This window comes from Butyrivibrio sp. AE3006 (assembly GCF_000424165.1).
In the GTDB taxonomy this organism is placed as follows: domain Bacteria; phylum Bacillota; class Clostridia; order Lachnospirales; family Lachnospiraceae; genus Butyrivibrio.
Genome location: NZ_AUJJ01000012.1, coordinates 1 through 57,671, shown reverse-complemented (window position 1 = coordinate 57,671; position 57,671 = coordinate 1). Strand labels below are relative to the sequence as shown.

50 protein-coding genes (1 of these 50 running past the window's edge) are annotated in these 57,671 nt (G+C 41.0%); 48 read left to right on the top strand and 2 right to left on the bottom strand.

Annotation, left to right across the window (positions count from 1 at the left end; genetic code table 11):
- The 42 genes from G603_RS0108290 to G603_RS0108080 all read left to right on the top strand — a co-directional run.
- On the top strand, positions 1-2,082 hold the 3' portion of the coding sequence (locus G603_RS0108290; RefSeq protein ID WP_026669925.1) for a chemotaxis protein CheA. Its footprint begins 96 nt before the window's first position; 2,082 of the gene's 2,178 nt are visible here — the last part of the coding sequence; its start codon lies beyond the left edge, outside the window; its stop codon occupies positions 2,080-2,082.
- 52 nt (positions 2,083-2,134) lie between these two features.
- Positions 2,135-2,614 carry a chemotaxis protein CheW gene (locus G603_RS0108285; protein WP_051207641.1) on the top strand — a complete coding sequence of 160 codons (480 nt, stop codon included), beginning with the start codon at positions 2,135-2,137 and terminating at the stop codon, positions 2,612-2,614.
- 27 nt (positions 2,615-2,641) lie between these two features.
- Positions 2,642-3,280, top strand: a complete 639-nt coding sequence (locus G603_RS0108280; protein ID WP_026524314.1) for a chemotaxis protein CheC — start codon at positions 2,642-2,644, stop codon at positions 3,278-3,280.
- Positions 3,281-3,291: 11 nt separating this feature from the next.
- The gene (locus G603_RS0108275) at positions 3,292-3,777 is read left to right on the top strand and encodes a chemotaxis protein CheD (RefSeq protein ID WP_026494497.1); all 486 of its coding nucleotides are present in this window, start codon (positions 3,292-3,294) and stop codon (positions 3,775-3,777) included.
- Positions 3,774-4,307: a hypothetical protein gene (locus G603_RS0108270; RefSeq protein ID WP_026669923.1), complete on the top strand. Its 534-nt coding sequence runs from the start codon at positions 3,774-3,776 to the stop codon at positions 4,305-4,307. Before G603_RS0108275 ends, G603_RS0108270 begins: the two co-directional genes overlap by 4 nt.
- Before the next feature lie 16 nt (positions 4,308-4,323).
- Complete coding sequence (locus tag G603_RS0108265; RefSeq protein ID WP_026669922.1) at positions 4,324-5,097, top strand: FliA/WhiG family RNA polymerase sigma factor; 774 nt, start codon at positions 4,324-4,326, stop codon at positions 5,095-5,097.
- Positions 5,098-5,119: 22 nt separating this feature from the next.
- Positions 5,120-6,703, top strand: a complete 1,584-nt coding sequence (locus tag G603_RS0108260) for a FapA family protein (RefSeq protein WP_026669921.1) — start codon at positions 5,120-5,122, stop codon at positions 6,701-6,703.
- A 67-nt stretch (positions 6,704-6,770) separates the two neighbouring features.
- A complete protein-coding gene (locus tag G603_RS0108255; RefSeq protein ID WP_026669920.1) occupies positions 6,771-7,136 on the top strand; it encodes a hypothetical protein in 366 nt (121 codons plus the stop codon).
- 68 nt (positions 7,137-7,204) lie between these two features.
- The gene (locus tag G603_RS0108250; protein ID WP_026669919.1) at positions 7,205-8,410 is read left to right on the top strand and encodes a DUF6115 domain-containing protein; all 1,206 of its coding nucleotides are present in this window, start codon (positions 7,205-7,207) and stop codon (positions 8,408-8,410) included.
- A gap of 18 nt (positions 8,411-8,428) precedes the next feature.
- Positions 8,429-9,298 carry a hypothetical protein gene (locus G603_RS0108245; protein ID WP_026669918.1) on the top strand — a complete coding sequence of 290 codons (870 nt, stop codon included), beginning with the start codon at positions 8,429-8,431 and terminating at the stop codon, positions 9,296-9,298.
- A gap of 223 nt (positions 9,299-9,521) precedes the next feature.
- Positions 9,522-10,271 (top strand): 30S ribosomal protein S2, encoded by a 750-nt coding sequence (gene rpsB, locus G603_RS0108240; RefSeq protein WP_026524321.1) that lies wholly within the window; start codon positions 9,522-9,524, stop codon positions 10,269-10,271.
- A gap of 56 nt (positions 10,272-10,327) precedes the next feature.
- Positions 10,328-11,278, top strand: coding sequence for a translation elongation factor Ts (gene tsf, locus G603_RS0108235; protein ID WP_026524322.1), 951 nt, complete (start codon positions 10,328-10,330; stop codon positions 11,276-11,278).
- A 93-nt stretch (positions 11,279-11,371) separates the two neighbouring features.
- Positions 11,372-12,178, top strand: coding sequence for a septum site-determining protein MinC (locus tag G603_RS0108230; protein WP_026669917.1), 807 nt, complete (start codon positions 11,372-11,374; stop codon positions 12,176-12,178).
- A 34-nt stretch (positions 12,179-12,212) separates the two neighbouring features.
- Positions 12,213-13,001, top strand: a complete 789-nt coding sequence (minD, locus tag G603_RS0108225; RefSeq protein WP_026524324.1) for a septum site-determining protein MinD — start codon at positions 12,213-12,215, stop codon at positions 12,999-13,001.
- A gap of 15 nt (positions 13,002-13,016) precedes the next feature.
- Positions 13,017-13,301, top strand: coding sequence for a cell division topological specificity factor MinE (gene minE, locus G603_RS0108220; protein ID WP_026524325.1), 285 nt, complete (start codon positions 13,017-13,019; stop codon positions 13,299-13,301).
- A 158-nt stretch (positions 13,302-13,459) separates the two neighbouring features.
- Positions 13,460-13,909 carry a MarR family winged helix-turn-helix transcriptional regulator gene (locus tag G603_RS0108215; protein ID WP_026524326.1) on the top strand — a complete coding sequence of 150 codons (450 nt, stop codon included), beginning with the start codon at positions 13,460-13,462 and terminating at the stop codon, positions 13,907-13,909.
- Between the two features lie 125 nt (positions 13,910-14,034).
- Positions 14,035-15,972 (top strand): NADH-quinone oxidoreductase subunit 5 family protein, encoded by a 1,938-nt coding sequence (locus G603_RS0108210; RefSeq protein ID WP_026524327.1) that lies wholly within the window; start codon positions 14,035-14,037, stop codon positions 15,970-15,972.
- The gene (locus G603_RS0108205) at positions 15,972-16,838 is read left to right on the top strand and encodes a respiratory chain complex I subunit 1 family protein (RefSeq protein ID WP_035792573.1); all 867 of its coding nucleotides are present in this window, start codon (positions 15,972-15,974) and stop codon (positions 16,836-16,838) included. The genes G603_RS0108210 and G603_RS0108205 overlap by 1 nt, the downstream gene beginning before the upstream one ends.
- Before the next feature lie 22 nt (positions 16,839-16,860).
- Positions 16,861-17,529: an NADH-quinone oxidoreductase subunit B family protein gene (locus G603_RS23125; RefSeq protein ID WP_026669916.1), complete on the top strand. Its 669-nt coding sequence runs from the start codon at positions 16,861-16,863 to the stop codon at positions 17,527-17,529.
- Entirely contained in the window at positions 17,529-17,861 is a 333-nt protein-coding gene (locus tag G603_RS0108195; protein WP_026494512.1) for an NADH-quinone oxidoreductase subunit C, read from the top strand. Before G603_RS23125 ends, G603_RS0108195 begins: the two co-directional genes overlap by 1 nt.
- A gap of 109 nt (positions 17,862-17,970) precedes the next feature.
- On the top strand, positions 17,971-19,050 hold the full coding sequence (locus G603_RS0108190; RefSeq protein WP_026494513.1) for a hydrogenase large subunit: 1,080 nt from the start codon (positions 17,971-17,973) through the stop codon (positions 19,048-19,050).
- 18 nt (positions 19,051-19,068) lie between these two features.
- Positions 19,069-19,683, top strand: a complete 615-nt coding sequence (locus tag G603_RS22590) for a 4Fe-4S dicluster domain-containing protein (protein WP_242834855.1) — start codon at positions 19,069-19,071, stop codon at positions 19,681-19,683.
- Positions 19,684-19,686: 3 nt separating this feature from the next.
- Entirely contained in the window at positions 19,687-22,131 is a 2,445-nt protein-coding gene (gene hypF, locus G603_RS19705) for a carbamoyltransferase HypF (RefSeq protein WP_035792570.1), read from the top strand.
- A 2-nt stretch (positions 22,132-22,133) separates the two neighbouring features.
- A complete protein-coding gene (locus G603_RS0108175) occupies positions 22,134-22,352 on the top strand; it encodes a HypC/HybG/HupF family hydrogenase formation chaperone (RefSeq protein ID WP_026524330.1) in 219 nt (72 codons plus the stop codon).
- A 1-nt stretch (position 22,353) separates the two neighbouring features.
- Positions 22,354-23,397 carry a hydrogenase formation protein HypD gene (gene hypD, locus G603_RS0108170; RefSeq protein ID WP_026669915.1) on the top strand — a complete coding sequence of 348 codons (1,044 nt, stop codon included), beginning with the start codon at positions 22,354-22,356 and terminating at the stop codon, positions 23,395-23,397.
- Complete coding sequence (gene hypE / locus G603_RS0108165) at positions 23,397-24,392, top strand: hydrogenase expression/formation protein HypE (RefSeq protein ID WP_026669914.1); 996 nt, start codon at positions 23,397-23,399, stop codon at positions 24,390-24,392. Before hypD ends, hypE begins: the two co-directional genes overlap by 1 nt.
- A gap of 123 nt (positions 24,393-24,515) precedes the next feature.
- A complete protein-coding gene (locus G603_RS0108160) occupies positions 24,516-25,358 on the top strand; it encodes an adaptor protein MecA (protein WP_026669913.1) in 843 nt (280 codons plus the stop codon).
- Positions 25,359-25,485: 127 nt separating this feature from the next.
- Positions 25,486-26,211: a pseudouridine synthase gene (locus tag G603_RS0108155; RefSeq protein WP_026669912.1), complete on the top strand. Its 726-nt coding sequence runs from the start codon at positions 25,486-25,488 to the stop codon at positions 26,209-26,211.
- A 22-nt stretch (positions 26,212-26,233) separates the two neighbouring features.
- A complete protein-coding gene (gene ligA / locus G603_RS0108150; protein WP_026669911.1) occupies positions 26,234-28,258 on the top strand; it encodes an NAD-dependent DNA ligase LigA in 2,025 nt (674 codons plus the stop codon).
- A 78-nt stretch (positions 28,259-28,336) separates the two neighbouring features.
- Positions 28,337-29,302 (top strand): homoserine O-acetyltransferase MetA, encoded by a 966-nt coding sequence (gene metA / locus G603_RS0108145; RefSeq protein WP_026669910.1) that lies wholly within the window; start codon positions 28,337-28,339, stop codon positions 29,300-29,302.
- Positions 29,303-29,427: 125 nt separating this feature from the next.
- Positions 29,428-29,904, top strand: a complete 477-nt coding sequence (locus G603_RS0108140; RefSeq protein ID WP_026669909.1) for a hypothetical protein — start codon at positions 29,428-29,430, stop codon at positions 29,902-29,904.
- A gap of 82 nt (positions 29,905-29,986) precedes the next feature.
- Positions 29,987-30,829: a tyrosine-type recombinase/integrase gene (locus G603_RS0108135; RefSeq protein WP_026669908.1), complete on the top strand. Its 843-nt coding sequence runs from the start codon at positions 29,987-29,989 to the stop codon at positions 30,827-30,829.
- 287 nt (positions 30,830-31,116) lie between these two features.
- Entirely contained in the window at positions 31,117-32,211 is a 1,095-nt protein-coding gene (locus G603_RS19700; RefSeq protein ID WP_051207639.1) for a hypothetical protein, read from the top strand.
- A 379-nt stretch (positions 32,212-32,590) separates the two neighbouring features.
- Complete coding sequence (locus G603_RS0108120; RefSeq protein WP_026669907.1) at positions 32,591-33,325, top strand: helicase associated domain-containing protein; 735 nt, start codon at positions 32,591-32,593, stop codon at positions 33,323-33,325.
- Between the two features lie 102 nt (positions 33,326-33,427).
- The gene (locus tag G603_RS21450) at positions 33,428-33,826 is read left to right on the top strand and encodes a prepilin-type N-terminal cleavage/methylation domain-containing protein (RefSeq protein WP_051207637.1); all 399 of its coding nucleotides are present in this window, start codon (positions 33,428-33,430) and stop codon (positions 33,824-33,826) included.
- A gap of 102 nt (positions 33,827-33,928) precedes the next feature.
- Complete coding sequence (locus tag G603_RS0108110; protein WP_026669906.1) at positions 33,929-34,276, top strand: hypothetical protein; 348 nt, start codon at positions 33,929-33,931, stop codon at positions 34,274-34,276.
- 218 nt (positions 34,277-34,494) lie between these two features.
- The gene (locus tag G603_RS0108105; RefSeq protein WP_026669905.1) at positions 34,495-36,213 is read left to right on the top strand and encodes a GspE/PulE family protein; all 1,719 of its coding nucleotides are present in this window, start codon (positions 34,495-34,497) and stop codon (positions 36,211-36,213) included.
- Positions 36,214-36,239: 26 nt separating this feature from the next.
- Complete coding sequence (locus G603_RS0108100; protein ID WP_242834854.1) at positions 36,240-37,292, top strand: type IV pilus twitching motility protein PilT; 1,053 nt, start codon at positions 36,240-36,242, stop codon at positions 37,290-37,292.
- Positions 37,293-37,327: 35 nt separating this feature from the next.
- Entirely contained in the window at positions 37,328-38,554 is a 1,227-nt protein-coding gene (locus tag G603_RS0108095; protein WP_026669903.1) for a type II secretion system F family protein, read from the top strand.
- 89 nt (positions 38,555-38,643) lie between these two features.
- Positions 38,644-40,281, top strand: coding sequence for a pilus assembly protein PilM (pilM, locus tag G603_RS0108090; protein WP_026669902.1), 1,638 nt, complete (start codon positions 38,644-38,646; stop codon positions 40,279-40,281).
- Between the two features lie 50 nt (positions 40,282-40,331).
- A complete protein-coding gene (locus G603_RS0108085; RefSeq protein WP_026669901.1) occupies positions 40,332-40,952 on the top strand; it encodes a type II secretion system protein M in 621 nt (206 codons plus the stop codon).
- Positions 40,953-40,990: 38 nt separating this feature from the next.
- Positions 40,991-49,324 carry a BspA family leucine-rich repeat surface protein gene (locus G603_RS0108080; RefSeq protein ID WP_026669900.1) on the top strand — a complete coding sequence of 2,778 codons (8,334 nt, stop codon included), beginning with the start codon at positions 40,991-40,993 and terminating at the stop codon, positions 49,322-49,324.
- Between the two features lie 128 nt (positions 49,325-49,452).
- Here the strand turns inward: G603_RS0108080 and G603_RS0108075 are convergent, their stop codons facing one another.
- Positions 49,453-50,250 (bottom strand): Rpn family recombination-promoting nuclease/putative transposase, encoded by a 798-nt coding sequence (locus G603_RS0108075; protein ID WP_026669899.1) that lies wholly within the window; start codon positions 50,248-50,250, stop codon positions 49,453-49,455.
- 312 nt (positions 50,251-50,562) lie between these two features.
- Between G603_RS0108075 and G603_RS0108070 the strand changes: the two genes are divergently transcribed.
- From G603_RS0108070 to G603_RS0108055, 4 genes are read left to right on the top strand one after another with little or no spacing between them, the layout of a single operon-like run.
- The gene (locus G603_RS0108070) at positions 50,563-53,016 is read left to right on the top strand and encodes a BspA family leucine-rich repeat surface protein (RefSeq protein ID WP_026669898.1); all 2,454 of its coding nucleotides are present in this window, start codon (positions 50,563-50,565) and stop codon (positions 53,014-53,016) included.
- Positions 53,016-53,621: a hypothetical protein gene (locus tag G603_RS0108065; RefSeq protein ID WP_026669897.1), complete on the top strand. Its 606-nt coding sequence runs from the start codon at positions 53,016-53,018 to the stop codon at positions 53,619-53,621. The genes G603_RS0108070 and G603_RS0108065 overlap by 1 nt, the downstream gene beginning before the upstream one ends.
- A complete protein-coding gene (locus G603_RS0108060) occupies positions 53,608-53,916 on the top strand; it encodes a hypothetical protein (RefSeq protein WP_026669896.1) in 309 nt (102 codons plus the stop codon). Before G603_RS0108065 ends, G603_RS0108060 begins: the two co-directional genes overlap by 14 nt.
- Complete coding sequence (locus tag G603_RS0108055; protein ID WP_026669895.1) at positions 53,903-54,478, top strand: type IV pilus modification PilV family protein; 576 nt, start codon at positions 53,903-53,905, stop codon at positions 54,476-54,478. Before G603_RS0108060 ends, G603_RS0108055 begins: the two co-directional genes overlap by 14 nt.
- A 103-nt stretch (positions 54,479-54,581) precedes the next feature.
- On the opposite strand, the gene G603_RS0108050 is transcribed toward G603_RS0108055, so the two are convergent.
- Entirely contained in the window at positions 54,582-54,926 is a 345-nt protein-coding gene (locus G603_RS0108050; RefSeq protein WP_026669894.1) for a helix-turn-helix domain-containing protein, read from the bottom strand.
- A gap of 153 nt (positions 54,927-55,079) precedes the next feature.
- Between G603_RS0108050 and G603_RS0108045 the strand changes: the two genes are divergently transcribed.
- Positions 55,080-55,757 (top strand): type II toxin-antitoxin system PemK/MazF family toxin, encoded by a 678-nt coding sequence (locus G603_RS0108045; protein WP_026669893.1) that lies wholly within the window; start codon positions 55,080-55,082, stop codon positions 55,755-55,757.
- A 91-nt stretch (positions 55,758-55,848) separates the two neighbouring features.
- Positions 55,849-57,327 (top strand): ISLre2 family transposase, encoded by a 1,479-nt coding sequence (locus G603_RS0108040; protein WP_026669892.1) that lies wholly within the window; start codon positions 55,849-55,851, stop codon positions 57,325-57,327.
- The last annotated feature ends 344 nt before the right edge of the window (positions 57,328-57,671 follow it).

The window sequence follows — 57,671 nt, the reverse complement described above, 5'->3', positions numbered from 1 at the left end:
GAGAATGAGGATGTTATTAATGATATCTTCCGTTCTGCACATTCCATGAAGGGAATGGCAGGAACCATGGGTTATACAAACATGCAGAATTTGACCCATGATATGGAAGATGTCTTCTCTGACGTGCGTAACGGCACGCTCAAAATTGACAGTAGTATGATAGACACCCTTTTCCAGTGTCTTGATGCTATTCAGGCTTACGTAGATAATATCACAGAGTCACAGGACGAAGGATCTGAGACCAACGCAAACCTTATTAAAGCGCTTGCAGATATAAGAGCAGGTGGCGGAGCAGCAGCACCTGCAGCAGCTCCTGCAGCTGAGGCAGCACCCGCTGCAGCAGAAGCGGCACCCGCAGCAGCACCTGCAGCAGCTCCCGCAAACGGACCTGCTCCCGATGCTGATCCTACAAAGGATTTCAGGGCAATCAAACTTGATCCTGATGCTAAGGGCAGCCTTGAGGATGCAAAAGCAAGCGGCAAGAAAATCTTTGGAATCAATGTCAAAATTCAGGATTCCTGTATTCTTAAAGCAGCAAGAGCATTCCTCGTATTCAAAGGACTTGAGGAGATCGGTGAAATTGCGGCTTCTGAACCTTCCACCCAGGATATTGAAGACGAAAAATTTGAATTTAACTTCAGCATGATCATAACCACTGATGAGGATGATGTTGGCAAGATCAGAGAGATTGTCAAGAACGTTTCTGAAATAGAGGATTGTGAGATTGGTGAATTTGATCCCAGTACTGCAAGAAGTACTGAAGATCCTGAACCTGCAGCTGCAGCAGCGCCCGCAGCACCTGCAGCAGCGGCACCCGCAGCAGCACCTGCAGCTGCAACACCGGCAGCACCTGCAGCAGCTCCCGCAGCTAAGCCTGCAGCAGCACCTGCAAAAGATGCTGGCGGCAAGAAGCCTGTTGGTAAGCCTGTTGTTAACAGAACAGTCCGTGTTGATATCGACAAACTTGATGTTCTCATGAACCTGGTTAGTGAGCTTATTATCGCTAAGAACTCACTTATATCAGCAGCAAATTCAGCTGGAATAGTAAGCGGATCAGTTAATGAGCAGATTGAGTATCTTGAAAGCGTAACAACCAACCTTCATGAATCAGTCATGAAAGTTCGAATGGTTCCTATCGAGAGCGTACTGCAGAAGTTCCCGAGAATGATCCGTGACCTTAATAAATCACTTGGCAAGAAGATGGAACTGACCATGACCGGTGAAGATACTGAAATGGACAGAACCGTTGTAGATGAGATCGGTGATCCTTTGATGCATCTCCTTCGAAACAGTGCAGACCACGGTATCGAGTCAGCAGAGCTCCGTGCAGAGCGCGGTAAGCCTGAAGAAGGACAGATTTTCCTTCATGCATACCAGGATGGTAACAGCGTTGTTATCGAGGTTGGTGATGATGGTAATGGTATCGATGCAGAAGCAGTAAAGAATAAGGCTATTGAAAAGGGCGTAATCACTCAGGATCAGGCTGATTCCATGTCAGAGAAGCAGGCTGTTGAGCTCCTTTTCCATCCCGGATTCTCAACTGCCAAGCAGGTATCTGAAATTTCCGGACGAGGCGTTGGTCTTGACGTAGTTAAGTCCAAGGTTGAATCCCTCTCCGGTGAAGTTGATGTTAAGACTAAGCTCGGTGAAGGAAGTACATGGATCATCAGACTCCCTCTTACACTGGCTATTATACAGGCTCTGATGGTTATCGTAGGAAACGAGAAGTATGCGATTCCTCTTGATTCCATCCAGAGTATTGAGGATGTTGCTCCCGCAGATATTAAGACAGTTGAGAACAAAGAAGTTATCAACCTCCGCGGCAACGTAACTCCTATCATTCGTGTTAACAGAGCTCTTGAAACTGAAAGCACAAAGGCTGAGGATGAAGATCTTGTTGTTGTAATCACCAGAAAGGGTGATCAGCAGATCGGTCTTGTAATCGATGAACTGATGGGACAGCAGGAAATCGTTATCAAGCCTCTTGGTAAGTATATGAGCAAATGTCGTATGATCAGTGGCGCTACAATCCTTGGTGATGGTGAGATCGCTCTGATCCTCGATACAAACCAGCTCGCGTAACCTTCAGCTTTGTGATTATTGCGTCGAAAGTCGCAGGAAAGGGTAAATAACTATGAATGAACTTAGAGATACACAAGACATGGGTGAACTTATTCAGTATATAGTTATCCGTCTTGGCGAAGAACAGTATGGAATAGATATTAAGTACATTGACAATATTGTGCGTATGCAGCAGATAACAAGAGTACCTCAGGTAGCTCATTATCTCAAAGGCGTTATCAATATCCGTGGTGTCATTGTTCCTGTAATGAGTCTCAGACTTAAAATGGAAATGGATCCGGATGAGATTACCGATAAGAGCAGAATCATCATTCTTAAAGCAGAAGAAGATACACTTATCGGCATCATAGTTGATCAGGTTAACCAGGTACTTACGCTTGGAAGTAAGAGCATTGAAAAGGTTACCTACAGTAATGATAAAGGCAAAAAGATCAACAGCTTTATCAGCGGCGTAGGTAAATATGAAGGTGGTCTCGTTTCTATACTCGATCTCAACATGGTTGAGATGGAGGAAGACAAGGCAAAAGCGTAAACAGCTAGAGTATGAGGAGGAAAATCTTTGAGTGAGATGAGTTTGGACAATCTGTCCAGTCAATACTTTGATGTACTCAAGGAGCTTGGAAACATCGGTGCCGGTAACGCTACGACAGCACTTGCACAGATGCTTAATACAAAGGTGGATATGTCTGTTCCACAGGTAAAGCTTCTTGACTTTAAGGATGTTGGCGACCTTATGGGTGGAGCAGAGCAGATAATGACCGGTATATATCTTAGCGTTGAGGGAGATATAAACGGAAGTATCATGTTCCTGCTTGGAATGAAGGCTGCCAGACATCTGGTAAATATGCTCATGGGGATTAAAGACAAGGATGAAAGTGTTCCTTTTGATGAGACTGAGCTCTCAGCAATTAAGGAAGTTGGAAACATCATTACAGGTTCATATCTGAACTCTCTGTCAATGATAACCAACTTGAAGCTCCTGCCTTCTGTTCCATTTATTGCGATTGATATGGCCGGTGCAATACTTTCAGTTCCGGCGATAGAATTCGGCATGATGGGAGATAAGATTCTTTTGATCGAGACCAGCTTCTTCGATGAAGAGACACTTAGTGGATATTTTATCCTGCTTCCTGATATGGATGGTTACAGTAAGATACTGACATCACTTGGCATGGGTGATATCACAGTTACAGGATAAGGAGCTAATGCATGAGCCAAATAATCAAGGTTGGTATGGCTGATCTTAATATTTGCGTAAGTCCTGACGGGATAACGACATTGGGCCTTGGTTCCTGTGTGGGTATAGCTGTAAGAGACCCTGTGACAAAAATTGGTGGCCTTGCACATGTAATGCTACCTGATTCCAAAGAAATTAAGAATAACTCCAACATTCCTAAATTTGCCGACACCGGCATTGAGGAACTTATAAAGCAGGTTGTTGCAAAGGGAGCAAACAGATCAAGACTGGTTGCCAAAATTGCAGGTGGAGCGCAGATGTTCGCTTTTAGCTCATCAAATGCAACCATGCGTGTCGGTGAAAGAAATGTTGCAGCGTCAATTAAAAAACTAAAGGAGTTGAATATTCCGATATTGGCGCAGGATACAGGGGAATCTTATGGTAGAACGGTTATTTTCTACCCGGAAAATGGAGATTTTGTCATAAGAGCTGTCGGTAAGCCGGAAAAGACTATATGAGCAAAGTAGAAGAAGAAAACAGCGAAGAAAAATTAGAAGAAACATCAGAAGAACAATCTGAAGATTCTAAAAAGGAAAAAGAGAAAAAAGTAAATGTAAGAACTGAAGTTATTGCCAAGACGGAAGCGCCAAAAACAAGACTTATAACCGCTTTTGTAATGCTGTCAGGCAGTTTGTTTGTAGCAATTTTCACTTACCTTCAGCATTACGATATCGGGAAATGGCTTACAACACTTTTTATTTCTCTTGTCATTTTTACTGTAGCCGGACTTCTTCTTGAGTGGCTTGTATCACACTTCAATGACCTCGTTCAGGCCAGAGATGATGCTATTAGCGTTCAGGAAGAAGCAATAGCTGCAAGAGAGGCAGACGAACTTGCAGCTGCGGAGGCTGCGGCTGAAGCGGAGAGGCTGGCTGCAGAACAGGCAGCCCTTGAAGCTGAGGAGGGACTACAAAATACACCGAATGACTATGCGGATTTCGGGGAAAGCGATGAATTCGTAGGTATCGACGATACTGAAGAATTTTAACAAGGAAAATTAACACATGGATGAAGCCGGAAGAAATAAGCTTTGGAGTGAATATCAAAAGACGAAGGCTCCTGAGCTTCGCGAAAAGTTAATTTTGGAGTATGCTCCGCTTGTTAAACTGGTTGCGGGGCGACTCTCCATGTATTTGGGTTTTAACGTGGAATATGATGACCTTGTGGGCTATGGCATCTTTGGTCTTATTGATGCCATTGATAAGTTTGACCTTCTTAAGGACGTCAAATTCGAAACCTATGCCAGTGTAAGAATCAGGGGTGCAATCCTTGACCAGATCAGGAAAATGGATTGGATTCCCAGAACTATCAGGCAAAAACAGAAAAAGATTGAAGCTGCGATTCATGATATTGAGAGAGAGATGGGACATCCTGCTTCCGATTCTGAGATTGCCGCAAAGCTTGGCATTTCAGAAGATGAGTACCTTAACTGGCAGAACCAGATGAAGGTTACAGGCGTTGTTTCTCTCAATGAGTTCATGGAGCAGGGAAGCGATGTGCCTGAAGATACCAACAATCTTGCATCCAGTTTCGATAAACCCGAAGAAGCTCTTGAAAAAGAAGAGCTTAAGAAGATGCTTGCCGAAAGCTTGCAGCTTCTTACTGACAAAGAGAAGAAAGTCATTCTTCTTTACTACTATGAAGAGCTTACACTGAAGGAAATAAGCAATGTCCTTGAGGTTTCTGAATCTCGAGTATCACAGCTGCACACAAGAGCACTTCAGAAAATGAGAGAAAAGCTTGGAAAATACTTAGGAATTTTGACTGAATTAAGGTAATGCTATAATCCAGGAGGATGTTATGAACGGTTATTTTCAGTTGGTTACAGGTGGCAGAGAAACAGGCATAAGAATTTATCCACCAACTGATGGCGGAGATTCCCTTCAATACGATGCTGTAAAAGAGTATCTTGATGACCGTGCAATCAGCTTTGTTCCTGCTGTTCTTAATGATGCCCTGACTAATGCGGACGGTATGCTTGTGATTTTAAACGAATCACCGACATATCCGGAAAGGGAGAGCTATAAGCTCACCATTTCCAGAGACCGCATGCAAGTCACGGCATTTTTTTATGCTCCTTCTGAAGACGGCGAGCTCATGACACCAAAGGAATTCATACAGGACCTTGCCTACAGAGAGATAACCTTTGGAATTGACTCCGAAGCAATCCAGAAATTCTTTGGAAACAGAGAATACTGCAAGGAATTTGTTATAGCAAAGGGCAGAAAAACAAGGGAAGGATGCGACGCTAAGGTTGAGTACAACTTCAAGATGAATCTTCGTGCACAGCCCACTATGCGTGAAGACGGAAGTGTGGATTACTTTAATCTGAACATGATCAACCATGTCAAAAAGGGTGATAAACTTGCCATGCTTGTGCCTGAGGATCCGGGAGATCCTGGGCAGAATATTTATGGCGAGATTTTAAAGCCCCACCCTGTTAAGCCCACCAAGATAAAAGCAGGTAAGAATACAAAGCTGTCAGAGGATGGCCTTGTTCTTTATGCCGATGCTGACGGGCATGTAACTGTGAAAGAAGGAAAGGTTACTGTCAGCAACGTAATACAGTTTGATAACATTGATGTTTCAACAGGAAATATAAACTATGACGGCAGCGTTGAAGTTAAGGGAACCGTTGCGACAGGTTTTTCTGTTAAAGCAGGTGCTAACATAATCGTTAAAGGCGTGGTTGAAGGCGCCAGCTTAAAGGCAGGTAATGATATCATCCTGGAAAGAGGAATAAACGGAATGTCCAAGGGCGACATATCTGCCGGCGGAAATATCGTAACGAAGTTCATTGAAAATGCCAGGGTAAATGCAAAGGGTTCTATTACAAGTGAGAGCATTATGCATTCGACGGTTTCTTCCGGGACTGAGATAAGAGTTTCTGGAAAACGAGGATTTATTGCAGGTGGGAGATGCACGGCTACTGACAGGATCATTGCCAAGGTCCTTGGTAGTGAAATGGGAGCAAGTACGCTTATCGAAGTTGGCGCAGATCCCAGCATTAAGTTAAGGCTAAGAGAACTGACAAAAGCTATAGCAGATTCTCAGAAACGTCTTGAAGCAGTCACACCTACTATTGATGCGATTACCAAAAGGCTTCGCTCAGGCGCAACCCTAACTCCCGAGCAGACAAGACAGGCACAGCAGATGATGACTATGCATAAGATTCTTACATCCCAGCTTGAGAAAAATAATGCTGAGCTGGCAGAGATTCAACAAAAATTAGCTGAATCGAAGGATGCTTATGTTATAGTAGAAGGAACAGCATATCCCGGAACCACTATTCAGATTGGGGATCAGACCACAACACTTAAGACACAGTCGCAGTATTGCAGGTTTGAACTGAGAGATGGTTACGTAAAGACAGGCGCTATCTAATCTAGAAGGGTCAGGTGGCCGATAAATTATGTAAGAAAGGGGATGTTAGAAGCGAAGGGAGGCAACTATGTCGATAGGAAGAATAGATTTTCAGGGGGCGATAGCCAGAACAAATGACATAGCGCAGATAAAAGCAAATGAAGACAATCGGGCTATGACAAATCAGAACACCTTCCAGACTCAGTTTGACAAGGAAGTTGATCAAAAAGCTAACTCTGTAAATGAAAAAGAAAATGCCGATCAGAATAAGCAGGAAAAATTTGATGCCAAGGAAAAAGGCAAGAATGAGTACAGCGGAAATGGCGGCAAGGGGGAAAAGAAAAAGAGGGAGCATACCAAGGAAAATATAGAAAAACTTTCCGAGACCTTAATAGGGTCCGATGGAAGGCCTCTTGATATGCATATTTCCTCAGGGTTTGACTTCAAAATCTGAACACTTTATAATACTTTTATATTTGTATCTTTTTGGGAGAAGGGTACACGGTTTCTAGTGGGGATATTATGATAAGTGTTACAGAAATTATTTTAATCATCGTCGGAATCCTGGCGGTAATATTAGGGTATCTGATACCGAACAACTCTGCGCTGAATGAGGTGGACAGCGAGCTGACTGAAGCCAAGATCAATGATCTTGTCAGAAAAGCAATTCGTAATTCACAGGGGCAGATTGACGAGATGCTTGATGAATGCACAGAGGAAGCCATCAATAAGGCTGAGCGTGCAATGGACAGAGTTACCAATGAGAAAATGTCCGCGATAAGTGAGTATTCAGATACTGTCATGAACGATATCCATAAGAATCATGATGAAGTAATGTTTATGTATGACATGCTTAATGATAAGCATAAGAACCTCAAGAACACTGTTTCTGAGGTTAATCGTGCTGCAAAAGAGGTTAAGCAGACTGCAAAAGAAGCTGTACTTACCGCCGAGCAGGCAGAAGAGGCTGCAAAAGCTGCAAAGGAAGCTGCGATGCGCGTAGAGAGTACACCTAATGTAGTTGTACCTGAGCCTGTGGCTTTCGAGCATACTGTATCTGAGCCTGTACTTCACAAGACACCTGATTATGATCCTGTAATCAGAGAAGATGTTTCCAATAAAAATACTTCTAATGAAGAATTTGAATATTTTGATGAAGATGACTCTGATGAAACTGTAGTTAAGCTTGAGAATGAGGAAGAGACCAAACAGTTTTCATCACTTGTTGATATTTTGGACAGAGCAGACACTGCAGCTGCGAAGAAGACTCAGAATAAGGTTATAGGTTCAGAACCCGGTAACATAATTACACCTGAGAATACCTTTGCAGAAAATGAGAATGCTCCTGTATCAGAAGTAGCTAATACAGAATATGAGCATGACATTAGTGAAACAGTTAATGAAACTCCGGAATACAGCCAGGAAGCTCCTGTAGGAGATGTAACCGAAATGCCGGAGATTCCAGAAGCAGATGCTGCAGAGGATATTTCCGGAGCAAAGGTTGTTTCCATTTCAGATGCCTCAAGGAAAAAGGCAGAAGCAGCTGAAGCGCAGCAGCAGCTTATGCCGGGAGATCCTGCATCAAGGAATCAGAGAATACTTGATATGCACAAGGCAGGAAAATCTGCAGTTGTTATAGCACGTGAATTAAAGCTTGGTATTGGCGAGGTTAAGCTTGTTATTGATCTTGCCGGCAAGCATAAAAAGAATAGAAGTTCTATTATGTGAGGAGCATTAGTCTAGAGTATGAAGCTTAAGTATTATTTACGGGGAATGGGTGTAGGAGTCTTACTCACAGCCATTATTATGGGAGTTGCTCTTTCCGGTTCTTCATCAAAGATAAGTGATGAAGAAGTAATAAGAAGAGCAAAACAGCTTGGAATGGTAGAAGCGGAGGATACATTATCCCAGTATTCAGAATCCGCCAGATTAACAGAGGAGATTGCTGAAAGTGATTCAACTTCATCCGATACGGAATTGGATACGCAGGGAGAAGAAATATCTGAAGAAATCAACCAAGGGGAGTCTGAAACAGGTGAATCAGTTCCTGAAGTGGTTGAAGAAGAGAAAGAGAGCAGCAACCTTGGCGAAAGCAGCGAAAGCGTTGAAGCCGAGCCGGATATTGCACTCGCGGGTGACGACGCAGCGGGGGCAACATCCACGGAAACGGTAGAGAGCAGCTCATCAGCTTCTAAATCTGTTGAAGTAGAAGTTGCAGAAAACGAATCACCTAAAACAGAAAATGAAGAAACTGACACTACTGTAAAAGAGGAAGTTGATGATTCTGCAAGTAGTAATTCTTCATCAGAAGCATCTACTACAGAAGAAGCTCCTGCAGAGACTGAATCTACAGCGCCTCAGACCAATGAAGCCGTAGAAACTGCTGAAGCTCAGCCTGCATCATCTGATGTTAATTATGTTGTGGTTGTTATCCCGGGCGGTAGCGAATCAGATACCTGCGCCAGAATCATAAGAGAAGCAGGAATTATAGATGATGGAGTTGCATTTAACAATTATCTCGTTAATGCAGGTCTCGACAGAAAGATCAGATCAGGTACCAAGCAGATACCCAAAGGAGCATCTTTTGAAGAGATAGCTAGGATTATAACAAAATAATGTCTTGTCAAAAGCCCAAAATCATGGTATTCTATTGAAGCTGTGAGTTTATGGGCTTTTTTAGTGTTATTTTTTCACAGAGTCACAAATAAACACGCATATCCACTTTTCATCCGGTGTCTTTTAGATATGAAGATAGGATGTGAACCTTCCGAAGGAAATAACGCCCCTTCGGGTCACAAGGCAAAGATATGCGGAAGATTAACCAAATGGAGGTAATAACATGAGCGTTGTATCTATGAAACAGTTACTTGAAGCAGGTGTACATTTCGGACACCAGACAAGAAGATGGAACCCTAAGATGGCTCCTTACATCTTCACAGAGAGAAATGGTATCCACATCATCGATCTTCAGAAGTCAGTTGTTAAGGTTGACGAGGCTTACAAGGCAGTATTTGAGATCGCACAGCAGGGTGGTACTATTCTTTTCGTTGGTACAAAGAAGCAGGCACAGGACGCTGTTAAGACAGAGGCTGAGCGTTGCGGTATGTACTATGTAAACGAGCGTTGGCTTGGTGGTATGCTTACAAACTTCCGCACAATCCAGAGCAGAATCGATCGTCTTAAGAAGCTCGAGAAGATGCAGGAAGACGGCACATTCAATGTACTTCCCAAGAAGGAAGTTGCTCAGCTCAACAAAGAGTATGAGAAGCTCAACAAGGTTCTTGGCGGAATTCGTGATATGAAGAGAATTCCTGATGCTATCTTCGTAGTAGATCCTAAGAAGGAAAGAATCTGCATCCAGGAAGCTGAGTCACTTGGAATCACACTTATCGGTATCGGTGATACAAACTGTGATCCTGAAGAGCTTGACTACATCATCCCTGGTAACGATGATGCTATCCGTGCAGTAAAGCTTCTTGTTGGTAAGATGGCAGATGCTGTTATCGAGGCTAATCAGGGTGCTGAGGCACTTACAGCTGAGCAGGCTGAGGCTGTTAGCGAGGAAGCTGAGGCTGAGACAGAGGAGTAATCCATTTATAAGCTTCAATTGATAAAAATAATATTATTCGCGGAGGATATAAATACATGGCTATCACAGCAGCAATGGTAAAAGAGTTACGTGAGTCCACCGGTGCAGGTATGATGGAGTGCAAGAAGGCACTTACTGAGACTAACGGTGATATGGATGCAGCAGTAGAGTTCCTTAGAAAGAACGGTCAGGCTAAGGCTGAGAAGAAAGCTAGCCGTATCGCAGCTGAGGGTCTTACAAGAATCGCTGTTAAGGATGACAAGACAGCAGCAGTTGTTGAGGTTAACTCAGAGACTGACTTCGTTGCTAAGAACGAGCAGTTCCAGACATTCGTTGAGGCAGTTGCTAAGCAGGCTGTAGAGTCTGATTCTAAGGATATGGACAGCTTCATGGAAGAAGCTTGGAACGTTGATTCTGCTAAGACAGTTAAGGAAGCACTTATCGATATCACAGCAGTTATTTCTGAGAAGCTCAGCATTCGTCGTTTTGAGAAGGTTGTAGCTGAGAACGGTATCGTAGTTCCTTACGTGCACGGCGGCGGAAGAATTTCAGTTCTTGTTGAGGCTGACACAGATGTTGTTAACGATAACATCAAGGAAGCAATCAAGAACATTGCAATGCAGATTGCAGCTCTTAATCCTAAGTATGTTGATATGAACGATGTTTCTGAAGAGTTCAGAAACCATGAGAAGGAGATCCTTCTTGCTCAGGCTACAAAGGAGAACGAGGAGCTTCCTGAAGGAAAGAGAAAGCCTCAGCAGATCATCGAGAAGATGCTCGAGGGTCGTCTTCAGAAAGAGCTTAAAGAGATCTGCCTCAATCAGCAGGTATTCGTTAAGGCTGAAGATGGAAAGCAGACTGTTGGCCAGTATGTAGCACAGGTTGCTAAGGATAACGGCGCTAACCTTTCAATCAAGAGATTCGTTCGTTTCGAGACAGGCGAAGGTATTGAGAAGAGAGAAGAGAACTTTGCAGAAGAAGTTGCAAAGCAGGCTGGTATGCAGTAATTAACTGTATAGAATATGTTATTAAATGCCCTTGTCGTTTTTTGGCGGCAAGGGCTTTTATACTAAAAGTTTCAAGGGAGATTATGAAATCAGATGGGTTCAGTAAGTATTAAAGGGACCGGTTCGGGTATTATCCTTGAGCTTGACAGAGACATATCTTTTGAAAATCTCACACAGGATATTGCTTCCAAATTTCGCGAATCTTCTTCGTTTTTCGGAAGAGTAAGTGTAGGATTACTCATAAAGGGCAGAGTTTTAAGTGATGATGAGATTGCTCAGGTTTTAGATATTATTACTCAAAACAGTAAGCTTACCATCACCTGCGTTATTTGTGAGGATCCTGATACTGATGAACTTTTCAGTAGATTTTCATCTGATACTGCATCTTCAGCAGCTACATCTACTTCAGATAATAGCAGTGTTTCTCAATATGACATGTCTGAGGTTTATGATGCAATAAAGGATACAATACCGGCTGATGATTTACAGGATTTGATTCCGGATAGGGATGATGCCAGAATTATTTATGGCAGTATGCGTTCCGGTATGACTCTTAATGAGAAAAAGAGTCTTGTTATTCTTGGAGATGTTAAACCCGGTGCTTCTGTTGTCTCTAATGGAAGTATTTTTGTACTCGGTGCCCTTAGAGGAAGTGTTTATGCAGGCGCCGGTGGAGACGAAAGTACCTTTGTTTTTGCTCTCGAAATGGATCCTTTACAGATAAGAATAGCTAACGCCATAGCAATTTCGCCTGATGCTGATAAAGGACCGAAACTTAAAACAAGAAAATTCCGCAAAAAGGTGGTTGATAAAGTCCCTGAGGTGGCTTACATTTTAAATGGTCATGTCGTAAAGGATGTTTACGGACCGTCATTTATGCGAGATAATAAATTGGTATGAATAATTAAAATATGATTTTGTATGGAGGAAGTAAATGGGAGAGGTAATAGTTGTAACATCCGGTAAGGGTGGTGTCGGCAAAACTACCACTACTGCCAATATTGGAACAGGTCTTGCCAAGCTTGGCAAAAAGGTTGTTCTCATTGATACAGATATAGGTCTTCGTAATCTTGATGTTGTTATGGGACTTGAGAATCGAATTGTATATAATCTTGTAGATGTTGTTGAAGGAAGCTGCAAGGTGAAGCAGGCTATGATCAAGGATAAGAGATATGATACACTCTTCCTTTTGCCTGCAGCTCAGACAAAGGATAAAACCAGCGTTACACCTGATCAGATGAAGAAGCTTGCTGAAGAACTTAAGCAGGAATTTGACTATGTTATCATGGATTGTCCTGCAGGTATTGAGCAGGGCTTTAAGAATGCCATTGCTGGTGCAGAGAGAGCTATCGTTGTTACTACACCTGAGGTATCAGCTGTAAGAGATGCTGATCGTATCATCGGACTTCTTGAAGCCAATGAGATTGGTAAAACACAGCTCATCGTAAACAGACTTCGCCCTGAGATGGTTAAGCGCGGAGATATGATGAGTGCTGAGGATGTAATTGACATTCTTGCTGTTGAGCTTCTTGGTGTTGTTCCGGATGATGAGAGCATAGTAGTAGCTACTAACAACGGTGAGCCTCTTGCAGGCGATAATTCCCTGGCAGGTCAGGCTTATATGAATATTTGCCGCAGAATAATGGGAGAATCAGTTCCTTTCCTTAACCTTGAGGATAAGAAGGGATTCTTCGCTGCATTGGCCAGTGTTTTTCGCAAGTGATAAGGGGGCGATGATATGAAGCTGACAGATATTTTTAAGAAAAAGTCATCCAGCGAAATGGCTAAGGATCGCCTTAAACTTGTGCTTGTATCAGACAGATCAAGCTGTTCACCGGAGATTATGGAACGAATCAAGAATGATATTCTTGAAGTGCTTTCTAAGTATGTAGAGGTAGATCAGAGCGGACTTGATATCAAGTTTACTCAGATGGATACTGAAGGTGCTACAACTGATAGCAAGACAGTTCCCGCTTTGTATGCAAATATTCCTATCAAGAACATGAAGCATTCTGCAAAATAAACAGATAAAATAAAGACCTGTTTCGCGCAGGTCTTTTTCAATGTTTATCGCAATATTCAAATTTATAATATCACCATTGAATAAATGACAAAATAGAGTTATTATATTCTAGGTAGCAAATAATTTGCATACAATCAATTAGGAAAAGAGGATTTATTATGGCTTCTAATGTAAAGAAAGATAGTTTTGACTCGCTTAAACTGGAAAACCAGCTTTGTTTTCCGTTATATGCATGTTCTAAAGAGATAATAAGGAACTATAAGCCTTATCTTGATGAGCTTGACCTTACATATACTCAGTATATTGCCATGATGGTACTTTGGGAAAAGAAGGAGATGAACGTTAAGACTCTTGGTGAGAATCTGTTCCTTGATTCAGGAACACTTACTCCTGTTCTTAAGAAGCTCGAAAGCAAGGGCTATATCAAGAGAACAAGATCCAAGAATGATGAGAGAAACCTTCTTGTTTCAATAACACCTGAGGGAGAGGCTCTTAAGAGTAAGGCAAAAAGCATCCCCGAGAAGATCGGAGGCTGCATTAAATTATCAGAGAATGATGCCAAGGAATTGTACCGTTTACTGTACATGATTATTGAAAATATTCGCTGAAAAATACTATAATTTTTTGATATTTTTATAACAAATTTTTAATCTATAATCAGTGTTTTTGTGGTAGTATGTATAAGGCATTATTTGCTTAATTACTAAATTATCCTGAAAGGGGTGGAGAATTCTTGAACATACAAATTCTTAAGGCAGTAGATTTTCTGATTTTCTTTCCTTTTGTGATGGCAGTTCTTATGTTCTGTATCAAAAAGGCGTCTCTACTGCGCAACATCGTTGCCGGTCTTGGTGGCTTTAGCATCATGATCACTGCAATCCTGGTAGGAACTAAGGTACTTGGAACTCAGGGAGTTACTAAGAACACTTTTCTTACTGAGACAGCAGTCTATGACCACATTATCATGGGTGGTGAGATACTTCTCATGTGTATTGTGGTTTTCCTTAGCATAAAATACAAAAAGTATTATGCTATTCTTCTTTCCATGCTTGGTACACTTCCTGTACTTTGGATGGATCTCACAGGTCAGGCTCTTGAGGGAAGCGCTCATATGAGAGTTGATTTCCTTTCAGCTGTTATGATCCTTATCGTAGGTATTGTAGGTATTCTTATCTGCATATATGCTTGCGGTTACATGAAGGATTATCACAATCACCACACTGAAGTAGAAGACAGATCAAACTATTTCCTTGCTCTTTTGTTTGTATTCATCGGAGCTATGTTTGGTCTTATTGTGTCTGATAATCTTGGTTGGATATACTTCTTCTGGGAAATCACAAGCGTATGTTCATTCCTTCTTATCGGTTACACCAGAACAGAAGAAGCAGTTAACAACAGCTTCCGTGCTTTATGGATGAACCTTCTTGGCGGATGCGGATTTGCTTTTGGTCTTATGTATTGCAACATGACTCTTAAGGTTTCAAATCTCAGCGCGCTTACACAGCTTGTTCCGAGAGAGAACATGCTTGTTATGGTTCCTGTTACACTGTTTGCTTTTGCTGCACTTACAAAGAGTGCACAGTTCCCGTTCTCAAGATGGCTTCTTGGAGCGATGGTTGCACCTACTCCCAGTAGTGCGCTCCTTCACTCTGCAACAATGGTTAAGATCGGTGTTTACATGCTTATCCGTCTTTCACCCATGCTTGCAGGAACATTTACTGGTGTAATGATCACTGTTATCGGTGGATTTACATTCTTCGCAGCATCACTTCTTGCTATTACTGTTAGTGACGGTAAGAAAGTACTTGCTTATTCAACAATTTCAAACCTTGGTCTTATCACAGCCTGCGCAGGAACGGGTACTACAGAGGGTGTATGGGCAGCTACAATGCTCATTCTTTTCCATGCTGTATCAAAGTCACTTCTGTTCCAGACAGTCGGAGATATCGAGAACTGTATGCACAGCCGTGATGTAGAGGATATGCACGGACTTATCATCAAGCTGCCTAAGCTTGCATTTATTATGATAATCGGTATCTGCGGTATGTTTATGGCACCCTTTGGTATGCTTGTATCAAAGTGGGCAGCTCTTAAGTCATTCGTAGATTCCAATTCAGTATGGCTTGTCCTTTTCCTTGTATTTGGTTCAGGCTCAACACTTTTCTACTGGGCAAAATGGCTTGGAAAGATATGTACTGTAATTCACCAGTCATACGAACTTGAGGACATCACACCCAGAAGTGAGATGATCTCTCTGTTCCCGCTTACAACAATGATCGTTGTTATGTGTTTTGCATTCCCTTGGATGTCAGATCACATGATTCAGCCGATCCTTAACGAGGCATTCCATAAGAATATACCTAATGTAATCGGTGGCTCAGATGTTATCATCATGATGATAATGGTTACTATGATCTTCATTATCCCGATCGGAAGCAGATTCCTTGCAATCGGTAAGAAGAGTAAGATGACCATGTCTTATGTAGCCGGTGTTAATGCCGGTGATGACCGTCACTACATCGACTCCTTTGGTAAGGAGAGAGCACTTTACATGTCAAACTGGTATATGACAGATTATTTCGGTGAGGACAAGCTCCTTGCTCCCAGTATTGCGATCTCTGCAGTGATAGTTCTCGTAATGCTTATTATCGTGATCGGAGGTACTATCTGATGGTAATGACAATATGTAAGGTAGTTCTTTATATTTTACTTGCGCCTATCATCGGCGGACTTATGGAAGGAATCGACAGAGTCGTTTCTGCAAGAATGCAGGGCAGACAGGGCCCGCCGCTTCTTCAGCCCTTCTATGATGTTTACAAGCTTTTAGCTAAGCAGACCACTGTTGTTAATAGTATTCAGATTCTGTTTGTTATAGCTTATACAATATTCACCATCTTTACCGGTGCATTGTTCTTTGGCGGCGGAGATATGCTTCTTGTATTCTTTGCTCTTTCAATGTCCGAAGTTATGATGGTACTTGCTGCTTATTCCACAAACGGACCTTACAGCGCAATGGGTGCAAACCGTGAGCTTCTTCAGATGATGTGCTATGAGCCCATGATTCTTCTTGTTGCTATCGGTTTCTACGAAGTTCACGGAAGCTTCATGGTAAATGATATGCTTGCCGGACAGGCACCTGCAGTGTTTAAGATTCCCGGAATGCTTATCGGCTTTTTGTTCATACTTACAATTAAGTTCAGAAAGTCACCTTTTGATATGAGTACTTCACACCATGCTCACCAGGAGATGGTAAAGGGTCTTACATCTGATATTTCCGGTTCCAACCTTGGACTTTACGAGATAGCAGAGTGGTATGATCAGGTACTTATGATGGGTATTGTTGCTATGTTCTTTATCTACAACAACCCTGTAAGCTATGTAATCGCAATTGTCGCTTGTGTGATTTTTTATCTGTTGGAGACGTTTATCGACAATGTATTTCCTCGTGTGAAATACATGGCTATGCTGGTTTCATCATGGGTAGTAATCCTTGTAACAGCCGGCACAAACCTGCTTATCCTCAGTGTTATTAACTAATATTAAGAGATTAGGAGATATTATGAAAATTTCAAAATCACCCTGGGTATTACATTATGATGGCTCAAGCTGCAACGGCTGTGACATAGAGGTACTTGCAACAATGACTCCTCTCTATGATGTAGAGAGATTCGGTATTATTAATACAGGTAACCCCAAGCATGCAGACATACTTCTTTTAACAGGTGGTATCAATGCACAGACAGCTCCGGTTGTAAGACAGCTGTATAATCAGATGCCTGATCCAAAGGTAGTAATCGCTTGTGGAATATGCTCCTGCGATGGAGGTATCTTCAAGGATTGTTATAATATTCTCGGCGGCTCCGATAAGGTAGTTCCCGTAGATGTATATGTTCCCGGATGCGCAGTTCGTCCGGAGGCTCTCATCGATGGCGTAGTTAAAGCACTTGCCATTCTTGAGGAAAAGAGAGTAAAGGTTAAGGAATCCATGAAACAGGGTTACTGTACTGTAGATTACAGCAAGATTGCAGTTCGTATGAAGGCAGAAGACTATGATCCTGCTACACAGTATGACGCAGTTCTTACCGAGGAAGCTCTTCGTGAGCAGGCTGAGGAGAAGATAGCTGCTACTGCTAAGCCTGCACCGAAGCCGGCAGCTCCTGCAGCAGCACCTGCTGCAAAGCCCGTTGCACCTGCAGAACCCAAAAAGGATGAAGGAGGGAACGCCTGATGAATGCAGAGTTTAAGATTGTTAAGGCAGAAGAGATCATCGATGAGGCGCAGAGACTTAAGCACGACGGATATCATCTGATGCAGCAGTGCTCAACCAGAACTCCTGATGGATATGAACTGGTTTATACATTTGGTAAAGCACTTGAAGTTCAGCAGGTTAAGATAATTCTTGCTGAGGATCAGAGTATTAACAGTATCAGTAGTGTTTTCCCTTGTGCATTTTTGTATGAGAACGAGATCCACGATCTTTTCGGAGTGGATATTCAGATGATTAGCCTTGATTATAAGGGTAGCTTCTACCGTGTTGCTATAGAAACACCTTTTAAGTAAGATGTGAGAACCAGACGAGGTTTTTTCGAGTCGGTTCGAACGTGTTACTTCGAGCAACGCGAGGAGTAACTTCATTGTTAAAATAATTCAGTGAGAGTAAGGAGAATATATGTCAACTAGAAGTGTAATTCCTTTTGGACCTCAGCATCCCGTATTACCTGAGCCTATTCATCTGGATCTGGTACTTGAGGACGAGAAGGTTGTACAGGCTATTCCTGAGATTGGTTTCATCCATCGTGGACTTGAGAAGCTTGTAGATAAAAAAGATTTCCAGGAAATGGTATATGTAGCAGAGCGTATCTGTGGTATCTGTTCACTTGGACATGGCCTTGGATACTGTGATGCTGTTGAGCATATCATGGATTTAGAGGTTCCTGACAGAGCAAAATATTTAAGAACAATGCTTTCTGAACTTTCAAGAATGCATTCACATATGCTTTGGCTTGGTCTTCTTGCCGATGCTTTCGGATTTGAGTCACTTTATATGGAGTGCTGGAGAATCCGTGAAGAGATTCTTGATATGTTTGAGATTGCAACAGGCGGACGTGTTATCTTTTCAATTATGAAGATCGGCGGCCTTAGAAGAGATATTCCCGATGATATGCTTAAGGATTTCAGACAGAGACTTGATAGCATTGAAGAGGGCGTTAAGATTGTAAGTAAGCCTTTCATCGATGACGTTGCAGTTAAGAATCGTCTCGTAGATGTAGGTATTCTTACACCTGAGAAGGCAGATCTTCTTGGCACAGCAGGCCCTTTCCTTCGTGCCAGCGGTATTGCAAGAGATATTCGTTCAACAGGCTATTGTGCATACGGCGATATTGAATTCGAGCCTATCACAAGCACAGGCTGCGATTCTTATGCACGTACAGAAGTACGTATTAAAGAGATATATCAGGCTATTGATATCATGCGTCAGTGTATCGATAAGATGCCTGCAGGTGCTGTAGATGTACCTGTTAAGGGATTCCCTAACGGTGAATACATGGCCAGAATCGAGCAGCCCAGAGGAGAAGCTCTCTACTATGTAAAGGCAAACGGAACTAAGTTTGTTGATCGCATGAGAGTAAGAACTCCTACATTTGCTAATATTCCGGCTCTGGTAGAAGTTCTTGCCGGATGTGATCTTGCAGATGTACCGATTTTGGTTCTTACGATTGATCCTTGCATCAGTTGTACAGAGAGATAAGAAAGAAGGTAAGAAGAATTGAGTCTGGTTAATTTTAATAAAACTGTTTTAAAAAATCTGTTCTCCAAGCCTGCGACACGTAAATATCCCTTTGAACCTAAGGTATATCCGGAGCGCACGCGAGGTCATGTCGTAAATGATATGGATGTATGCGTTCTTTGCGGACTTTGCTCAATTAAATGTCCTACAAGAGCGATTACTGTTGATAAGGCAGCTAAGACCTGGTCTATCAGACCTATGAGCTGCATACAGTGCAGAAGCTGTGTAGATAACTGCCCTAAGAAATGTCTTTCAATGGATACTCAGTTTACTGAGCCCGGAAGTGAGAAGATCACTAAGACATTCCCGCAGTCTGAGAAAGCTATTGCTGCTCAGGAAGCACTTATGAAGGCAGCTAAGGAGCGTGCAGCAGCCGCAGCGGCAGCTAAGGCCGCAGCAGGCGGAGCAGCACCTGCAGGCGGAGCAGCACCCGCAGCAGCAAAGCCTGCACCGGCAACACCTGCAGCTAATGCTACACCGGCAGCACCTGCTACAGAGGCAAAGGCTGAAGCACCTGCAGCTAAAGCAGAAGCTCCTAAGAGCGGAATCGAAGCTATTAAGGCAGCTGCACAGGCAGTTAAAAAGGACGAATAATTTATGAAAGCACTTATCCGCGTCACCGGTGCTGTCCAGGGAGTTGGATACAGACCGTTTGTGGCGGAGCTTGCAAGTAAATATGCATTAAGCGGAGAAGTGAAAAACTGTGGCGGAATAGTTGAAATAATTGCAGAGGGACCTGAAGATACCATTAAAAGCTTTGCAAATGAGCTTAAGGTATCTTATCCCTTTGGAAGTATCGTTATAAATGTTTCACTACAGATTTTGAATGAATGTGAACCGGAGGGGCATAAAAGCTTTTCCGGTTTTCGTATTGTTCAAAGCTCGAGGTTTGACGAAGAAGGATCACTTCCTGTTTTTCCACCTGATATAGGTATTTGTGATGATTGTCTTTCTGAAATGCTTGATCCGAAGGACAGAAGATACGAATATCCTCTTATCAGCTGTGTTTCCTGCGGCCCGAGATTCAGTATCCTTAAGAATCTCCCCTATGACAGGGAAAATATCACTATGGATATTTATGATATGTGCCCTGAATGCAGCGCAGAATATCTAAAGGGAAGAAGGCGTCATGCCCAGACCATCAGCTGTCATAACTGCGGCCCACAGATGATTTTTAAGGCTACTACTAAAGATGCTTGTCACATGAATCCGGAAAATATCAGCGCTGATCAAGAGAAAGATATGACAGTCAGTATAAAGGAAAATGCTGTTCAAGATGCAATAAAAGTCCTTAGAGATGGCGGAATCATTGGACTAAAGGGCATTTCCGGATATCAGCTTGTGGCACTTCCTTATGATGAAAAAGGGGTTCAAAGACTTAGGGAGATAAAAGGGCGTGAGAAGAAGCCATTTGCAGTGATGTTCGAGAATGTAGATGCAGTCTCTGAGTATTGCTGTGTAAATACAGAAGAAGATAAGCTTCTTAATCAGTCATCAAGGCCTATAGTTCTTTTAGATAAGAAAAAAAATTATGTGAATTGTTTTGCATCTAATGTATGCGGAATTTCTAACCAGATAGGGGCTTTTTTACCTGCAAGCGGTATACATGTGCTTTTAACTAAGGAGCTTGGACCACTCATCGTAACCAGCGGTAACCTGTCAGGACATCCAATGATAGTATCTGACGAAGAGTTCGCTGATAGTTTTGCTGATAAGATAGATGGAATTCTGTATTACAAGAGGGACATACTAAGACCTCTTGATGATTCTGTTTTACAGATACTTAAGACAGAGGATGATTATGTAAACAGGTTTGTTCGAAGATCAAGGGGCTATGTGCCTTTGCCCATTTTCCTGAATAAACCGCTAAAAGAAAAGGTATTATATATAGCTTTTGGAGCAGATTTAAAGAATACTTTTTCTATTGGATATGGAGATAAGATTATCACAAGTCAGTTCTTTGGTGACATGGATGAACTTGGTATTCAGAAGGTTGCGGAAAAAGAGCTGAAAGAGATGCTTTCTATCTTTGGCGTGGACAGGCTTGATATCACAAAGACTATAGTAATATGTGATATGCATCCCGGATATGTTTCAACTGCCAAGGCCAAAGCTTTCTACGAGAGTCTTGAAGGCAGTAAGGAACTTATTCAGCTTCAGCATCATCATGCTCATATCGGCTCAGTAATGGCAGAAAATGATCTTAAGGATTGTATTGGAATTGCTTTCGACGGAACTGGTTTTGGAACAGATAATACCATTTGGGGAAGCGAAGTTCTGGTATGTGATGGTGGAGAATACGAGAGGCGTGAACACTTAAGAGCTGTGCCCATCGTAGGTCAGGATGAAGCTATGAAGAACGCAGGAATTCTGGCTGCATGTTTCATGACAGATGCAGGACTTGATTCTAATGAGTTACTGCAAAAACATTCTACATCTGGCGATGAGATTGGAAATAGCAAGCCTTCATCCCTTACAGAAAGTGATCTGAATCTTATAAAGGCAGCACTTTCAAATAACATCAACACCTACAGGAATTCCGGAATGGGAAGACTTTTCGATGCTGTTTCCTATATCCTTGGATTTTCAGAATATAATTCATACGAAGGTGAGTGTGCCATAGCTTTGCAAAATGCTGCGGAAGAATATATTGCGCAGTGTAATGCAGAGGGCAGGGCTGAAAACGAAGAACTACTTAAGTTCCCGATAAACGATTCAGACTGGGATACGAGAGAACTGATCAGAGATATTGTAGATAGATGTCATTCTCAGGACAGAAGAGAGATTGCTTATGCTTTTCATATGACTCTGGCAAAGGCAGCGCTTGACAGCTGTATTAAAATCAGAGATGAAAAGGGAATAAACAATGTATGCCTTAGCGGAGGAGTTTTTGCAAACAGACTCCTTGTTACAAAGCTCCATAAGCTCCTAAAAGAAAATGGATTTATGGTATACTTAAACAAATTTTTACCGACCAATGACGGCGGTATAAGTGCAGGTCAGATATACCTGCAGGGTTTACGAGATTTAGAAGAGGTATAAATATGTGCGTGGCTTTACCCGGTAGGGTTGTTGAACTTAACGGAACAAAGGCAACTGTGGACTTTTCAGGTAATACTGTGGAGGCAGAGGCAGGTCTTGTTAAGGTTAAAATTGGCGACAGAGTTCTAGTGCATGCAGGATGCATAATTCAGACCATGAATGATGCAGAGGCTGATGAACTCGAAGATCTTTTCCGTGAAATCGAGGATATTCAGATTTAATATGGACAGATTACAGGAAATAAAAGATAAACTGAAAAATTATAATGGCGAAACCGTAAGATTCATGGAAGTTTGCGGAACACATACCGCAGCTATTTCAGAAAACGGAATTCCAGGGATGCTCTCTGATAATATCAAGCTTATTTCAGGTCCGGGATGCCCTGTATGCGTAACTGTAACAGCAGTAATTGACAAGCTTACAGAACTGTCCATGGCTGAAAATACTACAGTTTTAACCTTTGGTGATCTTATAAGAGTTAAGGGATCAAAGTATTCTCTGGCTGATGCAAGAGCCCTTGGTGGTAGCGTGGAAATGCTTTATTCTCCAATGGATGCCATCAGACTGGCTATTGAGCATAAGGACAGGAATTATGTTTTTGCAGCAATAGGGTTTGAGACCACAACGCCCGTATATGCCATGGTTTTAGAAGAAATTATTAAAAGAGATGTTCATAATCTTAAGCTTCTTACATCACTTAAGACCATGCCCCAGGTAATCAGATGGGTATGCAAAAACACTGACAATATTGATGGTTTTATTGCTCCCGGACATGTAGCTGTTGTTACGGGATCTGATGTATTTAAGCAGCTTTCAGAAGAGACAAAAATGCCATTTGTAGTGACAGGCTTTGAGGGAGCACAGCTCCTTACAGCTATTTATGCTCTTACCGGAATGCGTGGTAAGACCGGCATCAAGAATTTATACAGAAGTGTGGTTACACCTGAAGGTAATCTTGAAGCGAAAGAAGCTGTGGAGAAATTCTTTGAGCCCTGCGACGCTTCCTGGCGCGGAATGGGAATGATTCCCGGATCCGGTATGAGGCTTAAGAGCGAGTATGCTCAGTATGATGCAGGAAGCCACGGCCTTGATGAGGATCACATGCCTCCCGGATGCAGCTGTGCAAGAGTTCTTACAGGTGAGATAGCACCTAATGAGTGCCCTTTATTTGGTAAAAAATGTACACCTGAAGATGCCCACGGAGCATGCATGGTTTCTACAGAGGGAAGCTGTTATAACTATTACATTTCAGGAAGAGGAAATTAATGAAAATTACTATGGCGCATGGAAGCGGCGGAGCTTCCACATCAGAGCTTATTTCAAATATATTTGCAAAGCACTTTAAAAATGAAGTGCTTGATAGAATGGAAGATTCTGCGGTTGTACCCGGAAGCAGCAGAATCGCTGTTACTACAGATTCCTTTGTTGTAACACCATACTTTTTTCCGGGCGGAGATATTGGAAGATTATCCGTATGCGGAACAGTAAATGACCTTCTTATGAGCGGAGCAGTTCCCAAGTATCTTACCTGTGGCTGCATACTTGAAGAAGGTATGGACATGGATGACCTTGATAAGATCATTGAATCCATGGCAGCTACCGCAGATGAAGCAGGAATCAAGATAATAACCGGAGATACAAAGGTTGTAGAAAAGCGTGGAGATTTTGGCGGAATAATGATAAATACTTCAGGTGTTGGATTTATGCCTGAGAATATTTCACTTTCTCCTGCAGGCTGCAAGGACGGCGATGCCCTTATTATTTCAGGTAACCTTGGTGATCATCATGCAGCGATTCTTTCAGGAAGAATGAATATCAAAAATGAGATAAAGTCAGATAATGCACCTCTTGGCGAGATGGTTAGCACTCTTATTTCAAACGGCATCAGAGTCCATGCTATGCGCGATGTTACAAGAGGCGGACTTGGTACTGTTTTATCTGAATTTGCAAATGCATCCGAATGCACAATAGACATCTATCAGGATAAGCTTCCTGTGAGCCCTGCAGTTAAGGACTTCTGCAAGATGTTGGGGCTTGACCCTGTTTATATGGGCAATGAAGGAAAAATGATCTGCGTAGTCGACGGAGCAGACGCAGACAAGGCAGTTGAACTTATAAGAGGTGCAAAATATGGGGAAAATGCCTGCATAATAGGAAATGTAAGCACCAGAGATAATGGCAAAGTTATTCTTCATACCGGAATCGGCGGAGAGAGAATAATCGGACCTCTTTACGGTGAGGGATTACCTAGAATCTGCTAAGAAATAAGCCGTAAATGCAGTGATTTTGCCTATGTTCTTATAAGAACAATTTATACATCTTATGAAAACAAAGTGTGTTATAATAGATAAGATGTTGTTTTTAGTTTTAAAGGTATTAGATCTATGAAGTTTACAAGAGTTAATAAGGATACAGTTAATTGCATAATCACAGAAGATGATATGGACGAGCAGGGTCTTAAGCTTGAGGACCTTTTTGATAAGAGTAAGGAAGCAATGGATTTCCTCCATGACGTAATGGAGAGAGCTGCACAGGAAGTTGATTACAAGCCTACAGGTGCTTTTACACCAATGCAGATCACAGTTCTTCCCGATCACTCGATTTCGCTTACATTATCTGAGAACGCTGAGGAGGCCTTTGCAGATATGCTTAAGAACCTTACAGAGAAGGCAGGTCTTAAGCTTCCCAAGAATTTCCTTGAGGAACTTGGCGATGTATCTGAGGAAGAGAGAATTCCCAAGCTCAGTGAGTACCTGCAGAATCTTAAGGAGTTCACAAGTTCTGTAAGAGATATGGCTAAGAAAGTTGAAGATGCCGTTGAAGATAAGAATAATGGTGAGCTTCCTTTCATAACAGAGAACGACTCCAGAAAGACTAAGATCAAGAAGGATAAAAAGGACAAGAAACGTTCTGAAGAGCTCGATAAACTGAACTTTACATCCTTTGTATTTGAATATGATTCACTTAGAACAGTTATAAGGCTTTCCAAACAGATACCTAAGAAGTATTCTTTAGCTACATCACTTTATAAGGATGCTTCCACAGGCAAATATTACATGCTTTGCGACAGGAAAAAAGAGAAGTCAAGAAATTTTGCTTCTGTATTTTCAATTTGTTATGAGTTTGGCAAGTTCGTAACCACAAAGGATATTGCGATTTATCACATGGATGAGAATTTCGACACTATAATAAAAGAAAAGGCAGTTGAGAGATTAAGGAAACTCTGATACGAAAACAGAAAAGGAACGGCTAAAAGGTCGTTTCTTTTTTATATCACAGGAATTCCTGTTTTAAGAAAAAGTATTTGAGCACTAGATGTTTTTGGTGCCAAAAATATTTCGATATGAGGTTTTCATGAGCACTGATAATGAGGTCAGATTAAATAAATTCATAGCCATGTGCGGTGTCTGTTCAAGGCGAGATGCAGATAAGCTTATCGATGATGGGAAAATAACCGTTAACGGAGCTGTTGCTACCCAGGGTATAAAGGTTACTAATAACGACATTGTAATGTATGATGGTAAGCAGATTAAACCCATGGAAGAAAAGGTTGTCCTTGCTTATAACAAGCCCGTCGGAGTTGTTTGCACAGAGAAGGATGACCACGCTGAGAGAACCATTATTGAAGACCTTAACGTAGATATGCGTGTTACATACGCAGGGAGACTAGATAAGGATTCTGAGGGGCTGATGATTCTTACAAATGACGGCGATCTTATTCAGGCTATGATGCGGGGGGCCAACGGGCATGAGAAGGAATATGTTGTTGAGGTTGATCATAAGATCACTGACAGATTCCTTCGTGAAATGGAAAAGGGCGTTTATCTTCCAGAACTAGAGCAGACTACAAGACCCTGCAAGCTTACGAAGATTACGGACACATGTTTTAAGATAGTGCTTACCCAGGGTCTTAACAGACAGATCAGACGAATGTGTGATGCTTTTGGCTATAATGTAGTTAAGCTTAAAAGAATCCGCATTATGAATGTGGAGTTACAGGGACTTAATTATTCAGAGCACAGAGTTCTGGAGGGAGAAGAACTGCGGACTTTGTACCAAAACGCAGGACTTGATATTTGAAAAAAGGTATAGGGGAGATTTTATGGCAGAAAAAGAAATAGTACAGAGATATAAAGAGCTTTCTGATACAATACGTTATCACATGGATCGCTATTACAATCAGGATGCACCGGAGATATCCGATTATGAATACGATCAGCTGATGCAGGAGCTTAAAAAGATAGAAGCTGAGAATCCTGAGCTTGTAACCCCGGATTCTCCAAGCCAGATTGTGGGCGGAACAGCCAAGCGAGAAGCCGGTGTTAAGGTAACCCACAATGTCCCGATGCTTTCTATAGAGGATGTCTTTGATAAAACAGACGTAGAAGCCTGGATAAATAAGGTTCACTCAAGACACCATGATGCAGCTGTTTCTGTTGAACAGAAAATCGACGGTCTTAGTATGACCCTTAGATATGAGAGAGATACCGAAAAAGAGGGCTTTATGAAGCTTTCTCTTGCTGAGACCAGAGGTGATGGAATGGTGGGCGAAGATGTAACAATAAATGCCCTCGTTATTCCCGATGTAAAAAAAGAGATCAAGTTTGATGCGGACTATCTTGAGCTTAGAGGCGAAGTCTACATGTCTCATGAAGATTTTGACAGATATAATGAGACCCAGGAAAAGCTTGGAAAAAAGGTAGCTGCTAATCCCAGAAACCTTGCAGCAGGAACCCTTCGTCAGCTGGACAGCAAGGTTACAAAAGAACGCGGACTTAAGATGTTTATCTTCAATGTTCAGGACGGACCTGCAGAGCTTATGCAGAGCCACTGTGATGCACTTGATAAGCTTAAGGCTCTTGGCATTCCTGTAGTTGCCCATAGAAAGTGCATGAATTTTGAAGAGGTTTCTGCCGCGATAGATGAAATTGGCGAAACAAGAGGAGACCTTTCCTTTGATCTTGACGGCGCTGTTATTAAAGTAGATAACACAGTATGGAGAGATGATTTCCCTGCAGGAAGCAAATATTCCAGCGGCCATATAGCATATAAGTATCCGCCGGAAGAGCGCGTAGTTGTAATGGATGAGATTCTCGTGGATGTGGGAAGAACAGGAAAGCTCACCTTCACAGGACAGTTCCATGATAAGGAGACTGGAAAGCCTGCAAGACTTTGCGGTACATCAGTATCAAGAGCAACTCTTCACAATCAGGACTACATCAGAGATATGAAGATCGGTATTGGCGGATCCTACAAGCTCTTTAAATCAGGAGAGATCATTCCTAAGCTTAACGGCTGCGTTGATGAGCCTGAGGTTGTATACGAAGCACCTCATAACTGTCCTGTTTGCGGACATCCCTTAGTAAGAGAAGAGGATACAGCTGATATCAGATGCGTTAATCCTACATGTCCCGCACAGGTCACAAGAACAATTGCTTATTTCACATCAAGGGATGCCATGAACATTATGGGCCTTGGTGATACTCTTATAGAAGCCCTTACTAAGGATGGTTATCTGTCAAACTATGCGGATATCTACGACCTCTATAAGTACCGCGATGAGATGATTGAAAAGGGCATCATCGGAAAAGAGAAAAATACAGATAAGCTTCTGGCTGAGATTGAGAAATCAAAATCCAATAACCCTGTTCAGCTTCTTACAGGTCTTGCCATCAGAAATGTTGGAAAGGCAACAGCAAGAGAGATCATGAAGCATATCACAGAGTTTACAGAGCTGTTTAATATAACCGTTGATGGCTTTTTATCAATGCCTGATATAGGTGAGACCACAGCTAATGATCTCTATGAATTCTTTCACGATGAGGATAACAGAGCACTTGTCATGCGAATGAAGGATAGCGGACTAAACATGACAGTTGAGAAGGATGAGGATGCTTCCGACAAGCTTGCGGGAATGACTATTGTTGTTACAGGTACACTTCCTACACTTGGCAGAAAAGAAGCAGAAGAGCTTATTACCAAGAACGGAGGAAAAGCCTCCGGAAGCGTATCTAAGAAAACAACTATGGTTCTCGCCGGCGAAGCTGCAGGCAGCAAGCTCACAAAGGCTCAGGACCTTGGCATCAAAGTAATTGATGAAGCAGAGTTTTTGAAGATGATAAAATAATCCCATCTTAATCTGGAAAATAGTGCTTGGAATGTTTATTTGATATACTACAAAAAATAGTAACGGAGGACTGGTAAAGTGCCTATTAAAATACTTAACGATCTTCCTGTGAGGGAGATACTTGAAAAGGAAAATATATTTGTTGTAGACGAGAACAGAGCTATGCATCAGGATATTCGTTCATTGAATATCTGTATTTTGAATCTGATGCCGTTAAAAGAAGATACAGAGCTTCAGCTTCTCAGGTCACTTTCAAATACACCTTTGCAGATAGATGTATCCTTCATGAGAGTAAGCTCCCATAAATCACTCAATACATCGCCCAACCACCTTAACAGGTTTTATCATACCTTTGAGGAATTAAAGGATAACACCTACGATGGACTTATCATCACAGGTGCTCCTGTTGAGCAGATGGAATTTGAAGAGGTGGATTACTGGCCGGAGCTTTGCGAGATTTTTGAGTGGTCAAAAACAAACGTTACATCAACATTCCATATTTGCTGGGGAGCACAGGCAGGACTTTACTATCATTATCATATTCAGAAAAGACTGCTTCCCGAGAAGCTTTTTGGACTTTTTGAGCATAGAGTTGAAAACAGAAAGGTACCGCTGGTTCGCGGCTTTGATGATGTTTTCCTTATGCCTCATTCAAGACACACAGAGACACCTGCGTCTGCAATTCATTCATGCAGCGATCTGGTAGTGCTTGCTGAGTCAGCTGTTGCAGGAGTTTTCCTTTGCATGTCAAGAGATGGCAAAAACATATTTGTAATGGGGCATGCTGAGTATGACAGACTAACTCTCCACAACGAGTATATAAGGGACCTCAGCAAAGACCTTCCTATTCATGTGCCGGTAAATTACTATCCTGATGATGACCCTGATAACACACCGAAGCTCACTTGGAGATCACACTGCAACAACCTGTACTCCAACTGGCTTGACTACTATGTATATCAGGCTACACCTTATAAGTGGGGACAGATACTGGATGATGAGAGAAGAAACAAGGCTGCAAGCGCACTTACCTCTGAACAATAAAACATAAAAGTTTTATGAAATCTCATTCAAGATACTCGCAAACGATAATAAATAAGTTAAAATATAATATATCGGTTATATTCTGAAACTTTGAAAACACATTTATCGCGGAAAAGGGGTGCACAATGGGCTTAGATCTTGAAGAAGAGGAAAAGGAAGTAAAGGTTGCTTCACCAAGGACCAGGACAAAAAGAACCAAGGAGCTCCTGGAAGAGAATGCAAAAAAAGTAGAAGAGCTTTCAAATGAACATGAGAGCCTTGAGAAGGAGATAAGTGTTATCGACGGAGAGGACAAGACTCTTGGCGATAAAGATGTTGTTGGAATTGACATCGAGCACGAGAAATTCGGCACGGGCAAAATTGCGAAGCAGGAAGGTAAGTACATTGAAGTTCAGTTCAATGACGTTGTTAAGAAATTTGTGCTTCCCGGCGCTATTGCTGATGGATATCTTCGAATAAATGATGAAGAGCTTGTTGATTTCTTCAAGAAAAAGAACGACGTTCATAACCGTATGCTTAAAGCACAGGTTGCGCTTCGTTCAAATGAGTTCACATCAGATAGAATAAAAGAAGAGATTGAGAAAATTAAAGAAAAAGCATAATGATTTTATGAGTTTAGGCTCCCCGGATTATTCCGGGGAGCTTTTTAGCTTATAATTCTTCTGCAACAAGGAGGAGAATTATATGTTACAGATTAATGATGAGACAATCGCAAATTATGCGAATTATTTACAGGAGATGGAGAAATCAAAGGCCACGGTCAGGAAATATGTGCGCAGCATCTGTAGATTTTGCAATTGCTGTGGAGGAAACATAAAGTCAAAGGCTGTGATTCTTGAATATAAAGAAACACTTCATAAGCAGGGTTATAGCATTAGCACGATAAATGGAAATATTGCAGCTATAAATTCTTTTTTGAGTTTCGCAGGAATACCTGAATGGAAACTTAGATCACTTCGCATCCAAAAGAGAAACTTCCAAATTGATGATAATGAAATAACATTAGATGAATACAGAAGAATGATCGAGACATCCGAGAAAATCAGCGATAAAAGGATGCCATATATTCTGATGACTCTTGCAAGTACAGGAATAAGGATCAGTGAGCTTCCATATATCACACCGCAGGGCCTAAGAAGGGGAAGAATTCAGATAAGTCTAAAGGGGAAAATCAGGATTATTCTGATACCTGAATCTCTGTCAAAAACGCTGCTTATCTATAGCGAGCAAAACGAGATTATCGAAGGAAGTATATTTATTTCAAGAAATGGCAGACCGCTTCACCGAAGCTATATCTGGCGCAAACTCAAGGAAATCGCTATAAAGGCAGGTATCGACCAAAACAAAATATATCCGCATAACTTCAGACATTTTTTCGCAAGAACCTACTATGATGCATATAGTGATGTCATTCATTTAGCTGATATCTTAGGTCACAGCAGCGTCAATACTACAAGAATTTATACTATGCGCCGCGGCGCAGAAGAACGCGACAAAATCGAAGCTCTTGGCCTGGCGGTTATCTAACCGCCGGGCCTAAGTTATATTAATCATTTCTTAAGACATTTCGTATGTGTTTCTTAATAAACCAATGGCGGTTTTGTGGTATTATCTTTTTTGCGTGATCACGTGATTTAGTAGTATATAAGATTTTCGGTTATTTCACCAAAGAATACCCAGTATCATTTGAAATATTCAATAAAGGGAATCTTTAAATACAGAATATCAAAACTATGCATAATGGCGGCCATACAAAGGTTGTATGTCTGTTGAAAGTGGCACTTTTTTGCCGTATTATGAAGAAAGGAAAATAAATGATTGAGCAGACAGATATATCAGGTACTATAGATATTACGAATAAGGAAGCGCAGTATGATGAATGTGTGAAAAGATTATTGTCAAACAAAATGGTTCTTGCTTGGATCATGAAAGAATGCGTTCCTGAATTTGCGCAGTTTTCTATATCTCAAATAGCAAATGATTGTATTGAAGGAGAACCGCAGGTATCAAAGATCGCGGTTGATCAGGATCAGCTTGATAAGGATGAGCTTCAATATCTTGAGGAGTTGCCGGATGGCAGAATCGAAGGACAAAATACAGAAGATAATTCGATAAAAGAGGGAAAAGTCTATTACGATATAAAATTCTCAGCAGTTGTACCGGACTCAAAGGAATCGGTTCATCTCATTTTGAATGTCGAGGCGCAAAAGGACGATGATCCACCATATCCTCTTATCAAGAGAGCTTTATATTATGTAAGCCGTATGATAAGCGCACAGAAGAACACGGTCTTCATTAAAAGTCATTATGAGAAAATTCGTAAGGTTTATTCTATATGGATTCAAATGAATGTTGATGACGAATATAAGAATACTATTACACGGTATAGAACGGTTGAGGAAAATGTCATCGGAAATGCATTTGAAGAAGAAAAGGACTACGATCTGATGACAGTTTTGTTTTTAAAACTCGGATCAGCTGAAGAAGCGGGAGATGTTCCAATTCTGAAACTTCTTGATGTTTTGCTATCGTCAAATACTGAGCCGCAGAAAAAGAAAGAGATATTGGAAAGAAATTTTAACATACCTATGACAAAATCGATGAAAGAGGAGGTAAACACCATGTGCAATCTGGGTGAGGGAATAAGAGAAGAAGCTCTAGCGATAGGAGAAGCAAGGGGAGAAGCAAGAGGAGAAGCAAGAGGAGAAGCAAGAGGAGTTATTATTGGAAAAATCGATTTGATATGCAAGAAACTACAAAAAGGAAAATCTGTCGACAAAATCGCTTCTGAGGTTGAAGAAGACGAGGAGTATGTCTCAAGAATCTGCGCTATTGCAGAAAAATACGCTCCCGACTATGACATAGAGTCTATATATAATGAGTTGATGAAAGAAAAGGTTCTAAGCTGATTATTATTTTGTTAGGCTCCCCGGAAATCCGGGGAGCTTTTTTGCGGTCTAAATAAGAAGATTTGAAAATATAGCGAAGTAAATTCAGGAAAAAAATTAGCAACAGAATATAAATTCTGTTGTTGTTTTTCGTTATTTGTAGGTGTTTTTTCTTTATTTTGTTTTTCTGTTTCCTACTTTTATTCTGTTTTTTTTTTGTATTTTTGTCGGTGTTTCTGGATTTTTTTGAAAATTTCTTTTGTTTTTTCTTTTTTTCAGACAATACTTTTGGTGTACTTTTTGCGTTTTATCAGGATCTTTATGCATTTTCCTTTTATTTATTTGCAAATAGCAACAGAATTTATATTCCGTTGCTACTTGCAAAAAGATGGAGGGGGCAGTGGACAGAGTATCAAAATCCACTAAGGGGAAAAGGCTTGATTGGGATGAATGGTATGCACTTGCCAGGGAGTATTACGAGGCGAACGGGGATCTCATAGTTCCGGCAAACTATACGACACCCGAAGGTCATAAGCTTGGAAAATGGATCAGTAGGCAGAGAGCGAAATACAACAATTCGCCTCACGTAAAAGGCACCATTTCAGATACGGAGATAAAGCTCCTGGAAAAAATAGGAATGACCTGGCGCCTTGAATATCGATTCGAGTGGGACGAGTGGCTAGAGCAGCTCGCTATATATAAAGAAGAAAATGGTAATCTTTTGGTTCCAAGAGATTACAGGCAGGGAATATATCACCTTGGAAATTGGATTGTAGAGAAAAGAAGACTCTACTGGCGGGGTGAACTTACAGATACCCAGATACAGGAACTTGAAAATCTTGGTATGGAATGGGCACTTTCCTTCCAAAGAGATTGGGATGAATGGTATGAGGATGCCAAAGCTTACTATGAAAAACATGGCGACTTGATGATCCCTACAGACTACGTAACAGACGAAGGTTACAGGCTTGGACAGTGGATATCTGAACAGCGAGGGAAATTTTCTCATAGAAAAGGAAAGCCCACTATAAAAGCTGCGGAAGTCCAAAAGCTAAATCAAATCGGCATGGTCTGGGTCATCAAACTCCAGTTAAAGAAGAAAAAGCAGGAAAAAGAAAAGAAAAAAGTTTCCTGAATATCTTCATCAACTATCGAATCACTACGCTTGTGAAGCGTTGGGATAAATAAGCATCTAGAAACCAAAAACTTTTTTATGAGGAAAAGGAGAAAGAAAGTTATGAAAAAAATGCTTAAGAGACTTAATAAGAGAGAAGGCTTTACTCTTGCGGAGTTGTTGATCGTTGTTGCTATCATTGCAGTTCTTGTTGCTATTAGTATTCCGATATTCAATAACCAGTTAGAGAAAGCAAGAGAGGCAACTGATGCAGCAAATATTAGAAATGCTATTTCTGACGTAACATTACAGTATTTGTCTGCTGATACGCCTGATGCTACTGGATATACAGCAACTGTTACATTGACTCAAAAAAAGAATGGATGGGAAACAGCACCAGCATTTAATGATAGTAAAGGAAATCCAATTACTGTAGCATCCGGTACTATCCCCAATGAGGGTGGAAAAGCAGATGTTACTATTGCTAGTGATGGTAGTTTAAGTATTAAATACTATAAGTAAATTTATATATTTATTTACATCGGTCTTTGGGCTCGTAAATAAAATATAGTTTATTCGTAAACGGATAAGGCTACAAGTAGTATTAAAGGAACGATTTAGTGAATGAATGCGCGTAACATATCAGGAATTACGTTCATTATAATTCTTCTGACTTTCGGTGTATTTGCACTTATTATTGTGATGCTGATATCAGATAACTTAAACAGTAAGCTTTATGACTTTGATACACAGCAGGAGATTTACGCAGAGCATCAGGCCAGTATCGAGTACCAGAAAAACTACAAGCCATTCACAGCGGTCTTTGACACGGAAACGAAACAATTTGTGGACAAAAGAACCGCAAGAATGTCAGTAAAGCCATACGGTTCATCAAAAGAACATCAAGGCATGTATCTTTTGATAACAGTAGACAAGGATGGGAATATCTCATCGCAGTGGATATCCCCATAGTTAATGGATAAAAAACAAAAGCATAGCAGTTACATTTTATGAGGATGTAGCTGCTATGCATATCCATTTATTCAGAAAAGAAAAATATCATAAACCGTACGTTGAAAATTGAATAAAACATACTGGAGATTTTGTCATCATCAGGCGTGTTTTATTCAGTTTTCAAATGATTTCTAAGAATATAAACATTGCACATTACTTACGATGAGGGGGAAGTTATGGCAAAGAAACGTATCGGTGATCTTCTTATTGAGAGAGGGCTTATTACTCAGAAAGAGCTTGAATTCGCACTCGACAAGCAGAAGCAGACTAGGGAAAAACTTGGTGAAGTTCTTATAAGTAATAAAATCGTGACTCCTGAGAACATGGCCAAGACACTGGCTTTTCAGCTGGAGGTTGACTATGTCGATCTTGCCAGAGTGTCTATCGCGCCTGAAATGGCGGAGCTTGTTCAGAAAAACACAGCCAGACAGAACCATCTGGTTCCAATCCAGAAGCAGGGGGATACGCTTTATGTAGCCATGGATGATCCTCTTAATTACTATGCTCTGGATGAGGTGCGAAAAGTCACGAACCTTAAGATCGTACCCATGATCTCTACCCAGGTCGCAGTTGAGAGAGCGATAAATACCCTGTATGGTAACGAAGGTGCCAAGCAGGCTATTGCTGATTATAAAAAAGAATTCAACAGAGGCACGGACTACGATGATGGCCCAAATGCGAACTTCGACTTTGTCATTTCATCAAATTCTTTTGAAGGCGACGCTGATTCTGCGCCTACGATCAGACTTGTTAATTCAATAATCGAAAGAGCAGCTCAGGAGCGTGCATCAGATATCCACGTAGAGCCCAGGGAAAACGACATGGACGTACGTATGAGAATTGATGGGATCATGCGAGACATCCTGAAGGTTCCAAAGGACATTTCTCCTGCAGTTATTGCACGTATCAAGACCATGTCCGGCATGGACGTTGCCGAGAGACGTATTCCTCAGGATGGACGTTTTTCTGTAAGCGTTGCAGGAAAAAGCATAGACATGCGTGTATCCACGCTTCCCATCGCATGGGGCGAGAAGGTAGTTCTCAGACTCCTTGATAAATCCAACACCAACATCGATAAAGAAATGCTGGGACTTCGTCCCGATGACATGGAAAAATATGAAAAGCTCATCCACTACCGCAACGGCGTAATGCTCCTTGTTGGACCTACAGGTTCAGGTAAAACAACAACCATGTACGCAATGCTGAATGAGCTGAACACAAGGGATGTAAACCTTGTTACTTTGGAAGACCCTATCGAGTACAACCTGGACGGACTTAACCAGGTTCAGATAAATCCCAAGACTAACATGACCTTTGCATCAGGTCTTAGAGCGATCCTCAGACAGGATCCCGATATCGTATCAATCGGTGAGATCCGTGACGGCGAGACGGCAGAGATTGCTATGAGAGCAGCTCTTACCGGACGTTTCGTAATGAGTACCATCCATACAAATGATGCGGTCGGAGCCATAGACAGACTTGAGGATATCGGCGTTGAGCCGTACCTCGTATCAGCAACGCTCAGGGGAGTAATTTCTCAGAGACTTGTAAGACGTATCTGCCCCTACTGTGCAGAGAAATACGATCCTACGGAAGAAGAAATCACTAAGCTTGGCATTAAGATCCAGCCGGGAACCAAATTTAAACATGGTAAAGGATGCCAGCACTGCTTTAACACAGGTTATCAGGGACGAATCGCAGTATTTGAGATTATGATGATCACTCCCGAGATCAGAAACCTGATCTATAAAAAAGCAGGCCGCGGTGCAATCGAAGCAGAGCTTCACAAGGAAGGAAGTGGTTTCGTATCCCTGAAGGAAGCTGCAACTATGCTGGTTCTCGAAGGCGTAACAACAGTTTACGAAGTAATGCGAATCACCAACGAAAGCGACTAATTATCATTTATACGAGGTACCAAACCATGATGACTATAGAGCAGCTGGTTACAAAAGCAAAAGAAGACGGCGCATCAGATATACATGTTATCTGCAATCTACCGCCCAAGTACAGAAAAAGCGGCGACCTTGAAAACATGGACGAAACGCCTGTAACTAGGGAAGAATGCTTTGCCCTTGCAAAAGAACTGGCAAAGACAGATGAAGCTTACAACGAGCTTCTCACAACAGGCGAACTTGATGCAGCTGACAGCTTTGCAGGAAACCGCTGCCGTATCCATCTCTTTAAACAGCAGGGAGTACCGAGCCTTGCGCTTCGTATTCTCTCAGAGCATATACCGAGACTTGAAGATCTGGGACTTCCCATGGCGGTTATGGAACTGCCAAAGCTCCATAAAGGTATCGTCCTTGTAACAGGTGAGACAGGATCAGGTAAATCAACATCCCTTGCTGCCATCATGGACAACATAAACCACAACTATAAGCGTCACATCGTGACATTGGAAGACCCGGTTGAGTACATGTACACACCGGATAAATGTGCTATCAACCAGCGTGAAGTTGGCAAAGATACCCAGAGTTTTGCAATGGGACTTAGGGCATCCCTCCGTGAGGATCCCAACGTAATCCTTATCGGTGAGATGCGTGACAGAGACACCATAGAGACAGCTATCACTGCAGCTGAGACAGGACACCTTGTTTTCGGAACACTGCACACAGGAAGCGCAGCAGATTCCATCGACCGTATGGTTCAGGTTTTCCCTGAGGCAGCGCAGCAGCAGATAAGACTTCAGCTCTCAATGGTTCTTCAGGCTGTTCTTACACAGCAACTTGTACAGAAAAAAGGCGGCGGAAGAGCTCTTGCAGCAGAGTACATGATAGTTACCGATGCTATCAGAAATCTCATCAGAACAGGTAATACTCCGCAGATAGCAAATGCAGTGGCAACAAGTGCCGAGATAGGCGGACAGACCATGGACCAGGCACTTATCATGCTGGTGAAAAAAGGACAGATAACAAGAGAAAATGCACTGCATTACGCAGTCAATAAGGATTTTGTGAACAGAAACATGATGTAACTTTCCGTGGATTATGACGCGAAAAAGGGGGAACTATGAACAGTTACAAATACACGGCATTAGCATCAGGAGGGCGAGAAGTATCAGGACTTATCGAAGCCATCGATGAGCTTGAGGCCACAGCCAAGATAAGAAATCAATATAACGCGGTCATTTCCATAAAGGAAGTAAAAAATGGCGTCGGGATCACACTTCCAAAATTCCTTGTTGCGGATCTTGGAGGCAAAAAGCTCAATTCCAAGGCGTTTACACTGATGTGCAGCCAGTTTTCAACTATTCTTTCTGCGGGTATCCCGATCGCAAGGGCAGTAAAGCTTATCGAGGACAAGACCACTGACAAGTTCCTCAAAAAGCTACTTGTATCCGTGGCAGAAGATGTTGAAGCAGGCCGTACCATTTCAGCATCCTTTGAGGATCATGGCGGAAGATTACTTCCTCCGACTTTCTGTGAGACTATCAAGGCCGGTGAAGAGGCAGGAGACCTCGCAGGGGCCTTTGAGTCAGTATATAAGCACTTTGACAAACAGACCAAGATGGGAGCCAAGGTAAGAGGCGCCCTTACATATCCCGCGTTTGTATTTGTGATCGCTATCGTGGTAGTGATCGTCCTGATGGTAAAAGTCGTTCCCACCTTTACTGCTATGTTTGCTGACATGGGAGGAGAACTCCCCATCATGACACAGATGCTGATAGCGATGTCAGACTTTGTAAGAAAAACCTTCGTATATTTCATCATAATAGCAATTGCACTGTTCATCGCATTTACCATGTATAAGAAAACTCCAAAGGGTGCGATCAACGTTGCAAAAGCTCAGTTAGCACTTCCGGTTCTTGGAAACATAGCTGAACTTAACTCAGCAAGCCTTTTTGCCAACACCATGGCTACCATGATCCAGGCAGGACTTCCGATGACCAAGGCTGTAGAGATCACATCCAAGGTCATGCCAAATGCTCTTATCGCAGAGCAGACACACAACATGGTCACCAGAATAGAAGAAGGTCGAACCATTGTTGATTCCATGAGAGAAGCTGACTGTTTCCCTGATATCCTCACCGATATGGTAGGTGTCGGCGAAGAGACAGGTGAGATGAAGGCTACATTGGATACAGTTGCAAAATATTATGATAACGAGCTTGAGCAGGCCGTAGCATCAGCAATCGCAATGCTTGAACCCGCAGTTCTTGTCTTCCTTGCTGTATTTGCAGGCTTCATAGTCATCTCGATCTACATGGCAATGTTCAGTATGTACAACTATATGTAAGTAATGAGTTTTCAAGATGATAAACTGATGTTTTTTAAGAAAAGTAGTAAAACGGTATTTACATCTACTCACATAGAGGGGAGAGAACGATGGCTAAACAAGATGGCGTAGTTGGCGTATATGTGGCTCATGGAAGATTAACACTTGCCATGTTCAAAGGCAAAAATTTATCTACAGCCTGGGTTGATATACCCGAAAATGTCGCGCAGAGCAGTGAGATCATTTCCAAAAATCTGTTTGCGCAGTTCATCAAAGACACCATGAAAGAAAACGGGATGAAGGCCAAGAAGGCAGTCTTCATTATCGGTAGTGAGAAGGTCCTTGTACGCGAGATCAACATGCCAAAGATGAACGACGAGCAGCTAAAGGTCAACCTTCCCTATGAATTCAGGGACTATATAAAGGGTGAGCTTAAGGACTATCTCTATGATTACACAGTAAGGAACATCAACACTGATGATCAGGGGAATGATACCACCATGGACCTTCTTGCAGTGGCGATCCCCTTAGAGTACTACAACACCCTGGCAGACATCCTGTCAGTAGCAGGACTTAAGCTGATAAAGACCGTTCCCGAGCTGTATGTCATCGAGGACCTGATAAAACTCTATGACGAAGAAGAGCGCAAAAAGGAAAGGTGCTTCCTTGATATCGGAAACAACACCATCAGGATGCAGATCTATAAGAATGGAAAATACAAGCTCTCACATGTCATAGATATCGGTGAAAAGTACATCATCAGGGCCATCGCAGACAGCATGAACGTGGATATGGAGCTTGCAAAGACCTACCTCAGGACAAGGTTCCAGGAATGCGACAGGAATGAGAACGTAATAAATGCGTATAAGGATGTCTCGCTTGAGGTACTTAAGGGCTTTAACTTTTATGAAATGTCAGATATGACATCAAGACTCGGAGACGTTGTCGTTTACGGAGCAGGCGCACTTATAGAGCCGCTGATCGCTCTTTTAAAAGAAAGACTCAACATGAATGTAAAGACCATGGCAGAGTCATTTCCCGAGTACGACCATGATGGCGACCTTAACATTACTGGCATATCAGTCGGCTCCCTGCTGTCCCTGGATGACAAGAAAGACTTATCCGGCTCAGGTATTGATTATGACATCAATTTCGGAAAGCAGAAGGAAAAGAAAAAGAGCAACATCGGCGCAGTACTCTGCGCTATAGCAGCAGTGATCCTCGTTATTTTACTGGCAGCAAAATTCCTTGTGATAGACAGGTTCAGTAGTCTCGCCAGGGCTCAGAAAAATGTTGAAGACCTTGAGACTCAGATTGAACTAGGAAATCAGTTCATAAACTCAGGAGATGAGCTTGCCGAGGAATTCTATCATTACACCTGGACAGACATGACAGATGAGGAAAAGGACAGGATAAGCAGGAAGGAAGTCACAGAGCTTGTGAAGTTCATCAATAGCAGCAAGGCTATTGTTAAGCAGATTTTCCTGACAGAAAATGTCCTTACTGTAGATATAACCACAGATACGCTTCAGAGTGTAAGCGAACTTAGCGAATCACTGGATGGTCAGAAGATAGTTGAAAGTGTTCGAGTCGATAATGCCAGAAAGCTTGAATCAGAAGGAATGCAGAAAGTTACGTTAGATGAGAATGCTCATGAAGTAATAACAGAAGTTCCTGGAGACATCATAGTTGAAGCACAGCTGAAGATTTATCTTGATTCAAATAATGCATCAAAAGAAGATGAATGACAACTACTTAAGAATCCACTAGCAAAGGGAAAAGAAAGAGGCAGGGGAAAATGAAGATAACCAAAGGGTTTACAGCCAGAGAAAAAACATTATTTGTAATTCTGATTCTGATCATCATTGGAGCAGCTTATTTCCTTTTTGTACACCAGCCGGTATCAGATGGTATCGATATAGCTGATAAAAGAGCTGCAACCTTGGAAGAGGATCTGGCGATTATCAATGCCAAGGCGCAGAAAATATCAGGAATGAAGGATGAGATGGCAGAGATTGAAAAGAGCGGTAAAAAGCCTTCACTTATGCCAAGCTACAATTCATCCAAGCAGGAGCTTGATTTTCTTCATGGGATTTTATCTAATCAGACCCTTGATTACATTGTCAGCTTTACAGATGTAACAAAGGAAGGAAATCAGATAAGAAGGAACTTCTCTCTGAATTTCACAGCGAAAAACTATGACGAAGCAGAGAAGATATTAGAGGCTCTGGAAAACAGCGAAATCAGATGTCTTATCGGAGATTTAATAATACGACCTGTAGAAAGCGATGCGGATTTATTCGAAGGTGAAGTAGATGTGAGCTGTGTAGCTACTTTCTACGAGACAATGTATGGAGGAAAAGCAGATTCAGATCTTCCTGAAGATAAAACTGCAGAGCCTGTAAATACAGGGGAGTGAAAAAAGGCTAACAGCCAGAAAAAGAATTGAGGGGCGTTATGAAAAATAGAATATTTCGATCAAACAACAAAAAGGGATACACTCTTGCAGAAGTATTGATTGCTATAGCAATTATAGCGATCCTTGGTGCTGTTGCGGCAATTTCGGCAAACAGGATGATAAAGAGCACCAGGCAAAAATCTCTGGATAAGATGGCGGAAACCATCTTCCTTGTTGCGGAAAGAAATATTCAAAAAGCTTATTGGGTCGACGGTGTAAGTCTTGAAACGAACGATCATGTAACTGATGCGCCGGACGATCCTTTAAAAGATTTGATACTACCTGCTGATACAATAAGTGCAGAGGTCAGCTCTGCAAAATGGTTTATAGCATATGAAACCAAGAACGATAATTGTCATATAGACTATGTATACTGTACAACAGCAGATAATTCATATGCTGGTGCTTTCGAAGAGTATGATGTTAGCAATTATTCTACAGTATGGCAAAGTAAAGAAGGAAAAGTAGGTTATTATAACGGCGGTGATATGGATGAACTTCCGTATACGGCCGGTCTTAGTTCTGATAAAATGTATGCTGCTCTGAAGGTTGAAAACAAGGAAGAACTCGGAGTAGGCGTCTACATTCAGATTCCTGATTACAAGAATAATCCAGGTTTTTACAATGGAAGTTATTTAAATCCCAAAAATGTTAATTATAAGCTCAGCATCACTGGGCTTACTTCTGGTGCGTCAATTACTATTGCAAATCCTGGTAAATTAAAAAATGGCACCACTGATGTCACGGAATTAAGCGCAACTCCAAGTAAATTAAGTAAATTTACATATCAAGGAGTTCAAAAGAACTGTTTTATTGCAGGTTTAAATGAACAGGTACCAGGCATTTACAGAGACTATGTAGTTCTTGATAATCTAAGTGCAAATAATAAGCAGTTTAAGAACGTAGTAAAATCAAGCGAAAGCGGAATAATTCCCGGTGAAGATATCCTTATAGAAATATCAGCGACTTGCGTTGGTGTCGAGGCTTCGCTTACTAATAGTGCAAATATTACCGGCGGCGATGCTGAAAATGAAGCAGTATTTTTCGAAGATGATAATAATGGATGGGTTAAATCTGCCCAAACCAATTCCCTTTTTGAAAGCAGAGAAATCGTTAATGCAGGTACGGACCAGATAAAGATTGCCTATGGCCGCCATCTGCAAAATCTTGATGCAGCAATTTCCGGAATGTCTGATAAAGCAACGGATAAAACTCTTAATGTAGTACAGACAAAGACTATTGACTATAATTATGCTCAAACTGTTGCAGATGCTGCCACTATATCAGGGCTGTCCGATGAACAGGCAGCACTAAGAGGAATGTCCGGTGTTCTAAAGGCAGCTGCCATGAACAGAACTTACAATGAGGACTGGGCAAGATTATATGGTAGTTCTTTTACATATTCTCCTGTTATAAATTCACGTATTGTTTCATTTGATGGTGGTGTTGTTTTTGCTGGTAGTGCAGCAGATGGGACTAAACTTATAAGCAGTACATCCACCATACAAGGAATTAGGAATATTAAGGTGGACTATGGTACATTGCGAGCTGTGTGCGAAAAGGCTGATTCTAATACAGAAAAAAACAGAAAGATAAATGCTGGAATTTTTGGAAAATATTATGGTAGTAGCATAAATAATGTACTTTGCTATGGGTTAACAGTTGATTATACAAGGGGAGCGGGCAGTATTCCTTCAGGCGAAACTTCAACTGCTGTAGGATCGATTATCGGAAAAGTTTATAGTGATATAGAGATTGTCGACTGTCAGGTGGAAAAGTCAATCCTTTTAATGGGACAAGTAAATAGTTCTGCAGAGGATAAAGGCTTTCTGGGTGGCATTATAGGTCATGCAAGGAAAAGTGCAACGCTTAATGAATGCTTTGTTTCAAGAAGTATAATTTTGGGAATAGAAAACGGCTGTTATACAGGTGGCATGATTGGACTTGCCAGTGATACTAATGGTTATGTTATCAATAATAACGTAAATGAAGGCTCTTTTGCTAAATGTAGAGTTTCTCAAACAGCTGTAGGAAATATCAGAGGCGGAACAGTAAGTGGAGGGCTTGTTGGCTATACCTCATTAAATAAATTAAGTATCACGGATTGCTATACTGATGGCTTAAGGATATCTTTATATTCTCAAAGTGGTCAAAGATATGCAGGCTGTTTTGTTGGAAGATGCATATGTAAGGATGGGACTATAGAGAATTCAGGCGCATATAACAGCCCTGATTCTCTTGCAAGATATAAGGATGCTGGAATTGGAAATAATGGCATTTTTGATAAATCAAATTTAAGTCTGGCTAAGAAATACATAAATAGTAATGCTGTAGGAAGCTCATCTTCATCCTATGCTAATGCATCTTTGAACATGAGCTGGATTTGGTTACATGGTGGAGTTTCTTCAAATATTTATGATACCTGTAGTGGAGGACTGATAGGCGTAAGTGAAGCAGATAATCTTATGTCTATAGAAAACTGTTATGCAGCAACAACTATTTATTCAGATGGTAACGATGGTACTGCATGTGGTCTGGTAGGAAGTGGAACTAATTCTGCTAATGATGTCCATAAGCTCTCTGTAAAGAATTCTTATGCAGATTGCTATATTAACGGTCAGTACGTTGCTGGTCTGGCTGCATTCTGTCATCCTGCATCAACTTTTGATAATTCATATGCTGCAGGTTTTATTAATTGCACGAGAGCGGTGAAAGTTGCTGGAATTTGTCTTAATCAGGCTACAGTCACAGGTTGCTATAGCCTTATGAACTATGACAATATCTGGGATACTAATAAGTTCAATACTACAAATCTTACGTTTAGTGATGGATATGTGTCCTCATATCCAAGCGACGCTAAGCCCATAAATTCGAATTCCTCTTTGAAGGAATATATATGTCTTATAGCCGCTGATGGTAGTACTGTTGATGATAAAACCTTTTATACCTATGGTGGCGATGGTGATTATATAAAGAATCAGACAAGCCAGATCTCGAATAAATCATCTTACGCATCCCTTGAGGAGATAGCTGGTAAAAATGGAGAATTAACTGATAAGACTCCTTCAAGACTTGCGCCGACGTGTATTTCTGATAATTTACTCACAGCAAAGTTACCTGAAATGCTGACCACTACACTTCCACATTATGGTGACTGGCTTGAAAGACCCGGAAATCGTTTGTATGCAAGAGTATACAAGACTTCTGATAACAAATATGTAATGTTCTTTGAAAAGGGAGGTAGAAAATCAGCACTTCCTACTAATAGTGCAATAACTCTTACAACCGTTGGCGAGTGGCTTGCCGATGATGGAAGTGTTGTTGCGGCAGGAGCAACACCTTCTGTTGATAGCGGATTTTTAAGACAGAGTGATGTTTTACCCACTGATACCGATCAGAGTGATGCGACAAAACTTGCGAAGGCTAAGTTAATTGCGCCCTGGCAGTATGATGGCACAGGCAATGTATCCGGATGGACAGCTAGTACAGTACAGAGCATCACTTCGGTTACTTTTGATGAGGATTTCTGTAAGGATACAAAAGTTACACCTGCTAAATCTATGGCAAAACCTCTTTCGATGAGGAATTGGTTTAAGAATTTCTATGCGGTTACTGCATTTAATAACATTAACAATTTGGATGTTAGTAATGTAGCAAGTATGAGAATGACGTTTTTCAATTGTTATGCTATGCCTTCATATGATCTAACCGGATGGAATACAAGAAATGAAAGTGGTGTAAGTATGCTACTTGACACCAGCTATATGTTTGGCTGTGCCGATGGTGAACCTGTAATTAAAGATGGAAATTCAGGATGGAGAAGAGCGGTAGCTTCTAACATTACATTTGGTAATGGTGAAGGCGGAAAAGGCCTTTTTGATACCTCAAATGTAATTTTGATGAATGGTATGTTCCAGCGTCAGAATGGAATAACAACAATTGATTTGAGTAAATTTGTGACATCAAAAGTTACAGATATGAGTCATATGTTTAATTACTGCTCTAATCTGACTTCGATAACAGGATTAAATGATTTTGATGTACGTGAAGTTACTTCATTTAGACAGACTTTTTATTCTTGTACTAAATATGTTAAATATGACATATCAAAATGGGTAACAACAGAAAAACTTGTTAATACAAGGTCAATGTTTGCAGGTCCTGATTCGAGGAGTACTGAAGAAATTATTTTTGGTGAGAATTTTGTAACTACAAATGTTGTTGATATGAGCTGGATGTTCGAGAATCAAAAGGTTATTACTAGTCTTGATTTGAGATCATTTAATACCCCGAATGTCACCGATTTTTCGAAAATGTTTGTTGGATGCTCAAAACTTGAGACTATTTATGCATCTACGGATTTTGTAACAACAAATGCAAGTAGTCATGATGGAATGTTTGAGGGCTGCAGTGTCCTTGTCGGCGGCTGCGGTACTAAATGGGCTGATAAGAGTGGAACAGCAAAGACAGACAAGACTTATGCATGGATCGATGGTAGAGAAGATGAGTTGAATCCTGCCACAGGAACGGATGAGGGATACTTTACAGATAAGAGTATCTCCGGTCTTTATTGCCGCATTTATGATATGGGTAGTGGAAACTGGTACATGTACTTTGAGCGAGGCGATGAGACACATCATCAAGGTGGAGGAACGTTAAAAGCAGAATGGCGTGGCGATAGCGTAGGCGGTTTCTTGATTAAAGTTGCCAGTGAGGTTAATTCATCAGATGCGGCTCCATGGTATTTGAAAACAAAGGATAAGTGGGATTATTTCAATGATAAAGATAAGATTAAAAAAGTAATCTTTAGGGATGATTATTGCAAATATGCACACACAGTCTCACTTAGAAATTACTTTATCGGTATGACTAAGCTTGCCGAAATAGAGAATATTTCCAAACTGGATGTAAGTGATGTTCAATACATGAATGGTGCATTTAAGAATTGTTCATCATTGACTACACTTGATCTTAGCGGTTGGAATACAAAGAGCTTGATTCAGTCGAACGTTCTTTTTGAGGGTTGTACTAATCTTACTACTATATATGCATCTGAAGATTTTGTTACAACGAAGACAAATAGTTCAGATGGAATGTTTTTGAATTGTCCTAAGCTTGTCGGAGGTTGTGGAACTGCTTGGGCTGATAAGAGTGCAGGAAACACAAATGTTAATAAAATGTATGCTTGGATTGATGGTAGAAATGGTAATCCACAAACAAGTACGGATGAGGGATATTTTACAAATAAAGATTATAGCTCTCTTTGGGCACGCATTTATAGTAATGGTAATGGCGGTTATAATATGTATTTTGAACGCGGTCCACAGAATTACTATATTGATCATAGTGGTGAAACTTTTATCGATGAATGGCGTGGGGATATTGATAATGGATTTGCTGTAGGAACATCTGTACCGTGGAGAAGTAATACTGACAACTGGAGCAGTTCAGACATTTCAAAGATTAAGAAAGTGATTTTTCATGAGAAATTCTGTACTACTGCAAGACCTGTAAGTACAAGTTATTGGTTTGACAGCTTTACAAGTCTGAAGACGTTTGAGGGCATAGATCTTTTAAATACAACTAAAGTTACCAACATGTCATACATGTTCCAAGCGTGTTCAAGTATAGTAGAGCTGGATGGTAGTGGCTTTGACACTGCAAATGTAAAAGATATGAGTTATATGTTCCAAAATTGCTCGAACCTTACTACTATTTATGCTAAAGATAAGTTTATTGCCGGCTCATCAACTTCTACATATTTAGCTTATTATAATTGTAAGAAGCTAGTCGGAGGAGAAGGGACAATTTGTGGTGGGCCTTACGCGGGAAACTTTAATAAATATGTAAAAATAGATAGGGCGCAAAGTGGGGATCCAGGTTACTTTACTGATATAGATAAAACTGGAAGCGTTCTTATGGAAGATACAGGGTCTGACCATATAACAATGCATGTTTATTTTGGAAATAGTACGCAGTATCAGAGTAAGAAAGCAAATCTGAATGATACGGGAACACTGGTTAAGGATATTAAAAGATTTAATCTTGGTGGATATAACTATGAAGATGATTTCCCTTGGCATGAGGAACGTGGCAGAATCAATGCAGTAAAGTTCTATGATACTGATTTATATAAGATTTCATCTTTAAGATATTGGTTTTCAAATTTCACTTCGATGGAAAGCTTTGATTCGAGTCAGTTGGATGACTATCCATTAACTAATCTGGAATATGTGTTTTTAGGATGTAAAAAACTTAATAATCTCGACTTGAGCGGATGGGATGTATCCAGAGTTGAGAAAATGACAGGAATGTTTAATGGTTGCTCTTCTTTGACTGAGCTCAACGTACTTAATTGGGACACAACAAGAGTGACAACTTTGGATGATATGTTTAGTAACTGTACAAAGTTAAAAGTTGTAGATCTTAGTTCGTTTAATGTGGCAAATGTAAAGTCTATGAAGCAAATGTTCTTTAATGACAGTTCATTGACAACTATCTATGCTACTGATAACCTTAACGTTTCTGACACTACGTCGACATATTTGTCATTCTATAATTGTAAAAGATTGGTTGGAGGTGAAGGAACACACTGCCATGGTGGATATGTTTCATCATTTGCTCCTTATGTAAGAGTGGATAAAGCTCAGACTGGAGAACCAGGCTACTTTACCGATGTATCTAAGACAGGTAGTGTCTTGTTAGAAGACATAGGTTCTGGTGAGATCGCTATGTATTTCTATTCTGGTAACAGTAATGATTATAATTCAAAAAGAGATGAACTTGTTTCTGCAGGAAAGCTAATTAAAGATATTTCTAGAGTTAATATAGGAGGTTATGCAACTGCGGAAGACTATCCTTGGCATGAATATAGAGCACAGATTAAGACAGTAAACTTCCTCAACAGAGAGCAATATAAAATTACATCATTGCATTATTGGTTCAGCGGGTTTTCTAAGATGACACACTTTGATACAAATCAGCTGGATGGATCACTGATTTCAAATATGTCAAATGCATTTGCGAATTGTTCTGCGTTGACAGATATAGACTTAACAGGATGGGATGTTTCAGCTATGAAAACATGTGATCACATGTTCTCTGGATGTGCAAATTTGAGTTCTATTGATATTTCTACATGGAATTGGTCAAAGTGTGAAAATATGTCTTATGCATTTAATGGATGTCGTGTATTGACAAATTTGAATTTGAGTTCTGTAAATACAAAGAACCTGACCAACGTGAGTTTTATGTTCAATGATTGTAAACAAATTACAGAATTAGATCTGACGCAGTTTGAAACACAAAATGTAACATCGATGGAGCAAATGGTCTGTGGTTGTACGAATCTTGTGACTATATATGCTACAGATGCATTTATATGTAATTGCCAGACTTTACGGATGTTTAATGGTTGTAGTCACTTGGTAGGAGGAGAAGGAACGGTTTGTGATAGTGTAGGTAGATATGAATATGGATATTATAGTCCGTTTGTACGAATCGATAGTAAAAAGAATCCAGGCTATTTTACTGCTAAAGGTATTTATGTGAATTACTATGATGATGGAACATTGAAGATAGAGACAAGTGAAGGAGGAACAGAGAAAGCATACCTGACCAAAGGTTCTGATGGACGCTATGATATAGATAATACTATATGGTCAGATGTTCTTACATCGATTACAAAGTTTGAATTTGCTACCAGCATAGATCCAGGTACGTCTATAGCCGGATGGTTTAGCGGTGCAACGAATTTGGTCAGTGTTGAAGGTATTGATTACTTGTATACGGAAACGGTTACAGACATGAGTCGTCTATTTGAAGGTTGTACAGCTTTGACGTCTATAGAAACAGATAAACTTGACGTTACTAATGTTACAACATTAGCAAATATGTTTGAGGGTTGTATAGGATTAACTACTTTGGATCTCAGTGGGTGGGATGTATCTAATGCTACTAATATGACAGAAATGTTTAAGGGATGTAGTAATCTTCAGACAGTTACTGTATCGATTTTCAATATTTCCGGAGTAATTGAAAGTACAGATATGTTTAGTGGATGCTTGAATATTGCTGGTGGTTATACTGCAAATCCTACTGTATATGATTCAGCGCATGTTGATAAGATTTATGCCCGTATTGATAGAGGAAAAGATTCATTAGAGCCTGGATACTTTACCGCTGCCAATGCATCTGGTGAACCAGTTTCGGGATATGAATCGCAGATTATAAAGATTACCTTTGCTAATGGCAAGACAGTATACTACTACGATGGAACGTTTTATCCGACATCGGAAGCTGCAATAGCAGCCTACACAGCAGCTAATTCATAATTAGATATAGAAGGAGGCTCTTGGAAAAACTGTTAGAAACAGAAGAACATTGTTTGACTATATTTTTGCACCTTGAGAACAAAATAAAAAGGGATTTCACAGATGTGAAATCCCTACATGAAAAAGGATTATTTCCTTTTGGCTTCTTCGAGTTCATTTTTTAGACGCGTAATCTCATCAGCTAGAGAAGCAATTTCAGCATCTTGTTCTTCTATACGTTTCTCTAAGCGACTGACCTTTTTATTATATAACTCACGCCTGATCATAGCCTCTCGAAGTTCCCAGTCTTCATTCATTAAGATGGCGGTTTTAACAGCTTCACTCATAGATGCATCGTCTTGTGCTATCATAAACAGCTCCTCTCTGCTGGTAGCCAGGAACAGCTTCGCCCAGCGATCAATACCGAATTCTCTGTCATCTTTAGTAGCGTTCTCTGATTGCTTTAATTGTACTACTTTTAGAGTGAACTTGTCACTGTAAACGTGCTGATCATCGATATCACAAAGCTTATATGTTGAGCAAAATTTTGTTCGGTTCTTGAAAAGAGTAAAACCCAAAAATCCAATGTGAATTGTGGGTGTTACTTGGTCGTAAGGCTGACCGCGGTTGAGGTTATCATAGTTTCGGCAGAGATATGAAAGTGATCTGTTAGGCCAGTCTTCATCTTCATCGGTCTGCATTTCAAGATTGATGATGGTTTTATCTTTTAATATGACTTTTACATCGAGAATGAAGAGTTTTCCATCAGCATCAAGCGGTGGTTCAGTAGAGGATAATAAGATGATGTCGTTTACATCCTCTTCCTTCAGATGGAGCACAGAGCGGACAAGACCGGCAAGTGCGACTTTATTACGGGTAAATACACCGTGGAACATGACATTACGTGTCATGGGATAGAATTCTTTTGAATCGATTTCTTGTGACATATAAATAAACCTTTCTAATAATTGGTAGTAACAGTAATTGCGCAAACTGTATTAGTGGAGCACTTAGTTAAATAAAAAAGTGGAATCCTTGTAAGAGTGAATTCTTACAATGCATCTGAGCGATGCGAGAAATAATATAACATAAACAAAATTATAAATCAATATCAAAATGCAAATAAGGTATCATACGATGATTGAGATGATGCCATAAAAATATAAAAAATAATGTGAAATAACTGTGAAAAGCAGTCCTTTACTGAATATTTGACCGATATATTAATTGGATCATTATATGCAAGAGAGGAGTAGCCTATGAAAAAGAGAATGATGTGTTTAATTGCATTCAGCCTGGGTTTTTGTCTTCTGACAATGCAGGGATTTAGTATCACTGCGCTGGCAGAGGAAGCGGCACCTGAAAGTACAGAAGAAACTACGGAAGTAACTGAAGAGGTTGACCCTGAGGTTGCTGCACTTGTTGAGCAGTTAAACAGCGGAGCAGGTAATTACGTGCTGGGCTTTAGTCTTAATGTAAACGGCATGCTGGAGGGGACAGATGCTGATACACAGGACAAGGTTAATGATTTCATAAATGAATCATCGGGATTTTCGGATAACGGTGATGGCTCTTATGAGTTTGTAGATCCTGAGGAGTTTAAGCAGCTTCTTGATATCATGCTTGAAAGCGGAGTTAATGAAGTCTCTGCAAGTAAGGATGATAACGGCGATATGACTGATCCAAAGACAAGACTTTGGGCAAGAGCATATCAGACAGCAGGTGTTGATACCGAAGATACATCGGATGATCTCTTTACTCTCTATTTTGAAAGAGGCTTAAGAGGCGGACATGAGGGTGAGCATTTTGCTTATGAGTACAGGGCTGATACTGATAAAGGCTTCCTTGAAAATGATAACTCTCACCCGTGGTCTGATATTGCAGGAAATATCAGTAATGTAGTTATTTACGATGGTTTTGCAGGGGATGCTGTAGTAACCAATCTTAACGGCTGGTTCCAGGGATGTTCACATCTTAGTGATATAAGCGGACTTGCCAAGCTGAATACTTCAGGTGTTACAGATATTTCTGCACTGTTTAGCGGATGTTCAAGTCTTACAGATCTTGATCTTAGCGGAGTGAATACAGATGCGGTCACAAGTGCTGATGATCTCTTTGCAGGTTGTGATTCACTTGAAAGTATAAGTCTAAGCGGAATGAATCTGTCAGGCATAACTTCTGCAAGTGGCTTATTTAGCGGATGTTCGAATCTTACAAGTATAGATTTAAGTGGAGTGGATTTGTCAGGCGCAGAGTCAGCAGATTCCATGTTTGCTGGGTGTGAGGCTCTTACAAGTGTTAATCTTAAGGGTCTTGACCTTTCAGGTGCAGCATCAGCAGATGCGATGTTCTCGGGATGTACAGCTCTTGAGAACATAGATCTTAGAGGAGTGAACCTGTCGAATGCTTCATCAATTGGTGGTATTTTTGCAGGATGCGAAGCTCTTAAAGATATAAACATGAGCGATATGAATCTCTCCTCAGTATCTTCCATGAGTTCGTTATTTGCAGGCATGACAAATATTGAAAGTGTTAACCTTAGTGAAAGTAATCTTTCTGGCGCAAACGATTTTGGAAGCATGTTTGCTGGCTGTGAGAACCTTAAGAGTGTGAACTTTGAGGATACGAACACATCTGGTGCTGAGAATATGAGCGCTATGTTTGCAGGATGCACTAGTCTAGAAGAGATTGATCTGGCTGACCTCAACACCGAAAATGTCACCGATATGAGTGGAATGTTCAGTGGCTGTGAAAATACAGAAAAAATCATCATCACAGGTTTTGATACAGAGAATGTTACCAACATGAATTCAATGTTCGCAGGATGTGAGAAGCTGAGAGGCATCTATGTAAGTGATGGATTTGATGTTGAAAATGTAGAAGATGGCGATGATATGTTTGCCGGCTGCGAATCCCTGGTTGGAAGAAACGGAACACCGTGGGATGACGAGCACACAGACGAAGAATACGCAAGACTTGATGATGCAGAGTATCAGGATAATGAAGATGGCACATATTCCTATGTAGAAGGGGATTATGGCTACTTTAGAGATGATCCTGATGCAGAAGAGCCGGTTGCTATGACAGAAGATATCCTTGTTGAGTATGTGAAGAAGGAAGAGGACGCAGAAGAAGCCAAGGATAAGAAGAAAGACGATAAGGATAAAGACGCTGAAACCGAGGAGACCGGAGAAGAGACAGAGGGCGAAGGTGAAGGCGAACAGGGCGAAGAACAGCAAGGCGAAGAACAGCAAGGCGAAGGACAGCAGGGCGAAGGTGAAGGCTCCGGAGATGGAAACGGAGAAAGACAGCCGCAGGACGGCGAAGGATCATCTGAAGGCGAGTCACAGGAAGGTGAAGGTTCATCTGAAGGTGAGCCCCAGGGAGATGATCAACAGCCTGAAGACCAGCCACAGGATGAATCAGGAAGTGGCGAAGAAGGTGGATCTTCAGAAGACAGCGGTGAACCTTCAGGTGATGAAGGTGGACCTGACTCAGGTGAAAGCTCTGATGGTGGAAATGGAGAGACCACAGATGAAAGTGATTCCGGAAGCGGAGACGAAGGCGGAAGTGATGAAAGCTCCGGTTCTGATGAAGGTAGTGATGAAGGAAGTAGTGATGATCAGGGCGAACCCGATGCTCCTTCCAATGATGCAGCAATTTTGAACAGCAGCTCTGATGATAGTACAGAACCTGCAGGAGGCGATGATTGATGAAAGCGATTAAAAAGCTTAAATCAAATAAAGGTGCCACAATTATTTTTGCAATGGCTGTTTTCCTTGTGGCTGTAGTAATAAGTGCTTCACTTGTTACGGTTAGCCTGACTGCCACAAAAAGTTCGGCTTCTCAGCTTGAGGATGAGCAGGCTTATCTTGCTGTGTCTTCGGCTGCCAGAATTTTTCAAAAGGAAGTTGAAGGTAAGAATGTAGTTCTAACGAAAGTTGGTGAAACTATTACATCGAGCATATCAGGTGTGTCTGAATCGGCGAAATTAGAGCCTATAAATAATGCATTGATTTTGATTGCAAGCGGAACAGTGCCTACAAAGATCACAGTGACTTCACCAACGCAGGTTGGATATGATGTTGATATTGTATTTACAGTCAATGCTGACAAGAGTTTTGATGCTACATTCAGTTCTTACAAAAAAGGAAAGGCAGGAGAGAAGGCCTATACTTCGGCGATGCATTTTAATTCTTTTGTAGGTGAAGCGACGATTTATAACGTTGATGGAAGCAAAGCGAAGGAACTTACAAAAGTCAGATGGAGCATTTATGGCGAAGACACCAAGAGAGGGATAAACAATGCGAGCAGTTAATTTTATTTTTCAAAAAATAAGAAGACGAAACGGCGAATCCCTGGCAGAGACTCTTGTAGCTACGCTTATTGCGGCCATGTCGATGATGGTTCTTGCAGGGGCGTTGGTATCTTCAGCTAAGGCCAACAAGGCGGCGGATGATATAAGTTCTTTTGCAATGAATGGCGCAAGTGTAAGCGGACAGGTCGTTTTCAAGAATGACTCAAACAGTAAGAGTTATACAGTTGATATCAACAGCAAACAACAGGAATCGGGCAAAGAGACCAGGAAAGTATACTATTATGAAATACATTAAGAGGTTAGTTCGAAAACTGAATAATCGCAAAGGCTTTTCGCTTACAGAGCTTTTGGCCTGTACTCTGATAATGGTTATCGCGACGTCTATCTTCACAGGTACAGTAAGCCTTGCGGCGAGGCATTATGATGAGCAGATTCAAAAGAGCGAAGCGGATGTGCTTTGCGAATCAATAGCTTATGCGCTTCGTGAAAAGCTGAGTTATGTGTACAAATATGATTCTGCTACTGGACGTTTTTACAGTACCAGTTCTAATATGGGGTATTATGCCTTTACTATCGGATCGGCAGAAGTGTCTACTCCGAAGGCGCATAATGAGCTGTTCCTTAGATATTATGCAACTCCTAAAGATACTACCGGCACGCCTTATCACCTTGTCAGCACTGCAAGCTACATAGGCGGTAAGTACTCAGCGTACATTCAAGAAGGAGGCATTACATTTTCCAATAATACCTTCAACGTCACAGTACAGGTGAAAGAAAGCAAGAGTGGGGGCAAAGTTCTTTCTGAGATCCAATTTATTGTTAATTCTTTTGTTTCACAAGTACCGGATATAAAGTGATATTAAAAAATAAAGCTCCTTGCAATTCATAATTACCCACGTGGGATTTATGAAGAGTAAGGAGCTTTTTAATACTGAGAAATTTAGTGCATCAGTGTCGCAATTACTTCAACTCATTTGACCTTAGTTTGTTATAATATGCTATCAGTCGGTCTGCAATGTCTTTATCCCTTTGCATAGAATCTACTAATTCAAATATCTGGACATCTTCATTTTTATCAATTATTATCGTTTCCGGCTTTGCGTCAGAAGTTTCTCCACAAAGATATTCAGGAGAAACATTAAATGTTTGAGCAATAAAACAAATTGTTTGATATGAAGGAGACCTTTGACCGCTTTCATATCGTCCATATCCCATTGCAGACATATTGAGTATTTTAGCAGCTTCTGTTTTGTTGATTCCCATAGATTCTCTTACTGATATAAGTCTTTCCGGATTTAAATTCATTTAAAAACTCCTTATTGACAGTAACCAATGGTTATGTTATTTTATATTAACCGATGGTTATATAATAATTGAAAAAAGATTTTTACGCAAGAATAGTTGTGATTATCACATAAACTAATATTTTTATTGAAATTTGAAAGGTTTTTAAAATAAGTGATTCATATAAATATTCCAACAATAAAAGCAATAAGCAAAGGTGCTAATTCAAAGACTAATAAAGGTAGAAATAATACAACACTATATTCAATTTATGCATCATCTGCATTAAATTACAATGATATGCTCAGAGAAGCTACTGAATACGAGATGGGCAATTGGGTCGAACATACTACTAAATGGATTCAAAGAAAGCCAACTACAAATACTAAAAAGTATGGTAGAGGTACTATAGTAATGCTAGATTTTGGTGCTACTAATTATGGAAGTGAGCCATCATATCAGCATCCTGCAGTTATTATCGCAGAGAATACTTTATTTGTCCTGGTAGTACCAGGTAGTAGTAAGAAATATGGAAGGGGATTCTCGGACGTTATTGATGCCAATACATCAGATGGTTTTTATACTAATACTGGTGTTCAAAGTAAAAGTTATCGTTGGGTTAGCAAAAGTAGGATTGATTCTATAGTTGGTAAAGCAAGCTCAAAGTTACTAGATGAAATTGATGAATCAATATTGAAAGATGTCCCAACACATAAGAAATTGATACACAAATATAAATGCGACATTGAAAATTTAAAAAATGAAAAAGAAGAACTACAAAATAAGATTAGGAAATATGAGAAAATAATAACAACTAATGAAAATGCTATTAAATTGTTGGAATTAGGGTAAATATAGATTCGGAGAAATAAAAAAAGGAAAAGCACCAGCCTTCATGTTAAGATTGAGTTTGCGACAAAAATCTAAAAAGGCGGTGCTTTCCATGTACAACAGTATACTACAGTTTATTCAGAATGATATCAAGGAGATTGAGAAAAATGTCAGAAGTCTCCTTGATGGAGAGAAGGATGCAGCAGATCTTTCAAACGATGTTCATGAGCGTGTGTTAAAGCTTGGATGCAGGCTTATCAGTGAGATATATGAGCAGATTGATGAGGAGATATTCAAGAGCCTTGTAAGAAAGAACAAGTATTATGTCGAGCAGAAGGATATGCCCAGATCTCTTGTTGATGTTATGGGTACCATATCTTTCAAGAGAAGAGGTTATGTACCAAAGCAAGGAGGAGAATACATCTACCTTTTAGACCTGATCATGGGATTCGATGACAACCAGAAAGTCACCATGGCTGCAGCAGCCAAGATACTCGAGGAAGCGGTAGAAAGCAGTTATGCCAAGGCTGGAAAGAAAGTAAATCTGACTGATCAGGTAAGTAAAGAGACAGTCAAGGATATCGTTCATGGACTGGTAGTTGATTTCCCCATAAAGGAACTGCCCGAGAAAAAGAAACTCAAGAATCTCCATATCGTTGCAGATGAGGATCACGTTGCTGCGCAGTTTTGGGATAAAAAGGGTGACCTGAAAATCAGCAGTGCAGGCAATAAGATAAATACCATAATCGATAAGATAATTGTCCTGTTTGAGGATGTAGTAGATGATGCGCCTGAAGACTCAAAGAACCACCGATACAGGCTTGTAGGCAAGCATACTTTCTGTGGGGTATATAAAGGATCAGAGAACAACTATAAGTTCTGGCAGGAAGTCCAGGACTACATATCCGCCAACTATGATCTGGATGTGCTCGAGAGAATCTATGTTGCTGGAGATGGGGCATCATGGATCAGGACAGGCGCTGAAGTTCTTCTGAATGGACGGTTTGTATTGGATAAGTTCCACATGATGAAGTACCTGAACCAATCAGTATGCCATCTGGGAAACGAAGATGAAATGAAAGAATACATGTGGGAATGCATAAATGAAGCTGACAAGAATGGGCTTAAAGAAGCGTTCAGAGCAATACTTGAGGTAACTGATAAAGGCAGCAACAAATACGAAGAGGTAAAGGAAAGCCGGGATTACTTCATGAACAACTGGGATGGAATCGAGATCCGATCTACCGAATCAGGAGGAGCATGGAAGTGCTGTGCAGAGGGACAGGTAAGCCATGTCTTAAGCGACCGGCTCAGCAGCAGACCCATGGGATGGAGTGAGCTGGGCTGCGATAACATCTCAAAGCTCAGAGCGTATACAAGAAACGATGGTAAGATCATAGATCTGCTCAGATATCAGGAAAGGCATCAGACGCTTGAGGCAAAGAGAAAGGAACAGGATGATCTTATAGCTGACATAAAGAGACGTCAGAATGGATGGGATTATGCAGATAAACTGAATACCCATGTGTTGGGCTTAGAGAAAACAAGCATGAAATGGCTTAAAGATATCATAGATCAGAAACTTGCTTAAAAAGGAAGCCAGAGGCTGACGCCTCTGCCCTTGAATAAAGTGCGCTGAGGCGCACAGATATCCTTGATCTGCTTGACTACAGAATATCTGTCAGGAAATATCTGTCAACCCTGCGCACGGCGCACCGCAAAGCGGCTTTGGGGTTGACTGATATTTACTGGCAGATAAAGTAGTCAACAAGCAGACCAAGGAATATAAGCGGAACACAAGGTTCCGCAGGGAACAAACGGCTAGGGGCTGGTAACGGGGGCTTCAGTGCTGTATAATAACGGAGACAAAGTCTGATCTTAAATGATTCCGGGTGTATTCCACCCTTTTGTTTCCGAATTTTGATTTACGCTATC

Bases quoted from the DNA above. Each gene is read 5' to 3' on its own strand.
- G603_RS0108285 (WP_051207641.1), top strand. From the start codon at position 2,135: ATGAATGAACTTAGAGATACACAAGACATGGGTGAACTTATTCAGTAT.
- G603_RS0108275 (WP_026494497.1), top strand. From the start codon at position 3,292: ATGAGCCAAATAATCAAGGTTGGTATGGCTGATCTTAATATTTGCGTA.
- G603_RS0108270 (WP_026669923.1), top strand. From the start codon at position 3,774: ATGAGCAAAGTAGAAGAAGAAAACAGCGAAGAAAAATTAGAAGAAACA.
- G603_RS0108265 (WP_026669922.1), top strand. From the start codon at position 4,324: ATGGATGAAGCCGGAAGAAATAAGCTTTGGAGTGAATATCAAAAGACG.
- G603_RS0108260 (WP_026669921.1), top strand. From the start codon at position 5,120: ATGAACGGTTATTTTCAGTTGGTTACAGGTGGCAGAGAAACAGGCATA.
- G603_RS0108255 (WP_026669920.1), top strand. From the start codon at position 6,771: ATGTCGATAGGAAGAATAGATTTTCAGGGGGCGATAGCCAGAACAAAT.
- G603_RS0108250 (WP_026669919.1), top strand. From the start codon at position 7,205: ATGATAAGTGTTACAGAAATTATTTTAATCATCGTCGGAATCCTGGCG.
- G603_RS0108245 (WP_026669918.1), top strand. From the start codon at position 8,429: ATGAAGCTTAAGTATTATTTACGGGGAATGGGTGTAGGAGTCTTACTC.
- rpsB (WP_026524321.1), top strand. From the start codon at position 9,522: ATGAGCGTTGTATCTATGAAACAGTTACTTGAAGCAGGTGTACATTTC.
- tsf (WP_026524322.1), top strand. From the start codon at position 10,328: ATGGCTATCACAGCAGCAATGGTAAAAGAGTTACGTGAGTCCACCGGT.
- G603_RS0108230 (WP_026669917.1), top strand. From the start codon at position 11,372: ATGGGTTCAGTAAGTATTAAAGGGACCGGTTCGGGTATTATCCTTGAG.
- minD (WP_026524324.1), top strand. From the start codon at position 12,213: ATGGGAGAGGTAATAGTTGTAACATCCGGTAAGGGTGGTGTCGGCAAA.
- minE (WP_026524325.1), top strand. From the start codon at position 13,017: ATGAAGCTGACAGATATTTTTAAGAAAAAGTCATCCAGCGAAATGGCT.
- G603_RS0108215 (WP_026524326.1), top strand. From the start codon at position 13,460: ATGGCTTCTAATGTAAAGAAAGATAGTTTTGACTCGCTTAAACTGGAA.
- G603_RS0108205 (WP_035792573.1), top strand. From the start codon at position 15,972: ATGGTAATGACAATATGTAAGGTAGTTCTTTATATTTTACTTGCGCCT.
- G603_RS23125 (WP_026669916.1), top strand. From the start codon at position 16,861: ATGAAAATTTCAAAATCACCCTGGGTATTACATTATGATGGCTCAAGC.
- G603_RS0108195 (WP_026494512.1), top strand. From the start codon at position 17,529: ATGAATGCAGAGTTTAAGATTGTTAAGGCAGAAGAGATCATCGATGAG.
- G603_RS0108190 (WP_026494513.1), top strand. From the start codon at position 17,971: ATGTCAACTAGAAGTGTAATTCCTTTTGGACCTCAGCATCCCGTATTA.
- hypF (WP_035792570.1), top strand. From the start codon at position 19,687: ATGAAAGCACTTATCCGCGTCACCGGTGCTGTCCAGGGAGTTGGATAC.
- G603_RS0108175 (WP_026524330.1), top strand. From the start codon at position 22,134: ATGTGCGTGGCTTTACCCGGTAGGGTTGTTGAACTTAACGGAACAAAG.
- hypD (WP_026669915.1), top strand. From the start codon at position 22,354: ATGGACAGATTACAGGAAATAAAAGATAAACTGAAAAATTATAATGGC.
- hypE (WP_026669914.1), top strand. From the start codon at position 23,397: ATGAAAATTACTATGGCGCATGGAAGCGGCGGAGCTTCCACATCAGAG.
- G603_RS0108160 (WP_026669913.1), top strand. From the start codon at position 24,516: ATGAAGTTTACAAGAGTTAATAAGGATACAGTTAATTGCATAATCACA.
- G603_RS0108155 (WP_026669912.1), top strand. From the start codon at position 25,486: ATGAGCACTGATAATGAGGTCAGATTAAATAAATTCATAGCCATGTGC.
- ligA (WP_026669911.1), top strand. From the start codon at position 26,234: ATGGCAGAAAAAGAAATAGTACAGAGATATAAAGAGCTTTCTGATACA.
- G603_RS0108140 (WP_026669909.1), top strand. From the start codon at position 29,428: ATGGGCTTAGATCTTGAAGAAGAGGAAAAGGAAGTAAAGGTTGCTTCA.
- G603_RS0108135 (WP_026669908.1), top strand. From the start codon at position 29,987: ATGTTACAGATTAATGATGAGACAATCGCAAATTATGCGAATTATTTA.
- G603_RS19700 (WP_051207639.1), top strand. From the start codon at position 31,117: ATGATTGAGCAGACAGATATATCAGGTACTATAGATATTACGAATAAG.
- G603_RS21450 (WP_051207637.1), top strand. From the start codon at position 33,428: ATGAAAAAAATGCTTAAGAGACTTAATAAGAGAGAAGGCTTTACTCTT.
- G603_RS0108110 (WP_026669906.1), top strand. From the start codon at position 33,929: ATGAATGCGCGTAACATATCAGGAATTACGTTCATTATAATTCTTCTG.
- G603_RS0108105 (WP_026669905.1), top strand. From the start codon at position 34,495: ATGGCAAAGAAACGTATCGGTGATCTTCTTATTGAGAGAGGGCTTATT.
- G603_RS0108100 (WP_242834854.1), top strand. From the start codon at position 36,240: ATGATGACTATAGAGCAGCTGGTTACAAAAGCAAAAGAAGACGGCGCA.
- G603_RS0108095 (WP_026669903.1), top strand. From the start codon at position 37,328: ATGAACAGTTACAAATACACGGCATTAGCATCAGGAGGGCGAGAAGTA.
- pilM (WP_026669902.1), top strand. From the start codon at position 38,644: ATGGCTAAACAAGATGGCGTAGTTGGCGTATATGTGGCTCATGGAAGA.
- G603_RS0108085 (WP_026669901.1), top strand. From the start codon at position 40,332: ATGAAGATAACCAAAGGGTTTACAGCCAGAGAAAAAACATTATTTGTA.
- G603_RS0108080 (WP_026669900.1), top strand. From the start codon at position 40,991: ATGAAAAATAGAATATTTCGATCAAACAACAAAAAGGGATACACTCTT.
- G603_RS0108075 (WP_026669899.1), bottom strand. From the start codon at position 50,250: ATGTCACAAGAAATCGATTCAAAAGAATTCTATCCCATGACACGTAAT.
- G603_RS0108070 (WP_026669898.1), top strand. From the start codon at position 50,563: ATGAAAAAGAGAATGATGTGTTTAATTGCATTCAGCCTGGGTTTTTGT.
- G603_RS0108065 (WP_026669897.1), top strand. From the start codon at position 53,016: ATGAAAGCGATTAAAAAGCTTAAATCAAATAAAGGTGCCACAATTATT.
- G603_RS0108060 (WP_026669896.1), top strand. From the start codon at position 53,608: ATGCGAGCAGTTAATTTTATTTTTCAAAAAATAAGAAGACGAAACGGC.
- G603_RS0108055 (WP_026669895.1), top strand. From the start codon at position 53,903: ATGAAATACATTAAGAGGTTAGTTCGAAAACTGAATAATCGCAAAGGC.
- G603_RS0108050 (WP_026669894.1), bottom strand. From the start codon at position 54,926: ATGAATTTAAATCCGGAAAGACTTATATCAGTAAGAGAATCTATGGGA.
- G603_RS0108040 (WP_026669892.1), top strand. From the start codon at position 55,849: ATGTACAACAGTATACTACAGTTTATTCAGAATGATATCAAGGAGATT.